General features: G+C 64.5%; 55 protein-coding genes (1 of these 55 running past the window's edge). 37 read left to right on the plus strand and 18 right to left on the minus strand.

The genetic code is table 11. From position 1 onward, the window contains the following. From IVB27_RS30615 to IVB27_RS30635, 5 genes are all read left to right on the plus strand, one after another. Nucleotides 1-114, plus strand: the 3' portion of a protein-coding gene (locus tag IVB27_RS30615) for a hypothetical protein (RefSeq protein WP_247446596.1). It extends 99 nt beyond the left edge of the window; the window shows 114 of its 213 coding nt (coding positions 100-213); its start codon lies off the left edge, out of view; its stop codon occupies nt 112-114. 275 nt (nt 115-389) lie between these two features. Continuing rightward, entirely contained in the window at nt 390-968 is a 579-nt protein-coding gene (locus tag IVB27_RS30620) for a hypothetical protein (protein ID WP_247446597.1), read from the plus strand. After that, a complete protein-coding gene (locus IVB27_RS30625) occupies nt 949-1,362 on the plus strand; it encodes a MerR family DNA-binding protein (protein WP_247446598.1) in 414 nt (137 codons plus the stop codon). The genes IVB27_RS30620 and IVB27_RS30625 overlap by 20 nt, the downstream gene beginning before the upstream one ends. 1,425 nt (nt 1,363-2,787) lie before the next feature. After that, a complete protein-coding gene (ilvD, locus tag IVB27_RS30630) occupies nt 2,788-4,512 on the plus strand; it encodes a dihydroxy-acid dehydratase (RefSeq protein WP_247446599.1) in 1,725 nt (574 codons plus the stop codon). Further along, nucleotides 4,499-5,323, plus strand: a complete 825-nt coding sequence (locus IVB27_RS30635) for a tetratricopeptide repeat protein (RefSeq protein ID WP_247446600.1) — start codon at nt 4,499-4,501, stop codon at nt 5,321-5,323. The genes ilvD and IVB27_RS30635 overlap by 14 nt, the downstream gene beginning before the upstream one ends. Nucleotides 5,324-5,338: 15 nt before the next feature. Here the strand turns inward: IVB27_RS30635 and xth are convergent, their stop codons facing one another. Continuing rightward, entirely contained in the window at nt 5,339-6,136 is a 798-nt protein-coding gene (xth, locus tag IVB27_RS30640) for an exodeoxyribonuclease III (RefSeq protein ID WP_247446601.1), read from the minus strand. A gap of 134 nt (nt 6,137-6,270) precedes the next feature. On the opposite strand from xth, the gene IVB27_RS30645 reads away from it, so the two are divergent. Next, complete coding sequence (locus tag IVB27_RS30645) at nt 6,271-8,601, plus strand: hybrid sensor histidine kinase/response regulator (RefSeq protein WP_247446602.1); 2,331 nt, start codon at nt 6,271-6,273, stop codon at nt 8,599-8,601. Nucleotides 8,602-8,610: 9 nt separating this feature from the next. On the opposite strand, the gene erpA is transcribed toward IVB27_RS30645, so the two are convergent. Further along, complete coding sequence (gene erpA / locus IVB27_RS30650) at nt 8,611-8,940, minus strand: iron-sulfur cluster insertion protein ErpA (protein ID WP_007610737.1); 330 nt, start codon at nt 8,938-8,940, stop codon at nt 8,611-8,613. 149 nt (nt 8,941-9,089) lie between these two features. On the opposite strand from erpA, the gene IVB27_RS30655 reads away from it, so the two are divergent. The 12 genes from IVB27_RS30655 to surE all read left to right on the plus strand — a co-directional run bounded on the left by IVB27_RS30655 (nt 9,090) and on the right by surE (nt 21,200). Further along, nucleotides 9,090-10,298 (plus strand): deoxyguanosinetriphosphate triphosphohydrolase, encoded by a 1,209-nt coding sequence (locus IVB27_RS30655; protein ID WP_247446603.1) that lies wholly within the window; start codon nt 9,090-9,092, stop codon nt 10,296-10,298. Between the two features lie 9 nt (nt 10,299-10,307). Then, entirely contained in the window at nt 10,308-12,098 is a 1,791-nt protein-coding gene (argS, locus tag IVB27_RS30660) for an arginine--tRNA ligase (RefSeq protein WP_247446604.1), read from the plus strand. Nucleotides 12,099-12,240: 142 nt separating this feature from the next. After that, nucleotides 12,241-13,809 (plus strand): SPOR domain-containing protein, encoded by a 1,569-nt coding sequence (locus IVB27_RS30665; protein ID WP_247446605.1) that lies wholly within the window; start codon nt 12,241-12,243, stop codon nt 13,807-13,809. 46 nt (nt 13,810-13,855) lie between these two features. Continuing rightward, complete coding sequence (gene nagZ / locus IVB27_RS30670; RefSeq protein ID WP_247446606.1) at nt 13,856-14,884, plus strand: beta-N-acetylhexosaminidase; 1,029 nt, start codon at nt 13,856-13,858, stop codon at nt 14,882-14,884. Next, nucleotides 14,881-15,720 (plus strand): segregation and condensation protein A, encoded by an 840-nt coding sequence (locus IVB27_RS30675; protein ID WP_247446607.1) that lies wholly within the window; start codon nt 14,881-14,883, stop codon nt 15,718-15,720. Before nagZ ends, IVB27_RS30675 begins: the two co-directional genes overlap by 4 nt. Nucleotides 15,721-15,741: 21 nt before the next feature. Then, the gene (gene scpB / locus IVB27_RS30680) at nt 15,742-16,494 is read left to right on the plus strand and encodes an SMC-Scp complex subunit ScpB (RefSeq protein ID WP_247446608.1); all 753 of its coding nucleotides are present in this window, start codon (nt 15,742-15,744) and stop codon (nt 16,492-16,494) included. Between the two features lie 166 nt (nt 16,495-16,660). Continuing rightward, entirely contained in the window at nt 16,661-16,894 is a 234-nt protein-coding gene (locus tag IVB27_RS30685) for a twin-arginine translocase TatA/TatE family subunit (protein ID WP_247349164.1), read from the plus strand. Nucleotides 16,895-16,980: 86 nt separating this feature from the next. After that, on the plus strand, nt 16,981-17,544 hold the full coding sequence (gene tatB / locus IVB27_RS30690) for a Sec-independent protein translocase protein TatB (RefSeq protein WP_247446609.1): 564 nt from the start codon (nt 16,981-16,983) through the stop codon (nt 17,542-17,544). After that, entirely contained in the window at nt 17,541-18,353 is an 813-nt protein-coding gene (gene tatC, locus IVB27_RS30695) for a twin-arginine translocase subunit TatC (RefSeq protein WP_247446610.1), read from the plus strand. Before tatB ends, tatC begins: the two co-directional genes overlap by 4 nt. 182 nt (nt 18,354-18,535) lie before the next feature. Further along, on the plus strand, nt 18,536-19,867 hold the full coding sequence (serS, locus tag IVB27_RS30700) for a serine--tRNA ligase (RefSeq protein ID WP_247446611.1): 1,332 nt from the start codon (nt 18,536-18,538) through the stop codon (nt 19,865-19,867). 94 nt (nt 19,868-19,961) lie between these two features. Beyond that, entirely contained in the window at nt 19,962-20,324 is a 363-nt protein-coding gene (locus IVB27_RS30705; RefSeq protein ID WP_247349160.1) for a hypothetical protein, read from the plus strand. Nucleotides 20,325-20,423: 99 nt separating this feature from the next. Then, nucleotides 20,424-21,200: a 5'/3'-nucleotidase SurE gene (gene surE / locus IVB27_RS30710; protein WP_247446612.1), complete on the plus strand. Its 777-nt coding sequence runs from the start codon at nt 20,424-20,426 to the stop codon at nt 21,198-21,200. Here the strand turns inward: surE and IVB27_RS30715 are convergent. After that, nucleotides 21,197-21,568, minus strand: a complete 372-nt coding sequence (locus IVB27_RS30715) for a response regulator (RefSeq protein ID WP_008547195.1) — start codon at nt 21,566-21,568, stop codon at nt 21,197-21,199. The two genes, surE and IVB27_RS30715, sit on opposite strands and share 4 nt — an antisense overlap. Nucleotides 21,569-21,792: 224 nt before the next feature. Here IVB27_RS30715 and IVB27_RS30720 point away from each other — a divergent pair, with 224 nt between their 5' ends. After that, complete coding sequence (locus IVB27_RS30720) at nt 21,793-22,443, plus strand: protein-L-isoaspartate(D-aspartate) O-methyltransferase (protein WP_247446613.1); 651 nt, start codon at nt 21,793-21,795, stop codon at nt 22,441-22,443. Nucleotides 22,444-22,552: 109 nt separating this feature from the next. Beyond that, entirely contained in the window at nt 22,553-23,938 is a 1,386-nt protein-coding gene (locus IVB27_RS30725) for a LysM peptidoglycan-binding domain-containing M23 family metallopeptidase (RefSeq protein WP_247446614.1), read from the plus strand. 135 nt (nt 23,939-24,073) lie between these two features. Here IVB27_RS30725 and IVB27_RS30730 read toward each other — a convergent pair whose 3' ends face one another. Beyond that, a complete protein-coding gene (locus tag IVB27_RS30730; RefSeq protein ID WP_247446615.1) occupies nt 24,074-25,102 on the minus strand; it encodes an ATP-binding protein in 1,029 nt (342 codons plus the stop codon). Nucleotides 25,103-25,283: 181 nt separating this feature from the next. Here IVB27_RS30730 and yajC point away from each other — a divergent pair, with 181 nt between their 5' ends. The 6 genes from yajC to IVB27_RS30760 are packed head-to-tail and all read left to right on the plus strand — an operon-like array spanning nt 25,284 to nt 30,925. Then, nucleotides 25,284-25,649 carry a preprotein translocase subunit YajC gene (gene yajC, locus IVB27_RS30735; RefSeq protein ID WP_247349156.1) on the plus strand — a complete coding sequence of 122 codons (366 nt, stop codon included), beginning with the start codon at nt 25,284-25,286 and terminating at the stop codon, nt 25,647-25,649. Nucleotides 25,650-25,696: 47 nt separating this feature from the next. Next, nucleotides 25,697-27,301, plus strand: a complete 1,605-nt coding sequence (secD, locus tag IVB27_RS30740; protein WP_247446616.1) for a protein translocase subunit SecD — start codon at nt 25,697-25,699, stop codon at nt 27,299-27,301. Between the two features lie 10 nt (nt 27,302-27,311). Then, nucleotides 27,312-28,331 carry a protein translocase subunit SecF gene (gene secF / locus IVB27_RS30745; protein WP_247349153.1) on the plus strand — a complete coding sequence of 340 codons (1,020 nt, stop codon included), beginning with the start codon at nt 27,312-27,314 and terminating at the stop codon, nt 28,329-28,331. A gap of 60 nt (nt 28,332-28,391) precedes the next feature. Continuing rightward, on the plus strand, nt 28,392-28,775 hold the full coding sequence (locus tag IVB27_RS30750) for an Mth938-like domain-containing protein (RefSeq protein ID WP_247446617.1): 384 nt from the start codon (nt 28,392-28,394) through the stop codon (nt 28,773-28,775). Beyond that, nucleotides 28,772-29,635, plus strand: coding sequence for a phytoene/squalene synthase family protein (locus tag IVB27_RS30755; RefSeq protein WP_247446618.1), 864 nt, complete (start codon nt 28,772-28,774; stop codon nt 29,633-29,635). Before IVB27_RS30750 ends, IVB27_RS30755 begins: the two co-directional genes overlap by 4 nt. A 45-nt stretch (nt 29,636-29,680) precedes the next feature. Continuing rightward, entirely contained in the window at nt 29,681-30,925 is a 1,245-nt protein-coding gene (locus IVB27_RS30760) for a threonine ammonia-lyase (RefSeq protein ID WP_247446619.1), read from the plus strand. Nucleotides 30,926-30,937: 12 nt separating this feature from the next. Here IVB27_RS30760 and IVB27_RS30765 read toward each other — a convergent pair whose 3' ends face one another. Further along, nucleotides 30,938-32,491 (minus strand): winged helix-turn-helix domain-containing tetratricopeptide repeat protein, encoded by a 1,554-nt coding sequence (locus tag IVB27_RS30765; protein ID WP_247446652.1) that lies wholly within the window; start codon nt 32,489-32,491, stop codon nt 30,938-30,940. Nucleotides 32,492-32,618: 127 nt separating this feature from the next. Between IVB27_RS30765 and IVB27_RS30770 the strand changes: the two genes are divergently transcribed. Beyond that, complete coding sequence (locus IVB27_RS30770) at nt 32,619-33,080, plus strand: cupin domain-containing protein (RefSeq protein WP_247349148.1); 462 nt, start codon at nt 32,619-32,621, stop codon at nt 33,078-33,080. Nucleotides 33,081-33,149: 69 nt separating this feature from the next. On the opposite strand, the gene IVB27_RS30775 is transcribed toward IVB27_RS30770, so the two are convergent. The 5 genes from IVB27_RS30775 to IVB27_RS30795 form a co-directional block, all read right to left on the minus strand. Further along, nucleotides 33,150-34,328, minus strand: coding sequence for an aminotransferase class V-fold PLP-dependent enzyme (locus IVB27_RS30775; protein WP_247446620.1), 1,179 nt, complete (start codon nt 34,326-34,328; stop codon nt 33,150-33,152). 90 nt (nt 34,329-34,418) lie between these two features. Further along, nucleotides 34,419-34,970 carry a CAP domain-containing protein gene (locus IVB27_RS30780; protein ID WP_247446621.1) on the minus strand — a complete coding sequence of 184 codons (552 nt, stop codon included), beginning with the start codon at nt 34,968-34,970 and terminating at the stop codon, nt 34,419-34,421. 107 nt (nt 34,971-35,077) lie between these two features. Beyond that, entirely contained in the window at nt 35,078-36,178 is a 1,101-nt protein-coding gene (locus IVB27_RS30785; protein WP_247446622.1) for a serine/threonine protein kinase, read from the minus strand. Then, nucleotides 36,175-37,602 carry a methylenetetrahydrofolate--tRNA-(uracil(54)-C(5))-methyltransferase (FADH(2)-oxidizing) TrmFO gene (gene trmFO / locus IVB27_RS30790; protein ID WP_247349144.1) on the minus strand — a complete coding sequence of 476 codons (1,428 nt, stop codon included), beginning with the start codon at nt 37,600-37,602 and terminating at the stop codon, nt 36,175-36,177. The genes IVB27_RS30785 and trmFO overlap by 4 nt, the downstream gene beginning before the upstream one ends. Nucleotides 37,603-37,728: 126 nt before the next feature. Continuing rightward, complete coding sequence (locus tag IVB27_RS30795) at nt 37,729-37,881, minus strand: DUF1127 domain-containing protein (RefSeq protein WP_247349143.1); 153 nt, start codon at nt 37,879-37,881, stop codon at nt 37,729-37,731. A gap of 651 nt (nt 37,882-38,532) precedes the next feature. Between IVB27_RS30795 and IVB27_RS30800 the strand changes: the two genes are divergently transcribed. Beyond that, nucleotides 38,533-38,859 (plus strand): hypothetical protein, encoded by a 327-nt coding sequence (locus IVB27_RS30800; RefSeq protein ID WP_247446623.1) that lies wholly within the window; start codon nt 38,533-38,535, stop codon nt 38,857-38,859. A gap of 70 nt (nt 38,860-38,929) precedes the next feature. Here IVB27_RS30800 and IVB27_RS30805 read toward each other — a convergent pair whose 3' ends face one another. Both IVB27_RS30805 and IVB27_RS30810 read right to left on the minus strand, forming a co-directional pair. Then, complete coding sequence (locus tag IVB27_RS30805; protein WP_247446624.1) at nt 38,930-39,754, minus strand: lytic murein transglycosylase; 825 nt, start codon at nt 39,752-39,754, stop codon at nt 38,930-38,932. Between the two features lie 130 nt (nt 39,755-39,884). Beyond that, nucleotides 39,885-40,793, minus strand: a complete 909-nt coding sequence (locus IVB27_RS30810) for a DUF2189 domain-containing protein (RefSeq protein WP_247446625.1) — start codon at nt 40,791-40,793, stop codon at nt 39,885-39,887. A gap of 331 nt (nt 40,794-41,124) precedes the next feature. Between IVB27_RS30810 and IVB27_RS30815 the strand changes: the two genes are divergently transcribed. Beyond that, nucleotides 41,125-41,526 carry a DUF3597 domain-containing protein gene (locus tag IVB27_RS30815; protein ID WP_247349138.1) on the plus strand — a complete coding sequence of 134 codons (402 nt, stop codon included), beginning with the start codon at nt 41,125-41,127 and terminating at the stop codon, nt 41,524-41,526. Nucleotides 41,527-41,580: 54 nt separating this feature from the next. On the opposite strand, the gene IVB27_RS30820 is transcribed toward IVB27_RS30815, so the two are convergent. Beyond that, the gene (locus IVB27_RS30820; protein WP_247349137.1) at nt 41,581-41,856 is read right to left on the minus strand and encodes a GNAT family N-acetyltransferase; all 276 of its coding nucleotides are present in this window, start codon (nt 41,854-41,856) and stop codon (nt 41,581-41,583) included. Nucleotides 41,857-41,959: 103 nt separating this feature from the next. Between IVB27_RS30820 and IVB27_RS30825 the strand changes: the two genes are divergently transcribed. Continuing rightward, nucleotides 41,960-42,895, plus strand: a complete 936-nt coding sequence (locus IVB27_RS30825) for a tetratricopeptide repeat protein (protein ID WP_247446626.1) — start codon at nt 41,960-41,962, stop codon at nt 42,893-42,895. Between the two features lie 63 nt (nt 42,896-42,958). Here IVB27_RS30825 and IVB27_RS30830 read toward each other — a convergent pair whose 3' ends face one another. Then, on the minus strand, nt 42,959-43,318 hold the full coding sequence (locus tag IVB27_RS30830) for a hypothetical protein (RefSeq protein WP_247446627.1): 360 nt from the start codon (nt 43,316-43,318) through the stop codon (nt 42,959-42,961). 179 nt (nt 43,319-43,497) lie between these two features. Between IVB27_RS30830 and IVB27_RS30835 the strand changes: the two genes are divergently transcribed. From IVB27_RS30835 to IVB27_RS30850, 4 genes are all read left to right on the plus strand, one after another. Beyond that, nucleotides 43,498-45,105 carry an acyl-CoA synthetase gene (locus tag IVB27_RS30835; RefSeq protein WP_247446628.1) on the plus strand — a complete coding sequence of 536 codons (1,608 nt, stop codon included), beginning with the start codon at nt 43,498-43,500 and terminating at the stop codon, nt 45,103-45,105. 9 nt (nt 45,106-45,114) lie between these two features. Further along, the gene (locus tag IVB27_RS30840; RefSeq protein WP_247446629.1) at nt 45,115-45,978 is read left to right on the plus strand and encodes a PCC domain-containing protein; all 864 of its coding nucleotides are present in this window, start codon (nt 45,115-45,117) and stop codon (nt 45,976-45,978) included. 956 nt (nt 45,979-46,934) lie between these two features. Next, nucleotides 46,935-47,504 (plus strand): SRPBCC family protein, encoded by a 570-nt coding sequence (locus tag IVB27_RS30845; protein ID WP_247446630.1) that lies wholly within the window; start codon nt 46,935-46,937, stop codon nt 47,502-47,504. A 2-nt stretch (nt 47,505-47,506) separates the two neighbouring features. After that, nucleotides 47,507-48,451 carry a YVTN family beta-propeller repeat protein gene (locus tag IVB27_RS30850; protein ID WP_247446631.1) on the plus strand — a complete coding sequence of 315 codons (945 nt, stop codon included), beginning with the start codon at nt 47,507-47,509 and terminating at the stop codon, nt 48,449-48,451. 26 nt (nt 48,452-48,477) lie between these two features. On the opposite strand, the gene IVB27_RS30855 is transcribed toward IVB27_RS30850, so the two are convergent. After that, nucleotides 48,478-49,110 carry an HAD-IA family hydrolase gene (locus IVB27_RS30855; RefSeq protein ID WP_247446632.1) on the minus strand — a complete coding sequence of 211 codons (633 nt, stop codon included), beginning with the start codon at nt 49,108-49,110 and terminating at the stop codon, nt 48,478-48,480. A gap of 73 nt (nt 49,111-49,183) precedes the next feature. On the opposite strand from IVB27_RS30855, the gene IVB27_RS30860 reads away from it, so the two are divergent. Next, nucleotides 49,184-49,405, plus strand: coding sequence for a DUF433 domain-containing protein (locus tag IVB27_RS30860; protein ID WP_247349129.1), 222 nt, complete (start codon nt 49,184-49,186; stop codon nt 49,403-49,405). A gap of 3 nt (nt 49,406-49,408) precedes the next feature. Then, complete coding sequence (locus tag IVB27_RS30865; protein WP_247446633.1) at nt 49,409-49,759, plus strand: DUF5615 family PIN-like protein; 351 nt, start codon at nt 49,409-49,411, stop codon at nt 49,757-49,759. A gap of 47 nt (nt 49,760-49,806) precedes the next feature. Here IVB27_RS30865 and uvrA read toward each other — a convergent pair whose 3' ends face one another. The 3 genes from uvrA to IVB27_RS30880 form a co-directional block, all read right to left on the minus strand. Beyond that, nucleotides 49,807-52,791, minus strand: a complete 2,985-nt coding sequence (gene uvrA, locus IVB27_RS30870; protein ID WP_247446634.1) for an excinuclease ABC subunit UvrA — start codon at nt 52,789-52,791, stop codon at nt 49,807-49,809. Between the two features lie 278 nt (nt 52,792-53,069). Beyond that, nucleotides 53,070-53,816: an outer membrane protein gene (locus IVB27_RS30875; RefSeq protein WP_247446635.1), complete on the minus strand. Its 747-nt coding sequence runs from the start codon at nt 53,814-53,816 to the stop codon at nt 53,070-53,072. A 234-nt stretch (nt 53,817-54,050) separates the two neighbouring features. Continuing rightward, nucleotides 54,051-54,833 carry an outer membrane protein gene (locus tag IVB27_RS30880; protein ID WP_247446636.1) on the minus strand — a complete coding sequence of 261 codons (783 nt, stop codon included), beginning with the start codon at nt 54,831-54,833 and terminating at the stop codon, nt 54,051-54,053. 446 nt (nt 54,834-55,279) lie between these two features. On the opposite strand from IVB27_RS30880, the gene IVB27_RS30885 reads away from it, so the two are divergent. Next, nucleotides 55,280-55,777, plus strand: coding sequence for a single-stranded DNA-binding protein (locus IVB27_RS30885; RefSeq protein WP_247446637.1), 498 nt, complete (start codon nt 55,280-55,282; stop codon nt 55,775-55,777). The last annotated feature ends 333 nt before the right edge of the window (nt 55,778-56,110 follow it).

A 56,110-nucleotide genomic window follows, 5' to 3' on the forward strand; every position in this document is an offset into this window, starting at 1 on the left:
TACACCTCCTACAATTCCCGCGACATGAACCAGTGCGTTGCCGCCTGCAAGGCGTGCGACCACGGCAACACGGTCACTTGCAGCACCTCTTGCACCCTCAAGGGTGCGCGCTGAGCTGCTCGGCTTCCTGGATTTAAGAGGCCGCCGTGACCTTGAAGGTGTTTTGGCACCGGAACGATTCACTTGGGTCCCGCGACGTCACCGCGGCCTGGGCTCAGGCCCAGCGCCCAAGAGGACGGGCGTAGCCCGCCCGTTTAGGGACAAGAGGCGAGGACAAGAGGGCGAGCGTAGCTCGCCGTTCGGCCTTCCTCATCAGGAAGTTGGGAATTGCAGCGGGAGGAGGATCCAACCAGTGCAAATGTGCTAGGATCGCCGCCAGGAGTTCATTCATGGCCGATCAGTTCCTGCCGCCCCACGCAGACCGTTTCCGCCTTCACCCGGTCGCGCCGCGACTTGCGCCGATGTTCGGCTTCGCGCTGCTGACCGTGTCATGCGCGCTTGCTAGCTTTGCGTTCGCCTGCGCCACGCCGTTTGCGGCTTTTGCGGTTGTCGCCGCCGCGATGCTGCCGCTGGGTCCGGCGCTGCTCGTCGTTACCGGCGCGTGGCTGGTGAACCAGACCATCGGTTTCGGCGTGCTGCACTACCCCGTTGACGCCAGCACCATCGCCTGGGGCTTTGTCATCGGCGCGGCCGCGCTTCTATCGACCGCCGGGGCGTCGGCCGTGCTTCGCATGCTGCCGCAAGGCCGCACGCCGCTGATGCTGGCGATCGCGCTCGTGGTCGCCTACGTGGCCTACGAGTTCACGCTGTTTGCCGCGACGCCGTTCCTCGGCGGAGAGGGCGCTTTCACCTCTGTCATCGTCACGCGCATTGGGTTGACCAGCGCCGTCTGGCTCGCCGGCCTCGTTGCCGCCTGTGAGATCCTCCGCCTGGTCGATCCGTTCGGCCGTGCGACGCGGAACGCCTAAGCGCCGCGTCCTCGCCAAAGCCGTCGGCATTTCTGTCCCTGCGATCCGCTACTACGAGAGCATCGGTCTTCTGACGGCGCCGGCGCGGCAAGGAGGCCAGCGCATCTACGGCAGCGACGACCTCAGGGCGCTCAGTCTCGTCAGGCATTGCCGCGAGCTCGACTTCTCGATCGACGAGACGCGCGACATCCTCGCATCGGTTCAGCGGCGGCTGCCCTGTAGCGACACCAAGGCTTTTGCGGAGAAGCACCTCGGGTCGATCAGGAAGAGAATTGCGGAGCTGCGCGCGCTGGAGATGACGTTAGCTGCGCTGGTCAGCGGCTGCGAGGCGACGTGCTGCGGGAGTGCCGCGCCGGATTGCGTGATCCCGCAGCCGGGATGCGGGGTCTTGTAACCCGATGGAGCGAAAGCGCAATCCGGGGCCGCTCGCCCGTCATCGGGCACTTGCCGGATCACGCTTGCGCTCCACCGGACCTTGCTGTTTCGCCCCTCTGTCAAGCCGGCGCATCTAAAAAATTCCACTTTACCGAAATTCGGAATTGACGTATGTGTCGTCCATCCCGGCTCACCCTTGAGGGGCGACCATGTGTCGTGATGGTCGTAGAGCCGGGCTTGCGGTGGACGCGACAGCGTCGGGTGCGAGAGGCGTGGGCAGGGCGGATTGCTCTTCGTGAGCCCAGAACTTCGTGCCGACGAGCGGCGCTGTCAGGTTCGTCTCGCCAGTATTCTTCCGGCAATGTCGACAACGCCGGGAGATAATGCGGTGAGCAGCGAGCCGTGCGTACGGCAAAACCGTGTGGTCCTGGCCGTCGTTGCTACGGTCAAGCCTTTGCGGATGCGGCATTCGCGTCAACCGGCGCGGCGTCGCGACTTTCGTGAAGACGAGGGAGGCCAAAAGGAACTCGGCTCCCGGGAGAGCACGGCATACGCCGTAAAGCCACTGCGCAGGGAAGGCCGAGTGATTTGGCTACACCTGTATGCTGCTGTGCGGTTTCCTTGCGCTACATCTTCGCGCAGCGGACCGCGGGTGCCAGCCGGCACCCGGCCTTCCCTGCGCCCTCCTGGACAAGAGGGTGGAGAGATCAAGCAAAGCTCGGGCGAATTGCGCCGCGAGGCTGCGAAGGTGTGACTGGAAGGCAAAGATGAATGCGAAGAAGAACCGCTCTCGTGCCCCGGACGCCGCGCAGCGCCTTGCGTTGCGCTGCAGAGCCGGGGCCCATGCTGCAGAGAATTCGCAGCTTCTGGGTCCCGGCTCTGCGCCGCAACGCTAAGAGGCGTTGCAGCTTGTCCGGGACACGAGAGTGAGCACCGACGATGCCCCTTGCTCCGTCATCGCGAGCGCAGCGACTTGTCCGCCGAAGCTTTAGCGAAGGCGGAAGCAATCCAGAATCTCTCCGCGGAAAGATTCTGATCTCCTACCCAGGATGCGGCGCAGCGCTTCCGGGACACGTGAGTGGTGATGAAGGCGCCGACTCACCCCAGCTGCGCGCCGTCATCTTGCCGAAGTGAGCGCGCGCGCCACCGCCGCAAAATCTGAGGTTGTGGCTTACCTTTCCAGCGAGGGTATCACTGTAGGCTTTTTCCGTGTCCTTCGGGTGACGATTGTGCCGTCCATGCAACACTCATCCCGGATCTAACCCTCATCTCTGTCCGTTCGCATCAACGCCGCTTTTTGGCCACACCTGGACTTGAATAAAATCGCTCTAATGTTTTAGCGGCAGCGGTGGTCCTGAAAGGCGACGGGAAATCCCAAGGTCGATTCAAATCTTGGCTCTGATTTTTCGGGTCTGAAAGGGTTGGCCGGGGAAACTGGTTTGCGATGGACGCAAAGACCGACATCAAGCAGAGGCTGCCGAGCCGTCACGTGACGGAAGGCCCTGCGCGCGCGCCCCATCGCTCCTACCTCTACGCCATGGGTCTCACCACCGAGCAGATCCATCAGCCGTTCGTCGGCGTCGCCTCGTGCTGGAATGAGGCCGCGCCCTGCAACATCTCCCTGATGCGCCAGGCGCAGGCGGTGAAGAAGGGCGTCGCATCCGCAGGCGGCACGCCGCGCGAGTTCTGCACCATCACCGTGACCGACGGCATCGCCATGGGCCATGACGGCATGCGCTCCTCGCTGCCGTCCCGCGAATGCATCGCCGATTCCGTCGAGCTGACGATCCGCGGCCACGCCTATGACGCTCTCGTTGGCCTCGCCGGCTGCGACAAGTCGTTGCCGGGCATGATGATGGCGATGGTCCGCCTCAACGTGCCCTCGATCTTCATCTACGGCGGCTCGATCCTGCCCGGCAATTTCCGGGGCCAGCAGGTCACCGTGCAGGACATGTTCGAAGCCGTCGGCAAGCACTCGGTCGGAGCGATGTCGGACGAGGATCTCGACGAGATCGAGCGCGTGGCGTGCCCCTCGGCGGGTGCCTGCGGCGCGCAGTTCACCGCCAACACGATGGCGACCGTCTCCGAGGCGATCGGCCTGGCGCTGCCGTACTCGGCTGGTGCTCCGGCACCGTATGAAATTCGCGACGCCTTCTGCATGACCGCGGGCGAGCAGGTCATGGCCTTGATCGCTCAAAACATCCGGCCGCGCGACATCGTCACCCGCAAGGCGCTGGAGAATGCGGCCGCCGTGGTCGCCGCGTCCGGTGGCTCGACCAATGCTGCATTGCACCTGCCGGCGATCGCGCACGAGTGCGGCATCAAGTTCGACCTGTTCGACGTCGCCGAAATCTTCAAAAAGACACCATATGTCGCTGATTTGAAGCCAGGCGGCCGTTATGTCGCCAAAGACATGTTTGAAGTAGGTGGCATACCGCTTCTGATGAAGACGCTGCTCGACAACGGATTTCTCCACGGTGACTGCATTACGGTTACCGGTCGAACGATCGCCGAAAATCTCAAAAGCGTGAAATGGAATCCGCACCAGGACGTGGTGCACCCGGCAGATAAGCCCATCACCGTCACCGGCGGTGTGGTCGGTCTGAAGGGCAATTTGGCGCCAGAAGGTGCGATCGTGAAAGTCGCGGGAATGTCCAACCTCAGGTTTACCGGTCCGGCCAGGTGCTTCGACCGTGAGGAGGATGCTTTCGGGGCCGTCCAGAAGCGTACCTACCGCGAAGGCGAAGTCATCGTGATCCGCTACGAGGGGCCGAAGGGCGGTCCCGGCATGCGGGAAATGCTCCAGACCACCGCGGCGCTGACCGGCCAGGGCATGGGCGGCAAGATCGCGCTCATCACCGACGGCCGCTTTTCCGGCGCCACCCGCGGCTTCTGCATCGGCCATGTCGGGCCTGAAGCCGCCATCGGCGGCCCGATCGGGCTGCTCGAGGACGGCGACATCATCGAGATCGACGCGGTCGCCGGGACACTTGACGTAAAATTGAGCGACCAGGAGCTTGCCCAGCGCAAGACCAAATGGAGCGCTCGCGCGACTAACCACACGACGGGCGCGCTCTGGAAATATGCTCAGCAGGTTGGACCGGCGGTCGGGGGGGCAGTGACCCATCCGGGCGGCGCGCACGAGAAACAGTGCTATGCGGACATCTAGGCGTATCATAGTTGCGTTTGTGTTTGGGGCTACCGCGCTAGGCGCGCCGGCGCTCGCCTTCGACGGCGCGCCCGTCAGCCCGAAGGATGCGACCATCCCGGTGGTGACGACCTTGCCGGGCGCAGCGGGCAAGGTGCGCAATGTGCCGCCGGCGGTCGCGACCCAGGAAACCTCGCTCAGCGCCCTGCAATATGCCGCCGAGGGTGGCCACCCCATCGCGCAGTGGAGGCTCGGCCGCATGTACGCCAATGGCGACGGCGTTGCCCAGGACGATGTGCGCGCGTTCGAGTATTTCAGCCGCATCGCCAACGCACATGCCGAGGACAGCCCCTCGGCGCCGCAGGCGCAGATTGTCGCCAACGCCTTTGTCGCGCTCGGTCGCTATTATCTGAGCGGCATCCCGAATTCGAAGGTCAAGCCGGACCAGGAGCGCGCGCGGGAGATGTTCTCCTATGCCGCGTCCTATTTCGGCAACGCGGATGCGCAATACGACCTCGCCCGCCTGTACCTGAAGACACCGGACGCCTCGCGCGAGGATTTCCGCTACGGCGCGCGCTGGCTTGGGCTCGCCGCGCAGAAGGGCCAGCACGAGGCCCAGGCGCTGCTCGGTCAGATGCTGTTCAACGGCGACCGCCTGCCGCGGCAGGCCGCGCGGGGCCTGATGTGGCTGACGCTGGCGCGTGACAGCGCAGGTAGCGACGAGACCTGGATCAAGGAAAACTACAACCGCGCCTTCGCAAAATCGTCCGACGACGACCGCGCCATGTGCCTGCAAATGCTGGAGCAGTGGGTGCAGGGCCGCCGGGAGTGATTGGTTGAGGCGGCCTCACGCCGCCTCGAGATCCAGATCCGCCCACACCGGCACGTGGTCCGACGGCTTCTCCCAGCTGCGCACATAGCTGTCGATGCCGACATTGGCGAGCCGGTCGCTGGCCTGTGGCGACAGCAGCAGATGGTCGATCCGCAGGCCATGGTTCTTCTGCCAGGCGCCGGCCTGGTAGTCCCAGAAGGTGTAGAGCCCGGGCTCGTCAGTGACCGCCCGCAGCGCATCGGTCAGGCCGAGGCCGAGCAGGGACTGAAAACTCTCCCGCGTCTCAGGCTTGAACAGGGCGTCCTCGGTCCAGGCGGCGGGGTTATGGACGTCGCGGACATGCGGGATGACGTTGAAGTCGCCTGCGAGGACCAGTGGCTCCTCGGACTTGAGGCGCTCCTTCGAATACTCAAGAAGCCGCGACATCCATTTGAGCTTGTAGGGATATTTCTCGGTCCCGACCGGATTGCCATTGGGCAGATAGAGGCAGGCGACGCGCAGCACCCCACGCTTCAGAGTGACCACGCCTTCGAGGAAGCGGGCGTGCGCATCCTCGTCGTCGCCGGTCAGCCCTGACTTGGTCTCGTCGAACCGGAGCTTCGAGAGCAGGGCGACACCGTTGAACGTCTTCTGCCCATGGGTGACCACGTTGTAGCCGAGCGCCTCGATCTCCAGCCGCGGGAAGGCCTCGTCGACGCATTTGATCTCCTGGAGGCAGACGATGTCCGGCTGGCACTCCTTCAGCCAGGTCAGGAGGAGGTCGATCCGCTGCCGGACCGAGTTCACGTTCCAGGTGGCAATTCTGATGGGCATGTCGGCGGGCTCCGGGCAGGGGCCATGGTTAGAACAAACTGCAAACGCGCCCGTCAAGGCGCCCGCAAAATCTCCCACAAAATTAACCCGGCTTAAGCCGGGCCTGGGCCATTGATACTGAAAAGGTTTTTCGAATGGGATGGCCGGACAAATCCATGAAGCGAACCGAGCCGCGCGACGGCCTGATCGGCGCGTTCCTGTACTGGCTCGGCGGCTTCGAGATCGAGGACGGCCTGACTGCCGATCTCAGCGAGCGCGAGCTGCGCCGCATCCGCGCCAAGCAGATCGACGCGGTGACCCGGCTGATCCCGATGACGATGGCCGTCACCATGCTCAATGTTGCGGTCGTGCTGGTGCTGTTCTGGGGCCGGGGCTGGAACGATTTCCTCGCAATCTGGGGCATGACCCTCGCCGCCACCGCCTCGCTCGCGGTGCGCGCGTGGCGGCGTTCGCATCGGAACCCGCCGCAAGAGGCTACCGCGCGCGCCGCGCGGCAGATGCTGCGGCAGGCATTTTTCCTGGCCGTGATCTGGGGCACGCTGCCGCTCGCCCTCTTCAGCCGCATCGAGCCGACCAGCCAGCTCGTCCTGGCCTGCCTGATGGTCGGCATGATGTCCGGCGGCGCCTTCACGCTCTCGACCTTCCCGCGCGCCGGCCTCGTCTATCTCGCGACGACAACGATCGCCTGCGCCGGCGCACTGCTGTTGTGCGGCACCGGGCCTTACCTGGTGACGGCGGTGTTCCTGCTGCTGTTCGCGTTCTTCATGGCGCGCAACATCGTCTCACAAGGCAATCTGTTTCTCGGCAATCTCAAGGCCCAGCTCGAGCTCGAGCGCCAGACCGAGATCATTTCGCTGCTGCTGAAGGATTTTCAGGAGAACGCCAGCGACTGGCTGTGGCAGACCGATGCCGAAGGGCATCTGGTCGACGTGCCCGAGCGCTTCGCCGCCGTCGCGCAGCTGCCGCTGCAGCTGCTGAAGGGCTCGCATTTCGCCGACGTGCTCGACATGCTGTGCCCGGAGGACAAAAGCGCGGCCTACAACGTCGTCGGACTGATGGAGCACGCCGAACCGCTGCACGAGATGAACCTCAAGGTCGTTGCCGGCGGCGAGGCGCGGCTGTGGTCGCTTACTGCGAATCCAGCCCACGACCGCGACGGCCAATTCCTCGGCTATCGCGGCTTCGGCCGCGACGTGACCGAGCGCTGGCGCGCGGAAAAGGCCGAGGCCGAGAGCCGCGCCAAATCGGATTTCCTGGCGGTGATGAGCCATGAGATCCGCACGCCCATGAATGGTGTGCTCGGGCTCGCCAGCATGTTGCTGGAGACGAAGCTCGATCCGGAGCAGCACGAGGCGGTCACGTCGATCCGCGAATCCGGCGACAATCTCCAGCGCATCCTCAACGACATCCTCGATCTGTCCAAGCTCGAGGCCGGACGCTTCGCGTTCGAGGCGATCGACTTCGCGCCGCAGGCGCTGGTCGAGACAGTCGCGACCGTCGTGCGCGCGAGCGCCAAGAGCAAGGGGCTCACGGTCAAGGTCGAGCTTGATCCGAACCTGCCGCCGACGTTGCGCGGCGACGTCGCGCGCATCAGGCAGGTGCTGCTCAACCTCGCTTCAAACGCGGTGAAATTCACCGACCAAGGCGAAGTCACGATCGCAGCAGTCTGTCAGGCGCGCCGCGATCTGCTCGCCACTGTCGAATGGAGCGTGACCGACAGCGGCATCGGCATCGCCCCCGGAAAGCTCGGCCAGCTCTTCTCTGACTTTGCGCAGGCCGATGCCTCGATCAGCCGCCGCTTCGGCGGCACCGGGCTGGGCCTGGCGATCTCCCGGCGCATCATCGAGCAGATGGGCGGCACCATCGGCGTCACCTCGACGCCGGGTGAGGGCTCGACCTTCCGCTTCACGCTGGTGCTGCCCTGGAGCGAGGCGCAGGCATCCGACCACCATTCAGACCGCGACGAAGCCGACGATCTGAAGGCGCGTATCGCCGAGCTCGACCGGCCGTTGAAGGTGCTGGTCGCGGAGGACGATGCCGTCAACCGTATGGTCGTCAGCAAGATGCTCGGCGCCTTCGACGTCGAGCTGCGCGTCGTGGCCGACGGCGTCGAGGCCGTCGAGACGGTTGCCGAGAGCAACTATGATGTCGTGCTGATGGACGTGCGCATGCCCGAGATGGACGGCCTTGCTGCGACGCGTGCGATCCGCGCACAGGGCGGGCGCTTCGAAGCCCTGCCGATCGTCGCGCTGACCGCCAACGCCTTCGCCGAAGACGTCAAGATCTGCCGCGAGGCGGGCATGTCCGACTTCCTGGCAAAACCGTTGCGCAAGCCCGCGCTGGTCGCGGCACTGCTGCGCGCGCTGGACGGCCAATTGGTGTCGGAGGACGCACCGCTTCAGCCGGAGCAGATGCCGGTCGAGGCGGACTGGACGGACGAGGAAAGGCAGATCACCGGCGCATAGCCGGCGACGTCAGATCGAGAAGCTGGTCCCGCAGCCGCAGGACGCGGTGGCGTTCGGATTGTTGACGCGGAACGAGGCGCCGATCAGATCGTCGACGAAATCGACCTGCGAGCCCGCCAGGAACGGCTGCGAGGCGGAATCGACCAGCACCACCGCATTGTCCTGCTCGATCACGAGATCGTCGTCGGTGCGGGCACGGTCAATGTCGAACTTGTACTGGAAGCCGGAGCAGCCGCCGCCCTCGACCGAGATCCGCAGCATCGCGCCAGACCCTTCGCCCTTGAGGATCTCCCCAATCCGGCGTGCGGCCTTGTCACTGATGGTCACGTCAGTCGTCATCGTTCGTCTCCGATAGTCCCGCGGTCACACCAAAGGCACCTGAAGGAAGGGCACTTGAAGGTCACTTGCCCAATTCATTTGGTATCCCGGGTGCGGCATAGTTAAGTACCACCATACGCAGAATCAAATGGATAGAGACTAAATTCGCCGTGTCCGTCGGAATGGCTGCCCCCCACGTGCCCTATGCCTGCGATCCCGAGCGCAGCCGCGGCCGGTTGGTTGCGGAACCGCCGAGCCAGACCCGCAGCCCGTTCCGGCGGGATTGCGACCGGGTGATCCATTCCACCGCGTTCCGCCGGCTGAAGTACAAGACCCAGGTGTTCGTGTTCCACGAGGGCGACCACTACCGCACCCGGCTGACCCATTCGCTGGAGGTGGCGCAGATCGCCCGCGCGCTGGCCCGGCAGCTCGGGCTGGACGAGGATCTCACGGAAACCCTCGCGCTCGCCCACGACCTCGGCCATCCGCCCTTCGGGCATGCGGGCGAGCGGGCACTGGACGCCTGCCTGAAGGAGTTTGGCGGCTTCGACCACAACGCCCAGACCTTGCGCGTCGTTGCGGCGCTGGAGCACCGCTATCCTGATTTCGACGGGCTCAACCTGACCTGGGAGGCGCTGGAGGGCATCGTCAAGCACAACGGTCCGCTGACCGATCGCAGCGGCGCGCCGGTCGGGCATTATCGCGAGCACGGCATTCCCGTCGGCATCGCCGACTACATCAAGATCTACGATCTCGAATTGTGGAGCTTCGCCTCGCTCGAAGCACAGGTCGCCGCGATTGCCGACGACATCGCCTATGATGCCCACGACATCGACGACGGCCTGCGCGCCGGCCTGTTTCACCTCGACGACCTCAAGGTGATGCCGTTGACCGCGGAGATCATCGCCGAGACCTCCGCGCATTACCCCGACCTCGAAGACGTCAGGCGCGGCGCCGAACTGGTGCGCGAGCTGATCTCGCACCTGATCGGCGCGGTATTCGCCGAGGCGCAGAAGAACCTTGCCGCCGTCAAACCGCAATCCGCCCAAGACGTGCGCCGGCAGAGCCGGGCGCTGATTGCGTTCCCCGCCGCGGTCGCCGAGGAGGAGGCCGCAATCAAGCGCTTTCTCTATCAGCACATGTACCGCCACAAGCGGGTCATGCGGGTGATGGGCGAGGCGGAACAGATCCTGTTCGACCTGTTCGCCAAATACCTCAAATCGCCCGGCGAGCTGCCGCCGGAATGGCTGGTCGGGGCGGAGGCGGACAATGAAGGCGACCGGGCCCGGCGGATCGGCAATTTCATTGCTGGAATGACCGACCGTTTCGCTCTGACCGAGCACCAGCGGCTCTTTGACTCGACCCCGGATTTGCGTTAGGCGGCGCCCATGCCCGACACATCCTCAGCACTGCACCTGTTCGCCGACGTACTCGCACGCGTGCACGCGGTCTGCCGCGCGCTCGCGACGGAAGCCAACTGGCCCGAGGGTATCGATTTCTCGCGCGTGGTGGTCGAGCCGCCGCGCGACGCCACCCATGGCGACATGGCGACCAACGCCGCCATGGTGCTTGCGAAAGAGGCAAAGGCAAAGCCGCGCGATCTCGCCGAGCAGATCGCCGAGCGGCTGCGTGCGGATACCCTGATCGCCAAGGTGGACGTCGCCGGCCCAGGCTTCATCAACCTGACGCTGAAGCCGGCTGCCTGGGCGGAAGCGCTGCGCACGGTGCTGCGCGAGGGCGCCGATTACGGCCGCGCCCGCGGTGGCTCGAAGGTCAATGTCGAATACGTCTCGGCCAACCCGACCGGGCCGATGCATGTCGGCCATTGCCGCGGCGCCGTGTTCGGCGACGCGCTGGCGAGCCTGCTCGAGTTCGCAGGCCGTGACGTCACGCGCGAATACTACATCAACGACGCTGGCGCGCAGGTCGACGTGCTCGCCCGCTCGGCGTTCCTCCGGTATCGCGAAGCGCTCGGCGAGGACATCGGCGCGATCCCGGAAGGCCTTTATCCCGGCGACTATCTGAAGCCAGTCGGGCAAGCGCTGGTGAAGGAGCATGGCGACAAGCTCCTCGCAATGAGCGAAGCCGCATGGCTGCCGACGGTGCGCGCCAAGGCGATCGCGATGATGATGGACGAGATCAAGGGCGATCTCGGCGCGCTGAACATCCGCCACGACGTGTTCTTTTCGGAGCGCTCGCTGCTGGACCCCGGCAACAACAAGGTCGCCGAGACGATCGATTTCCTGCGCGCCAAGGGCGACATCTATCAGGGCCGCCTGCCGCGGCCTAAGGGCGCTCCGGCCGAGGATTGGGAAGATCGCGAGCAGCTGCTGTTCAAGGCGACGGCCTATGGCGACGACGTCGATCGTCCGCTGATCAAGTCAGACAATTCCTACACCTACTTCGCCGCCGACATCGCCTACCACAAGAACAAGTTCGACCGCGGCTTTGCCGAGATGATCGACGTCTGGGGCGCCGACCACGGCGGCTACATCAAGCGCATGCAGGCGGCGGTGAAGGCGACGACCTCCGGCAAGGGGGCGCTCGACGTCAAGATCGTCCAGCTCGTGAAATTGCTGCGCAACGGCGAGCCGGTGAAAATGTCGAAGCGGAGCGGGGACTTCGTCACCTTGCGTGAGGTGGTGGACGAGGTTGGCCAGGACGCCGTCCGCTTCATGATGCTCTATCGCAAGAACGATGCGGTGCTCGACTTCGACCTCGCCAAGGTCATGGAACAGTCGCGCGACAACCCGGTGTTCTACGTCCAGTACGGTCACGCCCGTGGCCACTCGATCTTCCGCAACGCACGCGCGGAGGTGTTCCCGGAACTCCCCGAGGATACGGAAAAGCGCATCGCATGGCTCGCCGAGTCGGCGATAGAGCGGCTGTCGGACCCGGCTGAGCTCGACCTTCTCAAGCGGCTCGCAATTTTTCCGCGCATGCTGGAAGCGGCCGCAAGCGCCCACGAGCCGCACCGAATTGCCTTCTATCTCTATGATTTAGCCAGCGAATTTCATGCACTTTGGACGAAGGGGCGCGATTTGCCCTATTTACGCTTCATTATCAATAATGATGCACTTCTAACGAAGGCGCGGCTGGCCATGGTCCAGGGCGTCGTCTCTGTCCTGGCATCGGGCCTCGCCATCCTCGGCGTCCATGCTCCGGACGAGATGCGGTAGTTTGGGGCGAACTACTTAAGGGGATTGTTGGGGGTAACCGGCAGAAGCCGGATCGCTTAGACTTGGTTGAAAGCCTTGTGGGTCGAAAGCCGTGCCTTGGTCGAGGGGGCGTGCGGCTTTCCCGAAGGGACGCATCATCACGATGGCCGAACGATATCAGGACAGACCGTTTCCTTCCGATGACTATGGTCGCGGTGGTGATCAGCATGGGAGGGCCGAGAGCGGCGATCCCTTGGCCGAGCTCGCTCGCCTGATCGGGCAGACCGATCCGTTCGCAGCGCAGGGGCGGCCCGGCGCGCACCCGCCAGCAGCGCCTGCGCCTGCCCAGGGCTATCAGGACCATGACTACCGGCAGGACGATTACCAGCAGGACCATGTAGAGCAGGCCTCGCCGCCGCCCGGACCACCCTCATGGATGCGGCGCGCCAATGTGCAGCCCGCGCCACCCCCTGAGCCTGCCTATCCCGTTTCCGGAACCCCGGTTCATCCGTTGCATCGCTATTCAGCCCAGCCGACCGCGCCGGAGCCTGATTTTCATCAGCCGCAGGCCCATCAGGATCCCGCCTACCAGGATCAGGCTTATCAAGCTCAGGCCTACCAGGATCAGGCCTGCCAGCAGCCCGATCAGGCTTACCAGGAGCAAGCCTATCAGCAGCCCGATCCGGCGCGCTACGACGATGCGCTCTACGGACGGCTGGAGGCGGGCGAGCAGGACTACCAGCGCGACCCCGCCTATCCCGACGATCCTTACGCGTTCCAGAGCGACTATCCCGAGGCCGATCTCGACGAGCCGAAAAAGCAGCGCGGCGGCATGATGACGGTCGCGGCGATCCTGGCGCTTGCCGTGGTCGGGACCGGCGCTGCCTTCGCCTACAAGAACTATGTGGGCTCGCCCCGCAGCGGGGAGCCGCCGATCATCAGGGCCGACAACACGCCCACCAAGGTCGTGCCGGCGCCGTCGGATTCTTCGGCGAAAGTGCCGGACCGCATGGTCACCGGCGATGGCACCGAGAAGATCGTGCCGCGCGAGGAAGCGCCTGTTGACGTCAACGCCAAGGCGGGAGGTCCCCGTGTGGTGTTCCCGCCGCTGAATCAGAACGCGAACCCGCCTCCGGTCGCGAGCGTGTCGCCGTCCAGTATTCCGCCGTCGAGTGCGGGTCCGAACCCGAGCAACGGGACGCTGCCGAACAATTCGCCGCGCCCGATCAGGACTGTGGCCGTGAAGGGCGATCAGAACGATAGCGCGGCGCCGCAATCGGTTGCGGCCAGGACGGCAACTGCGCCGAAGACGCTCGCGGCACCAGCTGCGCCCATCGCCCCGCATGCGCCCCCGACCTCGGCCAATGCCAGTACCAACCAGCCGATGTCGCTGGCGCCGCAGGCGCCGCCAGCCGAACCGCCGCAGCGGATGGCTGCGAGCAACCCAACGCAACTCGCGCCCGCCAGCAGTGGCGGCGGCTATATCGTACAGGTCTCGTCGCAGCAGAACGAGGACAGCGCCGCCGCATCTTACCGGGTGCTTCAGGGCAAGTATGGTAGCATCCTTGGATCGCGCTCGGCGGTGATCAAGCGGACCGATCTGACTGACAAGGGCAAGGGTATCGTCTACCGCGCCTTCGCCGGGCCCTATGGTTCGGCCGCGGAAGCGACGCAGGTCTGCAACAGCCTGAAGGCTGCCGGCGGACCACAGTGTCTCATCCAGAGGAATTAACGGCCGTTTCCTTGACCCCCTCGCGGGTCAGGGTTAATCGGCCGTTATGAGCACGCGGGCCTTCATTACGGGCGTATCCGGAACGGAACTGACCGCCGCAGAGCGGGAGTTTATCCGCAGCGAACGCCCATGGGGCTTCATCTTCTTCAAGCGCAATATTGAGACGCCGGCTCAAGTTGCTGCCCTTGTTGCGGAATTGCGGGCGGTTGCGGGTTCTGCTGATGCCCCCGTCCTGATCGACCAGGAGGGCGGACGGGTGCAACGGCTGGGACCGCCGCATTGGCCGGTCTATCCGCCGGGTGCCATTTTCGCAGGCCTCTACGACACTGATTCGGCGCTCGGGCTGACCGCGGCGCGCCTCAGCGCCCGGCTGATCGCTGCCGATCTCGTCGATCTCGGCATTACCGTGGATTGTTTGCCCCTGGCCGACGTTCCCGTGGCCGGCGCCGATGCAGTCATCGGAAATCGAGCCTATGGCACTGAGCCGGGCAAGGTCGCGGCGATTGCCCGGGCCGTCACCGAGGGCTTGGAACAGGGAGGCGTGCTGCCGGTCCTCAAGCACATTCCCGGCCATGGGCGAGCCACCGCCGATACCCATTTCAAGCTGCCGACGGTCGATACGTCCAGGCACGAACTGGAACGGACCGACTTCGCGGCATTCAAGCCGCTGGCCGATTTGCCGATGGCCATGACTGCACATGTTGTGTTTAGCGCGGTCGACCCCGCCCATCCGGCGACGACATCTGCGACAATGATCGCTGAAGTGATTCGCGGCGTGATCGGGTTCCAGGGTTTATTAATGAGTGATGACGTGTCGATGAACGCGCTGTCGGGGAATATCGCCGAACGGACCCGCGCCATCTTCGCGGCCGGCTGCGACGTGGCCCTGCATTGCAACGGCAACATCGAGGAGATGCGCGAGGTCGCCGGCCAGACACCTGAATTGGCGGGCAGGGCGCTGGAGCGGGCAAACGCCGCGCTTGCGGCGCGTAAAGCACCGCAGCCGCTCGACCGCGCGGCCGCACGGGCCGAACTGGACGCATTGATCGCACGGGCAAACACGGCATCGGCATGACCGCAGAAATCCTATCGTTTGAAACCGGGCGGCCCGCAGAACTCGCCGAGGGTGAGCCGGCGTTGGTGGTGGACGTCGAGGGCTATGAGGGGCCGCTCGACCTGCTGCTCGCACTGGCGCGGCAGCAGAAGGTCGATCTCGCCAAGATCTCGATCCTGGCGCTCGCCGACCAGTATCTCCACTTCATCGAAGCCGCGCGAAAGATCCGGCTCGAGCTTGCCGCCGATTATCTCGTGATGGCGGCCTGGCTCGCCTTCCTGAAATCGCGCCTGCTGCTGCCGGAGCCGCCGAGTGCGGACGGCCCGAGCGCGGAGCAGATGGCGACGGCGCTCGCCAACCGCCTGCGCCGGCTGGAAGCCATTCGCGAAGCCGCCAACCGGCTGATGAACAGGCAACAATTGCTGCGCGACATCTTCCCGCGCGGTGAGCCCGAGCAGATCGCCGAGATCAAGCATCCGAAATACACCGCGACGCTCTATGACCTGCTCACCGCCTATGCCTCGCAGCGCCAGTCGCGCGTGCTGGCGAGCGTGCATCTGGCCAAGCGCACGGTGTGGTCGCTCGCCGAGGCGCGCGCCACGCTGGAGCGGCTGGTCGGCAGCATCAGCGAACAGGACGACTGGGGCGTTCTCGACGACTATTTGCTCCGGCACGTCGCCGATCCGACGCAGCGCGCGACGGTGCTGGCTTCGAGTTTTGCGGCTGCGCTCGAACTGGTGCGTGAAGGTCAGCTCGAGCTGAACCAGAAAGAGGCGTTTTCGCCCATCTATTTCCGGAAGGGGCGCCCTCAGCCGATCGCGGACGCAGCTCCTGCGCCCGATGCGCCGGTCGCTTAAGTGCAACAAGGAGAATCTGCCATGGCAAGCCTGGCTGAAGTGCGGGTAGATGAGGCCGAGCCGATGGAGAACGAATCCCAGGCGCGTCCCGAAGAATTGCGGCTGCTGGAAGCGCTGCTGTTCGCTTCGAATGAACCGTTGGACACCGCGACGCTGGCCAAGCGCATGCCCGAGGGCGTGGACGTGAAGGCCGCGCTCGAGCAGTTGCAGGCCGACTATTCCTTGCGCGGCGTGAACCTCGTGCGGGTCGCCAACAAATGGACCTTCCGCACCGCAGGCGATCTCGCCTGGCTGATGACCCGTGAGAGCACCGAGACCCGCCGCCTGTCGCGCGCCGCGATCGAGGTGCTCGCGATCATCGCCTATCACCAGCCCGTGACGCGCGCCGAGATCGAGGAGATCCGCGGCGTCGTCACCTCGAAGGGCACACTGGACGTGCTGCTGGAAACCGGCTGGATCAAGCCGCGCGGCCGTCGCAAGACACCGGGGCGTCCATTGACCTTCGGAACCACAGAGGACTTCCTGTCGCAGTTCACTCTGGAACAGCTCGGCGATCTGCCTGGCTTGGAGGAGCTGAAGGGCACGGGCCTGCTGGATTCGCGTCTGCCGACCGGATTCAGCGTGCCGACGCCGTCGGACGACCCGCAACTGCGTGAGGACGAGGATCCGTTGGAACCGGGCGAGGACCTCGATCTGGCGCTGGCGCCTGCGGTCGAGCCCGAGACGCCGCCGGAAGACGGCGATGAGGGTGGCGAGGGCGGCGGCGCGGACTGACGTCCCGGCCTTTTACCGGCCCCCTGCGACCAGTTAACACTAGCAAGATTACGTAGCGCCAACAGCGAATTGGCGCTGCCTTGGTCCTTGTTTTTGACACCTGCCAAGCCTAGGTTTCTGTGAAGATCGGCCGGTCCCCGGCCATACGCGTTTGGAGGATTGCAGGATGGGTTCACTTAGCATTTGGCACTGGATCCTGGTGATCGCAGTGGTCCTGCTTCTGTTCGGCCGCGGCAAGATTTCGGATCTGATGGGCGACGTGGCGCAGGGCATCAAGGCGTTCAAGAAGGGCATGCAGGACGACGACAAGGTCGCCGACAAGCCCGAGCCGGCCAAGTCCCTCGAGCACACTGCCGCGCCGACCGCGGCACGGTCCGACGTCGGCAGCAAGGCCGTCTGAGCCAGAGAGCACGCGAGACGCAGGTAGCGCCCGATCCTGCGCGCAAGGGATTGGGCCGGTCGCGGCTGGCGTGAACGGAAGACCTCATGTTCGACATCGGGTGGAGTGAACTGGTCCTGATCGGGGTCGTGGCCCTGGTGGCCATCGGCCCGAAAGAGCTGCCGGGCGTGCTGCGCATGGTCGGGCAGTGGATGGGCAAGGCCCGCAAGATGGCCGCCGAATTCCAGGGCCAATTCCAGGAAGCGATGCGCGAGGCCGAAATGGCCGACCTCAAGAAGAGCTTCGATGAGGTCAAGGAAGCGGCTTCCGGTTTTGCCGGCAACAATCTGATGACCTCGCTGCAGAAGGACGTCAGCGACGCACTCCGCGTCGATGCGCTGGACAAGCCGGCCGAGACGACCACCACGGCGGTCGAACCGCCGGCGACTTCGATTGAAGCGCCGACGACGTCAAGTGACGCGTCGACGACGTCAAGTGACGCGCCGCTCACCCCGACCACTCCGGAAGCGCCGACGCCGGAGACCTTTGTGGAGGCCGAAGCGCATGCGGCCGTGAACGAGCCGCTCGCCATCACACGTGAGGTCGAGCAGGCGCAGGTCGCACAGGACACCGCGCCATCCGAAGCGCTCAAGGACGCCAAAGCGTCATGAGCGACGCCGATATCGAGGCCAGCAAAGCCCCATTGATGGACCATCTGATCGAGCTGCGGTCGCGGCTGATCAAGGCGCTGCTCGGCTTCGGCGTGGCCTTCATCTTGTGCTTCTTCTTCGCCAAGCAGATCTACAACGTGCTGGTCTGGCCGTTCGTGTGGGTCGCGGGTCCCGAAAACTCCAAATTCATCTACACGGCGCTGCTGGAATATTTCATCACCCAGCTCAAGCTTGCACTGTTCGGCGCCGGCTTCATCTCGTTCCCGATCGTCGCGACCCAGATCTACAAATTCGTCGCGCCTGGCCTGTACAAGCACGAGAAGAATGCCTTCCTGCCGTATCTGGTCGCGACCCCGTTCTTCTTCGTGCTGGGCGCGGCGCTGGTCTATTTCGTCGTGCTGCCGATGCTGGTCCGCTTCTCGCTCGGCATGCAGCAGGCCGGCAGCGACGAGACCGCGCAGATCCAACTGCTGCCCAAGGTCGGCGAATATCTGTCGCTGATGATGTCGCTGATCTTTGCCTTCGGCGTCGCTTTCCAGCTCCCGGTGATCCTGACGCTCTTGGGCCGGATCGGCATCGTCTCGGCAAAAATGCTGCGCGAGAAGCGCCGCTATTTCATCGTCATCGCCTTCGTCATCGCGGCCGTGCTGACGCCCCCCGACGTGCTCAGCCAGTGCTCGCTCGCGATCCCCTTGCTCGCGCTCTACGAGGGCTCGATCATCGCGGTGAGCATTGTGGAGAAGAAGGCGGCAGCTTCAAAGGCGGCCACCGGCACTGACGTATCGACCCCGGCTAGTCCGGCGGAGTAGGGACGAGGTGTCATTCCCCGCGAAGGTGGGGAATCCAGTACGCCGCGGCCTCTCGGGGAATCATTGACCTCTCTGGAATCCTGGATCATCCGCCTTCGCGGATGATGATAGCCATGCTAGGAGACGCGCTGACTTACAACGTTCGCCGTTGTATGTTTGCGCGTTGATCCAGGACCACGGCCATGCACGACATCAAATCGATCCGCGACAATCCGCAAGCCTTCGACGCCGGCCTCGCCCGGCGTGGCCTGAGGCCGTTGTCGGCGTCGCTGCTCGCGATCGACGAGAAGCGGCGGGCGGCGATCCTGGCCTCGGAGCAGGCGCAGGCGCGGCGCAATGCGGCCTCCAAGGAGATCGGCGATGCCAAGAAGGCAAAGGACGAGACGCGCGCGGCCAGGCTGATGGCGGAGGTCGCCGAGCTGAAGACCACGATGCCGGAGCTCGAGGCGGCCGCGAAGGCTGCCGACGAGTTGCTGATAATGGAGCTGTCCGCGATCCCGAACATTCCATTCGATGAAGTGCCCGATGGTGTCGACGAGCACGGCAACGTTCAGCACCACGTGTTCGGCAACAAGCGCAACTACGGCTTCGCGCCGAAGCTGCATGACGATCTCGGCACCGCGCTCGGCTATATGGATTTCGAGGCGGCGGCAAAACTTTCCGGCGCGCGCTTCGTCGTGCTGAAAAAGGGGTTGGCGAGGCTGGAGCGCGCGCTGGGCCAGTTCATGCTCGACCTGCACACCAACGAGCACGGCTACACCGAGATCAACCCGCCGCTGCTGGTGCGCAACGAGGTGATGTTCGGCACCGGGCAGTTGCCGAAATTCGAGGACGATCAGTTCTGGGCGATCAAGGGCGAGCTCCTGGCCGCGCCGGACTCTGAGCGGCTGATGACCGAGCGCCTCGGCCTCATCCCGACCGCCGAGGTTGCCCTCACCAATCTTGTTCGCGAATCCATTCTCGACGAGAAGCAGTTGCCGATGCGGCTCACCGCGTTGACGCCGTGTTTCCGCGCCGAGGCGGGCGCGGCCGGGCGCGACACCCGCGGCATGATACGCCAACACCAGTTCACCAAGGTCGAGTTGGTCTCGATCACGACGCCGGAGGTGAGCAAGGACGAGCTGGAGCGGATGCTATCCTGCGCCGAACAGGTGTTGCAGAAGCTCGACCTGCATTATCGCGTGATGACGCTGTGCGCAGGAGATATGGGTTTCTCGTCGCAAAAAACCTATGACATCGAAGTCTGGATGCCCGGGCAGGGCGACGGCGGCATGTTCCGCGAGATCTCGAGCTGCTCGGTGTGCGGCGATTTCCAGGCCCGCCGCATGGATGCGCGCTCGCGTGGGCCGGACGGGAAGCCCCGCTTTGTGCACACGCTGAACGGCTCGGGCACCGCGGTCGGCCGCGCGCTGATCGCCGTGATGGAGACCTATCAGCAGGAGGACGGCTCGATCGCGGTCCCCAGCGTGCTCCAGCCCTATATGGGCGGGATCAAGGTGGTCGCGCGCGAGTAGGCGTGTTGCCAATCTGAAACTCAGAAACGTTTGGTTGCGAAGATCGGGCGGCCGGTTATCCTGCCGGCCACGCGACAACGCGAACCCCTCGTTCATGGCCTTGCACCGCGACATCTTCTGGGTCGGCAGACAATGGGCGGTGACAGGTGCCGGCATCCAGGCTGTCGATCAGCGGCTGCGTGGCGTGCTCGACATCGCGATCGCGCGGCTATGGGACGACGATCTGGTCCAGAGCCGGCGGGCCAAGCCCGGCGTGAATGCCGCGGATTTCGACAACGCGCTGACGATGGCACGGGAACGCTTTCCGCAGGCGCCGGTGGCGGACCCGTTCGTTGAACAGCTGGAGGCGCTCGGCGTCATCGAGGCTCCAATCGTGAGCCCGGTCGTGCCGGCGATGAAGCTGCACGCGGAGGGCCGGCTGGCGCGCTTCCTGCCGCAATGGCGCGTTCGCCGCTAACAGAACCGGGAACGGCCGCCGGCCCCGATCGGCCGGTTTGCCTGATCGGCCCCAGCCGGATAAGACGGATCAGACCCGTTTCAGGAATCGACCTTTCGCATGCGCATTCTCTGCACCAATGACGACGGCATCCACGCCCCCGGCCTCAAGGTGCTGGAGGAGATCGCACACGCATTGTCCGATGACGTCTGGGTGGTCGCGCCTGAGCTCGACCAGTCCGGCGTGTCGCATTCGCTGTCGCTGAACGATCCCCTGCGCCTGCGCGAAGTCGGCCCGCGGCACTTCGCCGTGCGCGGCACGCCGACCGACTGCGTGATCATGGGCGCGCGCCATATCCTCGGCGCCAAGCTGCCCGATGTCGTGCTGTCGGGCGTCAACAAGGGCCGCAACGTCGCCGAGGACGTGGTCTATTCCGGTACCATCGCCGGTGCGCTGGAAGGCACCATCCTGGGGCTGCCGTCGTTCGCACTGTCGCAGGAATTCAGCGTCGAGACCCGCGACCGGCCGCTGTGGGACACAGCGCGCAAATTCGGCCCCGACATCCTGCGCAAGGTGATCGCCGCCGGCATCCCGAAGGACACGGTCATCAACGTCAACTTCCCGGCTTGCGCGCCGGAAGATGTGCTGGGCATCCGCGTGACGCGGCAGGGCAAGCGCAATCTCGGCTTCCTCAGGATCGACGAGCGCAAGGACGGCCGCGGCAATCCCTATTTCTGGATCGGCTTCGAGCGCGCGGTGATGATTGATACGCCCGCCGAAGGCACCGATCTCGCGGCGCTGCGCGGACGCTACGTCTCCGTCACGCCGCTCAGACTCGACCGCACCAACGAAGCGTTTTCCGAGGCGCTGAGTGCGACGCTGGAACTTAAGGCCTAGCCGCCGCGAAGCGCGGCTTCGATGGTCTTGCCGAGCGCGTCGAGCTGAAACGGCTTCTGAAGCGCCGGCCGATCGCGGTACTGCTCGGGGAGCCCGGAGGAGCCGTAGCCGGTGGCGAAGATGAACGGGCAGCCTTTCGCCTTGATGACATCGGCGACCGGCGAGATGACCTTGCCGTTGACGTTGACGTCGAGAATGGCGATGTCGAACTCGGTTGCCTGGGCGAGCCGCATGGCTTCGGTGATGTCGCCCGCCTCAGCCGCGACCTTGTAGCCCAGCTCTTCGAGCATATCCGCGACCATCATCCTGATCATCACCTCGTCTTCGACGAGGAATACAGAGCGGCCTGAAAGCCCCGTCGCGGTCATGGTAGAGTCCTTGCCCATTGCCAAAAACGTTCGCAGATAACGTGAATCGACGCAATGCGCGTTTCGACGATCGGATGTCTGAAATGGCCATCGAGGCTCGCCCGTTGCAAGCCGATTTGTGGTCAGATACGCCAGCAGAAGCGTATCACGGGTTCCTGAACCGGAACAAGATTCTCGCGCCCCGGGGTTGGCATCCCGGATCCCCAAAACAGCATAAGCAGGCAATGACCTCCCATCAGCATCCGCCGGAAAAGATGATGTTTCAGCTCACGCTGAGGCGCCGGGGTATCAGCGACCAGGCGATCCTGCGGACCATGGAGGAGGTGCCGCGCGAGCAGTTCGTGGACGAAGCCGATCGCGACGGGGCCTATCGCGATACCGCGCTGCCGATCGCCTGCGGGCAGACCATCAGCCAGCCCTTCGTCGTCGCCTATATGACCGAGCAGCTCCAGCTCCAGAAGAAGCACCGTGTGCTCGAGATCGGCGCCGGCTCGGGCTACCAGGCCGCGGTGCTGTCGCGGCTCGCCGGCCAGGTGTTGACCGTCGAGCGCTACCGCAAGCTCGCGGACGCCGCACGTATCAGGCTTGAAAAGCTCAACTGTCATAATGTCGAGGTGATGCTGGGCGACGGACTCAATCTGCCGCCCAATATCGGCCCGTTCGACCGCATCATCGTCACGGCCGCGATGGAGCGGATTCCGGACAACCTGATCGAGCGGCTGGAGGTGGGCGGCATCCTGATCGCGCCCGTCGGCCCGCATCAGGGCGTGCAGACGCTGATCCGCCTGAGCCGGACCGAGGCCGGGATCGAGCGCAAGGAACTCGTCGACGTCCGCTTCGTGCCGGCGCTGCCCGGCGTGGCGCGGGAGCTGTAGAATTCCGGATTGGATGTGCTGCCAACATCTTATTGGGAGGGTTAAGCCGTTATTTACTCGGCGCGTGTTTACTTAAAAGACCAGTTCTGTTGCGTACGAGTGAGTAACCATGTCCGCTGTCGCCGAGTTGCTTTACTCGCGCCGCGTACCGCAGGTCGCGGTGCTGGCGCTGATCTCCTTCAGCTTCGCAGGGTGCAGCGCCGACATGTCGTCGCGCATGTCCCAGTCGAACTTCTCCAACCCCTTCGCGCAGGAATCGACCGGTTCGGTGCAGCAGGCACCGCCGCCGCAGCGCGAGCTGCCGCAATATTCGCGGCCACAGACGCAGTCCGGCTACTACCAGTCGCAGCCCTTGTCGCCGCCGGCGGTGTCTGCGCCGCAATCCTATCCGGTTGCGGCAGGTGGCGGTGTGTCTGGAGGCGGACGTGGCATGGGGTCCTACGCACCCCCGGCGCAGCCGCATCTGGAGACCACGGCCACCGTGCCGCCGCGCTCGGTTGCAGCCGCCCAGCCGGTCGGTGGAACCAAGATCATCGTCGGCACCAGCGATACGCTTGAGTTGCTCGCCAAACGCTATCGCGTCACGCCCCAGGCGATCCTCGCGGCCAACGGCTATAAGGGCCCGCGCTCGCTCTCGCCCGGCCAGCAGCTGATCATCCCGCACCAGGCCACGGCCGCTGCGCCCGCGCCGCTCATGGCTCCCGTTGCGGCGGCGCCTGCTGGGAAGCCGGTTGCTGCCGTTGCCGTGCCGCCGAGCACGCACTTCGTGAACCACGGCGACACGCTCGTCAGCATCGCCCGCAAGAACCACATCTCGGCGGCTGAACTGGCTCGCGCCAACGGCCTCAATCCGTCTGCAAAGCTCAAGCTCGGCACCCGGCTCGCCGTGCCCGGTGCCAGGACTGCCGCCCTCGCGGCGCCGGTTGCCGCGGCTCCGGTCGGATCCGCCCCCGTCGTGGGTACGCTACAGCCCGTCGCGGTCGCTCCTGCGCCTGCGACCAAGATGGCGGCCGTCGCCGCGCCGGTGCAGAGCGCGCGCCTGGCGCAGGCCACGGCCAATGTCGAAGAGAAGACCGCGGAAGCTCCGGCGAAAGCTGCGGAGACCACCAGCGCGCTGCCGACCTTCCGCTGGCCGGTGCGCGGAAAAGTGGTCACGACTTACGGCGCCAAGACCAATGGCAAGTCCAATGACGGCATCAATCTCGCCGTGCCCGAGGGGACGCCCATCAAGGCGGCCGAAGACGGCGTCGTTGCCTATTCCGGCAACGAGCTGAAAGGTTATGGCAATCTCATCCTGGTTCGGCACTCCAACGGCTACGTCACCGCATATGCCCATGCGAGTGAGCTGATGGTGAAGCGCGGAGATACCATCAAGCGCGGCCAGGTCATCGCCAAGTCGGGTCAATCCGGGGAGGTGGCGTCGCCGCAGCTCCACTTCGAGATCCGTAAGGGATCGAGCCCGGTTGACCCGCTTCAATTCCTGAACGGGGCGTGAGGCCTGCGTTGCCCCGGCACTGAATCCGTCCAGTACGCCGCAGCCTCTCGATTGATCACAACCGTCTCTGGAATACTGGATTCCCCGCCTGCGCGGGGAATGACAGCGATGGGCCGGGCAACAGTTTCCGACTGATTACTTCGCCGTCAGCTTCACGCCGAGCCGTCCCGCAAGCTCCTGCACGAACTGCCAGGCGACGCGGCCCGAGCGCGAGCCGCGCGTCGTGGACCATTCCAGTGCCTCGCGTTCCAGCGCCTCGTCGTCGACCTTGACGCCGAAATGGCTGCAATAGCCGCGCACCATGGCGAGATATTCGTCCTGGCTGCAGCGGTGGAAGCCGAGCCAGAGGCCGAACCGATCCGACAGCGAGACCTTCTCCTCCACGGCTTCGCCGGGATTGATCGCGGTCGAGCGCTCGTTCTCGATCATCTCGCGCGCCAGCAGATGGCGGCGGTTGGAGGTGGCGTAGAGGATGACGTTCTCGGGTCGGCCCTCGATGCCGCCTTCGAGCACCGCCTTGAGCGACTTGTAGGACGCATCATTGCCGTCGAAGGAGAGGTCGTCGCAGAACACGATGAAGCGGAAGGACGAGGCGCGGAGCTGCTCCATGAGTGCGGGCAGGCTCTCGATGTCCTCGCGATGAATCTCGATCAGCTTCAGTCTGTCGGCCGGTTTGCGCTCCGCGTTAATGCTGGCATGCGCCGCCTTCACCAGCGATGACTTGCCCATGCCGCGCGCGCCCCAGAGCAGCGCGTTGTTGGCGGGCAGGCCATTGGTGAAGCGCTCGGTGTTCTCGATCAGGATGTCGCGCACCCGATCGACGCCTTTGAGCAGGAACAGCTCGACGCGGCTGACCCGTGGCACCGCCGCGAGGCGGCCGTCCGGGTGCCAGACGAAAGCATCCGCCTGCTTGAACGATTCGCGTTCGACGGCGAGCTTGCCTTGGGCGGAGAGGTGCGCCGCGATCGTCTCCAGCGCGCGAACGACGCGCTCCTGGGAGAGGTCAGGGGTCGCCTTGGAAGCTGCCTTGGCAGTTGCCTTGGCAGTTGCCTTGGCAGTTGCCTTGGAGGCCGCCTTGGGACGTTTTGCCGCGACGCGGGCAGGCTTCCTGGCAGCGGTGCGGGGGCCTTTGCCGGCCGGGCGTTTGCTTGGTTTTTGGGGCATGTCCGAAGTTCCTGAGAACGCAGCCTTTATCGGGCCCGAGCACGCTCCGCAAGGTGGCCAAATCGACGGTCTGGCAGCGTTGCAATTGGGGCAATGGCCGCTATAGTCCGCGCGAATTTGACCGAACCGGTCGCCATTTGGGCCTGACCGGTTTTCCCCCGTTCTCTCGAGGATCGTCCGAATGCTGATTACCCCTGCGTATGCCCAGGCTGCGGGCGCCGGCGACACCAGCGGCATGTTGATGTCGCTACTGCCGTTCGCTCTGATCTTCGTGATCATGTACTTCCTGATTCTGCGTCCGCAGCAGAAGAAGGTCCGTGACCACGCCGATCTCGTGAAGAACATCCGTCGCGGCGACACCGTCGTGACCACGGGCGGCCTCGTCGGCAAGGTCACCAAAGTCGTCGACGACGACCAGATCGAGTTCGAGATTGCTGACGGCGTGCGCGTGCGGCAGATGCGCTCGATGGTCTCCGGCGTGCGCGCCAAGGGCGAGCCGGCCAAAGAATCCAAGGAAAGCGCCAAGGACGACGCCGCGGCGAAGTAAGCGCTTCCGCGAGTCTCTCAAATCTCCTGATCTGACAGGTCCAGTCGATGTTGTATTTCACGCGGTGGAAGGCGCTCGGGATTATCCTGACGGCGCTGATCGTGTGCCTCTGCGCGGTCCCGAACTTCTTTCCCGAAGCGCAGGTCAAGACCTGGCCCGCCTGGGCGCAGCGCCGACTCGTGCTCGGCCTCGATCTTCAAGGCGGCTCCTATCTGCTGCTCGAGGTCGACGGCAATCATGTGAAGAAGGAGCGGCTCGATCAGGTCCGCGACGACGTTCGCCGGACGCTGCGCGATGCCAAGATCGGCTTCACCGGCGGCGTCACCGTGCGCAACGACGCGGCCGAGGTTCGGATCACCAAGGAATCCGACCAGCAGGCCGCGCTCGCCAAGCTGCGCGAGCTGGCCCAGCCGCTGGGCGGACTGGTCGGATCCAGCGGTCAGCGCGACCTCGAGGTGACGGATGCTGGCGGCGGCCTGATCCGGCTCGCCATCCCGCAGGCCGCGATGATCGAGCGCATGCGCAAGACCATCGAGCAGTCGATCCAGATCGTCGAACGTCGCGTCAACGAGCTCGGGACCGTCGAGCCCGTCATCCAGCGCCAGGGCAACGATCGCATCCTGGTGCAGGTCCCCGGCCTCCAGGACCCGACCCGCCTGAAGGAATTGCTGGGCAAGACTGCAAAGATGGAATTCCGCATGGTCGATCCTTCGGTGCCGCCGGACCAAGCGCAGCAGGGCGCGTTGCCGCCGGACTCCGAGTTCCTGCCGAGCGCCACGCCGCCGCCGCCCGGCTACGTGGTCAAGAAGCAGGTGCTGGTTGCGGGCGGCGACCTAACCGACGCCCAGGCGACCTTCGACCAGCGCACCAGTGAACCCGTCGTCAGCTTCAAGTTCAATACGTCAGGCGCGCGCAAATTCTCGCAGGCCACGCAAGAGAACGTCGGGCTGCCCTTCGCGATCGTGCTCGACAACAAGGTGATCTCCGCGCCTGTGATCCGCGAGCCCATCACCGGCGGCCAGGGCCAGATCTCCGGCAGCTTCACCGTGCAATCGGCCAACGATCTCGCGATCCTGCTGCGCGCCGGCGCGCTGCCGGCACCGCTCACGGTGGTCGAGGAACGTACCGTCGGTCCGGGCCTCGGTCAGGACTCGATCGAGAAGGGCGAGCTTGCGGCCTATGTCGGTTCGATCCTGGTCATCATCTTCATGCTCCTGACCTACCGGCTGTTCGGCGTGTTCGCCAACATCGCGGTGGCCATCAACGTCGCCATGATCTTCGGCCTGCTGTCGCTGCTCAACGCGACGCTGACGCTGCCCGGAATCGCCGGGATCGTGCTCACCGTCGGCATCGCGGTCGATTCCAACGTGCTGATCTACGAGCGCATCCGCGAGGAATTGCGTGGCGGCCGCAACGCGATCTCGGCGATCGACGCCGGCTTCAAGCGGGCGCTCGCGACCATCCTCGATTCCAACATCACTACCTTCATTGCCGCCGCGGTGCTGTTCTACATCGGCACCGGTCCGGTGCGCGGCTTCGCCGTGACGCTCGGCATCGGCATCATCACCACAGTGTTTACCGCCTTCACCCTGACCCGGCTGATCGTCGCCGGATGGGTGCGGTGGAAGCGGCCGCAGAGCGTGCCGATCTAGGAGCCTGATCGTGAATCATACCATTCTCATCGGGCTCGGCGTCCTCATTGCCATTCTCACCGTGGTTGCGGCGTTCGGCTGGCTGCCGTCGCTGCGCATCGTCCCCGACAATACCCATTTCGACTTCACGCGCTTCCGCCGCATCAGCTTCCCGATCTCGGCAGCGCTGTCGATCGTCGCGATCACGCTGTTCTTCACCCACGGGCTGAATTTCGGCATCGACTTCCGCGGCGGCACGCTGCTCGAAGTGCAGGCCAAGTCCGGCACCGCCGATATCGCGGCTATGCGTACAACGCTGGATGGTTTGCGCCTCGGCGAAGTCCAGCTGCAGCAGTTCGGCGGTCCGGCCGACGTCCTGATCCGCGTCGCGGAGCAGCCGGGCGGTGACGCCGCGCAGCAGGAGGCCGTGCAGAAGGTTCGTTCCGCGCTCGGCGATTCCGTCGACTATCGCCGCGTCGAGGTGGTGGGTCCGCGCGTCTCCGGCGAGCTGCTGGCCTACGGCATGCTCGGCCTGATGCTCGCGATCGTCTCGATCCTGGTCTACCTCTGGTTCCGCTTCGAGTGGCAGTTCGCGCTCGGCGCCATGATCGCCAACGTGCACGACATCGTGCTGACGATCGGATTCATGTCGATCAGCCAGGTCGATTTCGACCTGACCAGTATCGCGGCACTTCTGACCATTCTCGGCTATTCGCTGAACGACACCGTCGTCATCTACGACCGCATCCGTGAAATGCTGCGGCGCTACAAGAAGATGCCGATGCCGCAGCTCCTCAACGAGTCCATTAACTCGACGCTGTCGCGCTCGATCATCACCCACTTCACGGTGACGCTGGCGCTACTGGCCCTGCTCCTGTTCGGCGGTCATGCCATCCACAGCTTCACCGCGGTGATGATGTTCGGCGTGGTGCTGGTCGGCACCTACACCTCGATCTTCATCGCGGCGCCGATCCTGATCTATCTCGGCGTCGGCGAGCATCGCGAAGATGCGCGCGATACGGCTGCGCCGGCGAAGAAAAACAAGGCATGATCCGAACCGCATGCCCTCGCAGGCGTTTGCGAGGGCGATACGCCTATTCGGACGAAGCTCATGGCCGGCGATTCCAACGCACCGCATTTCCCGCGCTCGGCGCCGATCGAGGCCTATGGCAAGGGCGGCTTCGCCTTTGCCGGCATGTCGCATCGGGGCTCGCTGCTCTGCCTGCCTGACGCGATCTGGGCCTGGGACGTGACCGATCCGGCGCGGATCGACCGCTATTCGCTTGAGCGGGTGTTCGCCTCTGCCAATAGCATCGACACGCTTCTGATCGGGACGGGAACCGGTGTCTGGCTGCCGCCGCCGGAGCTGCGCCAGGCGCTGAAAGCGGTGAGGGTGGTGCTGGACACGATGCAGACCGGACCTGCCGTGCGCACCTACAACATCATGATGGGCGAACGGCGCCGCGTCGCGGCCGCGCTGATCGCCGTGCCATGAGCAGTTCCGCGCCGCCGCCGGATTCCGCTGTCTTCTGCGCTGACCTCGTGCGCAGCCACGACTTTTCCCGCTATGCCGCGACCCTGTTCGCGCCTGCCCCCGAGCGCCGCGCGCTGCTGGCGCTCTATGCCTTCAATGTCGAGATCGTCCGCGTTCGCGATCAGGTGAGCCAGCCCTTGCCGGGCGAAATCCGCCTGCAATGGTGGACCGACATGCTTTCGGGCCAGGTCCATGGCAGCGCCGAGGGCAATCCGGTGGCGGCGGAACTGCTCCGCGCGATCCGCGATTTCGACCTGCCGGTCGAGCCGCTGTCGCTGCTCGCCGACGAGCACCAGTTCGACCTCTACAACGATCCGATGCCGACCATGACGGCGCTCGAAGGCTATATGGCTGCGACTTGCTCGGCGTTGTTTGCCCTCGCGGCACGGATCATGGCGTCACCTTTGGACGCAGCGGAGCATCTCGCGCGGCATGCCGGGCTGGCCCAGGGCATCGCTCAGGTCATCGCGAACTTGCCGCGCGATGCGGCGCACCGGCGATTGTTCTTGCCGCAGCAGGTTCTGGCGAGCCATGGCTGCAACATGGAGGATGTGTTCGCCGGCAAGGAGACGCCGAATTTGCGCGCCGTCCTGAACCAACTCGCGGGCGAGGCCGGGCAGCATTTGACCACGGCCTTGTCGCTGTTGGCGGAGGTGCCGCCGTCGGCACGGCCGGCATTTCTGCCGCTGAGCCAGGTGCGGGCCGACCTCGAGCGCCTGTCGCAGCCCGCGCGTAATCCGTTTACGCCGCAGCACTCGTCGCGGCTGCGCACGCTGTGGACGCTGTGGCGGGCTTCACGATCGCGGGAATTTACCAAATAGAAGCTGGCTTATCGCCTCATTTTGCCAAATGCTCTATGCTGTCCCATGGCTGAATTGTCCCAAAGCGTATCCTCTGATCTCAGCGGCCTTCCGGTCGTGCCCGATGATATTCATGCCGCCGCCAAGACCATCCGCGGCGCCGTCGTCGAGACGCCCTGTAGCTACAGCCGCACGCTGAGCAACATCTGCGGCTGCGACATCTGGCTGAAATTCGAGAACCTCCAGTTCACCTCCTCGTTCAAGGAGCGCGGCGCGCTCAACCGCCTCGCGGCGCTGACACCGGAGGAGCGCGCGCGCGGCGTCGTCGCGATGTCGGCTGGTAACCACGCGCAGGGCGTTGCCTATCACGCCAGGCGGCTCGGCATTCCCGCCACCATCGTCATGCCGGTCGGCACGCCCATGGTGAAGGTCGAGAACACCAAGCACCACGGCGCCGAGGTGGAGGTCACGGGCGCGACGCTGGAGGAAGCCGCCGCGTATGCGCGCAGCCACGGCGAAGCTCGCGGCATGATCTTCGTCCACCCTTACGACGATCCGCTTGTCATCGCGGGGCAGGGCACGGTCGGGCTGGAGATGATGAAGGCGGTACCGGAGCTTGACACGCTGGTCGTTCCGATCGGCGGCGGCGGCCTGATCAGCGGGATCGGCATTGCGGCGAAATCGATCAAGCCATCGCTGCGGATCCTCGGCGTCGAGGCCTGGCTCTATCCCTCGATGTACAACGCCATCCATGACGGCAATCTGCCGGCGCGCGGCGACACGCTCGCCGAAGGCATCGCGGTGAAATCGCCTGGCAAGATCACGACCGAAATCGTCCGCCGCCTCGTCGACGACATTGCGCTGGTCAACGAAGCCGAACTCGAGCGTGCGGTCGCCACCCTGATCTCGATCGAGAAGACGGTCGTCGAGGGCGCCGGCGCCGCTGGCCTCGCTGCGCTGATGTCCGATCCCTCCCGCTTTGCCGGCCAGAAGGTCGGGCTGGTGCTGAGCGGCGGCAATATCGACACACGGCTGATCGCGTCGGTCCTTACCCGCGAGTTGGCGCGCGAGGGGCGGCTGACCCAGTTGTCGCTCGACATCCCCGACAGGCCCGGTCAACTGGCTGCGGTCGCGGCACTGCTGGCCGAGGCCGGCGCCAACATCATCGAGGTCTCGCACCAGCGCACGTTCTCGGACCTGCCGGCGAAGGCGACGCTGCTGCAACTCGTCATCGAGACCCGCGACAGCGCCCATCTCGACGAGGTCATGGCCAAGCTTGGCGCATCCGGATTGAGCGCGCGCTGCACGTGATTGGCGCGACCGTTATTCCGGCAGGCCGGCGGCACGAAGCGCCTCGCCAAGGGACGACGCAAGCGCCGGGGAACAGTTGACGCCGGAGAACTGCCGGCTGTAGCGGAACGTCGAGTGCAACTCGAGTACCCGGGCGGCCGCCGCCCTCGCTTCTTCCAGACGTCCGAGCTTTGCGAGCGCCGCGGCCAGTTGCATATAGGTAATGCTATGTCGAGGATTGGCCTGAACCGACCGGTAGGCCGCACGACAGGCTTCTTCATATCGACCGCGGTGGAAGTGACCCATGGCCTGCGCGTCGAACGCAGCAAAGGCCCAGGGATCGAACGGACTGAGCCGCACGCCCCTTTCGCTCCACTCGATGGCGCGGTCGGCTTCGCCGCCCCAACCGAGCATGACGCTGCCGAGGATGTAGGTCAGCGCCGATGATGGGCTGATGGCGAGTGCGGCGTCGAGTGCAGTGAATGCTGCGGAACGATCGTGCCCATCCATGCCGATCGAAAAAGCCGCAAGGGTGAGAGCAAGCGCGTCATCCTGTCCGTGGATCAGGGCCGACCGGGCATGATGGATAGACGCGGCCCGATTGACCTCCTGCAAACCGGCTCGAAGGAACAGGCAATGGTGACACATTGCGGCATTGCCGTGCGCTAGCGCATAAGTAGGCTCTAGCGCGATCGAACGTGCGAGCAGCACAAGGGCCTGCGTGACCTGCTCAGGCATTCCGGAATCGACATCCGGCTGGGCCCGCAGGACAAGATCATAAGCATCGAGGCTGTCGGGCCGTTGGCGCTTGACCCTGTTGAATTCGGCGCGCCGCAGGCTCGGCGCAATGGCGCCGACGACCGATAGGGCGATGTCATCCTGGAGGGCGAAAACGTCCTCGGACCGGCGGTCGTAGCGCTCGGCCCACACATGCCCGCCGGTCGACGTATCGATCAACTGGCCTGTGATACGGACCGTTGTGCCGGTCTTCCGGACGCTGCCTTCCAGCACATACCGGACGCCAAGCTCGCGGCCGACCTGTTTCAAGTCCACCGCACGGCCCTTGTAAATGAACGTCGAATTCCGCGCGATCACGAACAGCCAATTGATGCGCGACAGTCCTGTGATGATATCGTCGACCATCCCGTCGGCAAAGTAGTCCTGCTCTGCATCACCGCTCAGGTTCGCGAAGGGCAAGACCGCGATTGACGGCCTGTCAGGCAACATCAGCGATGGCGCTGCGGAGGCGGCGGATGCGTGATCCCGCTGGGACGTCGTAACGGAGGGACCCACATAGCGATAGCCGTGCCGCGGCAGGGTCTCGATCCAGCGGGCCTCTCCAGAGATATCCGCCAAAATGCGCCGCGCAGCAGCGATTTGGACGGTCAAATTACTGTCTTCGATTGCCTGGGCGGGCCACGCCGCCTCGATCAAGGCTTCCTTGGACACCGGCGCGCCGGCCCGTCGCACGAGCAGTGCCAAGAGCAGGACGGCTCGCTGGCCGAGGGGGGTCGGCTCGGCACCGTGGAAAAGGATTCTTGCATCGGCGTCCAGACGGAATGGACCAAATTCAAGGATCATGGCCATTGCCAAAGAAGGGCACATTTCGGAGGTTTTTTGCAATGTTTTCCGAACGGCTTCACCACTTTCAGGAGCCGCTGGATCACAATGGCGCAGTTTTCAGGCAGAGCCGCACCAAGCCATGGAGGGTCACATGAACGCCAAACCGCTCATCCGCAGGCCCGGCGAGACAAAGGGAATCATGCTGCGCGGTCAACCGATGGCCTTCCTGGTAACCGGCGAACATACAAAGCACACCAGCATGTTCGACTGGACGATACCGGCAGGGTTCGCCACAGGCCGGCACGTTCATCGCGTGCAGGAAGAGACCTTCTACATGCTAGAGGGCGAGTGCGAATGGCATGTCGGTGACGAAGTCGTCCGAGCGGCACCGGGGACCTATCTCTTCATCCCGCCCGGCGTCCCGCACAACATCACCAACGTCAGCGAGAAGCCCGCGCGCGTGCTCATGACGGTCTCTCCACCGGGACACGAACGCTACTTCGAAGAATTGGCCAAGCTGACCGCAAACGGAGCCCCGGACGCGAAAGCCATCAGTGAATTGCGCGCCCGCTTCGACACCGACCAGCTGTCGGCGCTGACAACGAAAGGTTGAAGGCCATGTGCTGGGGCGACGGCGGATCGGCTTCGAACTTGATTCGGTCGCGCAGGTTCTTGCGCCTTGCTATCGCGGCACCAAACCCGCCAAATGGGCGATCAGCCGATCGATCTCGACTTCCGTGTTGTAGTAATGCGGGGATGCCCGCACCACCGGCGGCAGCGAGCGAATTTCGGCATCGATGCGCGTGCTCGACGGATCTGAGGCACCGATAGTGATGCCGGCTGCGGCCGCATCACTGACGACCGCTTCCGCCTCGTACCCTTCCATCGTGAAGCTGACGATGGCCCCTGGAGCGCGTCCGAGGTCGCGAATGCTGATGCCGCGAACGGACGCGAGGCCGCCCCGGAGACGGTCCGACAGCATGCGGCAGCGCTGCTCGATGGGGCCTATTCCGATGTCGAAGGCATAATCGACAGCCGCACCCAGTCCCAGACGCGCCACGTAATTGTTCTCCCAGGTCTCGAACCGGCGCGCATCGTTACGCAGCCGGTAAGCATCCCGGGAGACCCAGGGCGCGGCGAAGTGGTCAATCATCGGCGGTTCGAGCTGTTGCAGCATTTCCCGGCGGACGTAGAGAAAGCCGGTGCCGCGCGGGCCGCGCAGGAATTTGCGACCAGTCGCCGACAACATGTCACAGCCGATGGCCTCGACATCGACCGCCATCTGTCCGACCGCCTGGCAGGCGTCGAGCAGATAGGGAATGCCTCGCGCTCGCGCGATTTTGCCGACGGCTGCAGCCGGATTGACCAGCCCGCCATTGGTCGGAACCCAGGTGATCGCAATCAGTCTCACGCGCTCGTCGATCATGCGTTCGAGCGCGTGGACGTCGAGTTCGCCGCTGGCATCGCTCGGCACGACTTCGATGACGGCGCCTGTACGCTTGGCGACCTGAAGAAAGGCGACATAATTGGCAGCGTATTCCGCCTCGGCGGTCAGGATCCGGTCGCCCTCGCGAAACCGAAATGCGTAGAACGCCATCTGCCAGGCCACCGTCGCGTTCTCCATGAGCGCGATCTCATCCGGCGCGGCATTCAGCAGGCGCGCGACCGAGCCGTAGACCGCTTCCAGCCGATCGAACGCCCGGTCGGCCGCAGCGTAACCTCCGATCTCGCTCTCCAGATCGATATGCCGCTTCATGGCCTCCACAACGGGAGCCGGCATGAGAGCCGCCCCTGCGTTGTGAAGGTACGCAAGCCGGGAGGTCGCTGGCGTATCGGCACGTATTCGCTCGATGTCGATCAATTGCGCCTCCGCTTCTCGCGATCTCAGTGCATGAATTAGGCGCCTGGAGCAGTGCGAGCAAGATGGCCGCCGGCAATGCCTGAGTTCGCCTCAGATGCAGAGCCCGAGCAGCTTGATGTGACAGCCGCCAGATTTGGGCTTGCTTGCAGGAGCGGCCTCACGTTTCACGGCGACCAGCGGCTCCTTGTCCTTCTTGCCTTTGCCCTTCGGCTCGTAGTCGCCGGCGATCACCATCGCCCAGTAGGTACGCTTGCCGCTGGCGGTTTTCGCGTTCGCGATCCCGACGCGGGAGGCGTTGTGCAGCAAGAGATTCTTGCGGTGTCCGGACGAGTCGATCCACTGGCCCAGCGTCTTCTCGAAATTGTCGTAGCCGTAGGCGATGTTCTCGGCGGCGCGGCCTGCGCCGGCCGGCGCGACGCGGCGATTGAACGGACCGAGGGCGTCGTGACTGAGGTCGTCCTTCGCCGCCATCGCGCGCGCCTGGTCCATGGCGATGCGGTCGAGGGTCGAATCCCGCACGACGCGGACCTCACCATGCTTGAGGCGGAAGCTCGAGATTTGATCGGTTGGGGATTCGGCCATTGCGGGCGTGGTGGCGAGCAGCAGAAGGCCAGCGATCAGGCTGCCAACCACACGATGCATCATCGTTCCCCGAGTACCCATGACCCCGTCAGCCCCTCCCGCCAAGCCCGAATTCTCCGATCGCTTCTCTATCGCCAATGTGGGCGCTTCAAGGCGGGTCCACCGTGCTAGCCCGCCGGCAGGTCCGCCTCGAAATTGAAGCGATCGCGCAGGTTCTTGCGCTGCTCCAGGATGTCCTTGAGGAAGGCGCGGTCCTGGTCGTTCTTCATCATCGGCTCGATCAGGTCGAGCTGGTTCATGGCGACCAGTTGCAGGATCTCGGTGCGCGGCTTGCCGCCGGCATCGCGGGGCAGTGCGTGCACGATTTGGATGTGTTCCGGCGGCTTTGGGCCCTTGGCGGCGGCGAGCTCGTCCCGCAATTGGCGTTCAAGGTTGGACTGATCAGCTTCAACGAAGGCATAGAGCCCGACACCGGAGCGGCGGTCGGCAAAGGCGACGATGGCGGTGTCGCGCACGGCGGGATTCTTGCGGATCAGCTCCGCCAGCAGCGGCGCGTCGTTGACGAGCCGGCGGCCGCCGCCTTCGCGGTCGGTGAAGTTGAAGAGGCCGCGTGTGATTGCCCGATAGACCTTCTTGCCGGTGGCGAGCCAGAGGCTGGCGGCGAACGACTTCTTCGCCAGGATTTTTCGCTCCCGCGGCGTCAGCGCGTCAGGTGCATAGGAGCGCTTGTGCTTGAGCAGATGCCGCAGGTCTTCATAGGCCAGGACGCGATAGAGCCGACCACGTCGGTTGAAGCAGGCCGCAAGCTGGAAGTCGGTCACGTAGGCAAGCCCGTCGCGGCCGACCAGCCAGTTCTGTTCCTTGGCAAGATCGTTGTGGCAGATGCCGGCGCGGCGCAGCCGGCGCAGCGCTGCTTTGGCCGAGCGGAAATAGGCGAGGTCGCCGTGCGGTTTGGCCAGATGCAGCGCAACGCCGTCGACGAAGCTGCGCGCCAGCGCGCGGCGTCCGGCCCACAATAGCTCGGGCCCGACGTTCAGCCCCTTGGCGAGCACCAGCGCATGCTTCTCTCGGGCGAACAGATGGCGCGCCAGCAAGAACGACCACCACGGTACTTCATCCAGCCGGCGCAGCACCGCGTCGACTTCGCTGTTATCGCCACGGAAGCGCCCGCGCTCGACGGTCGAGAACACGTCGCGCTTGAGCAGAACGCCCTCGGTCCAGCGCGCCGAGAGTATTGCGGCGTCGTCTTTGGGAAGTCGAAAACTCATGCCGCGGCGGCAATGCGCAGGTGATCGGCGATCCAGCGATCGAGATCGGCGAGCGCCAGCGCGCTCATCGCCTGCTTCTTGGCCACGGTCTTTTCGTTCCCGCGCAGCCGGCTTCCGTCTGGCTTTTTCGTCGGTGCGCTGGCGAGCGGGGGGAATAGGCCGAAATTGATGTTCATCGGCTGGAACGAGCGCGTGCCGGGCTCGATGGTCTCGATATGGCCGCCCGTGATGTGGCCGAGCAGGGATCCAAGCGCGGTGGTGCCCGGCGGGCTCGCAAGTGTCTCGCCGCGCGCATCCGCGGCCGCATAGAGGCCGGCGATCAGGCCGACGCTGGCGGATTCCACATAGCCCTCGCAGCCCGTCATCTGGCCGGCAAAACGCAGCCGCGGCTGCGCGCGCAGGCGCAACTGGCCGTCGAGCAGCTTTGGCGAGTTGAGGAAGGTGTTGCGATGCAGGCCGCCGAGGCGGGCGAATTCGGCCTTTTCCAGCCCCGGAATGGTGCGGAAGATGCGCTGCTGCTCCCCGTATTTCAGCTTCGTCTGAAAGCCGACGATGTTGTAGAGCGTGCCGAGCTTGTTGTCCTGGCGCAGCTGCACGATTGCGTAGGCTTTGGTGGTGGGATCGTGCGGATTGGTGAGACCGACCGGCTTCATCGGCCCGTGGCGCAAGGTTTCGGGGCCGCGTTCCGCCATCACCTCGATCGGCAGGCAGCCGTCGAAATAGGGCGTGTTGGTTTCCCATTCCTTGAACTCGGTCTTCTCGCCGGCGACCAGCGCGGCGACGAAGCCGTCATACTGCTCCTTGGTCATCGGGCAGTTGATGTAGTCGGCACCGGTGCCGCCGGGACCGACCTTGTCGTAGCGCGACTGGAACCATGCTGCCGACATGTCGATGGATTCGCGGTGCACGATCGGCGCGATGGCGTCGAAGAAGGCGAGCGCGTTCTCGTCGGTCAGCTCGCGGATGGCTTCGGCCAGCGGCGCCGAGGTGAGGGGACCAGTCGCAACGATGACGTTGCTCCACTCGGCCGGCGGCAGGCCTGCAACCTCGTCGCGGGCGATCTCGATCAGGGGGTGGTCGTTGAGCGCCTTGGTAACGGCGGCGGAGAAGCCGTCGCGGTCGACCGCCAGCGCGCCACCGGCGGGCACCTGGTTGGCGTCGGCCGCACGCATGATCAGCGAGTCGAGGCGGCGCATCTCGGCATGAAGCAGGCCGACGGCATTGTTGGCGGCATCATCCGAGCGGAACGAGTTGGAGCAGACGAGCTCGGCAAGTCCGTCGGTGCGGTGTGCCTCGGTCATGCGAGTCGGCCGCATCTCGTGCAGCACCACGGGCACGCCGGATTTGGCCACCTGCCAGGCGGCTTCGGAGCCGGCAAGGCCTGCGCCGATGACGTGCACGGAATTGGATTGGGGTCCTGTCATGGGGCGGACAGGTAGCGCTTTTCGGCGACGAGTGGAATCGCCGAGATCGAGTTTTCTGCCACCGGATGCGACAACGCCCGCACGAGGCGGGCGCTATCGGTTTGTCCGGTGAAGGGCTGAACGATATCAGCCCTGATACTGACCGGCGGCAACGCGCGCGATGTCCGAGCGATCGAGGCCGATATCGGCCAATTCGCGATCGCTGAGCTGGGACAACTCGGCAACATTGCGCTGATAGTCCCGGAAAGCCTGGATCATGCGGATGAGCGAGAGCAGCATTGGTAGTCTCCTGTAGTTTGATTCAGCCCTTGCCCGGGCGTCATCGTTGAAATGAATATAGGTGAGAGTGGTGCAGTGCGAAAGTTCCGATGTTGCGATGCAGCTAAGCGGTATGTGCATGGCTCTGGTAACGGACGATTAACCCGGAGGCACTGCCGCCCAAAGGGTAGGCGCAACGGGGGCGTGAGCGCTATAAATGACCGTGAATTCACGGAGTTACCGCGGATATCCGGGTTCCCATTGGAGACGAAATAAGGTTCGTTTCATTCGTTTGCAAGGCGATTGTCTAGCTCCTGCACCCAACTCTCGCATGCGCGAATCGCATGAGAGCAAAAATAGTAAAAATGAATTTAAATTCAATTTTATGGGCGCGAGCGGCCACGTTTCGACGGGCGCAGGGTTAGCGATTCGCTTGGTTCCGAGCTGGGCGGATCGACGTGACGGCGGCTGCAAGGCAGACGATCCAATCCAGCCTCGGTTCACAGCTCCAACCGCCCCCATGGTGCAATGCACACACGCTGAACGTGTGGTCTTCATTACGAGGGTGTAATGAAAATCAGAAGTTTCGCATGCGGCTCTGCGTGGTGCGCAACATCACGCAATTCTCGCGGGGAATTTATTGCGTCATGTTGCCGCGCCCGGAGGAAAGTCATGTCGCAGATTCCGGCAATGTCGCTGGGTCTGTCCCAAGAACAAGAGAAGGAAAGTAACATCATGACGAAGTTACTCGGGGTTATCGCAATTGCCGCCGTCGCATTCGCCGTCGCGCCGGCCCAGGCCGCCAAGCACGCCATGGGCGGCTGCAGCTCGGCCAATCTGGAGAAGACCGAGACCGCGATCGAGGCCATGCCCGATGGCGACGGCAAGATGGTCGCGCAGAAGGAGATCGCGGCCGCGCAGGACTCGCTGCTCAACAGCAAAATGGGTGCGTGCGGCGCCCATCTGAACAAGGCGATGCACGCCACCATGGGCAAATAAGAAACTTCGAAAACGCACCAGGAGAGGGCCGGTCGCCGGGCGATCGGCCCTACGCTTGGCCAGCAAACATTTAAGGGGCGCGTGCCAGCTGGGTGGCGAAATGGGCGACGGTCTTGGAATAGACCTCGCTCTTATTCCACTGCTGGAGCACCGCAAAATTCGGGGCGCCAGGCTGCCAGTCCTTGCCGCGCTGCCAGCCATAACCAGCGAGATAGTTCGCGGTGGAGGCGAGCACGTCGGGGGCGTTGTGCAGGAGATCGCGCTTGCCGTTGCCGTCGAAATCGACGGCATATTTCATCCAGGAGGACGGCATGAACTGGGTCTGGCCGAGCTCGCCGGCCCAGGCGCCCTTCATGTCGGCCGGTGCCAGGTCGCCGCGCTGGACGATGCGCAGCGCATCCAACAGCTCGGCGCGAAACTGCTCGGCGCGCCGGCAGTCATAGGCCAGCGTCGCCAGTGAGCGGATGGTCGCGAACTTGCCGGTGTTGACGCCGAAATCGGTCTCGAGACCCCAGATCGCGACCAGCACCTCGCCAGGCACGCCGTAGGTCTGCTCGATGCGCGACAGCACCGAGCCGTATTGCTTCATCATGTTGGAGCCGCGCGTCATGCGCGGCGGCACCATGCGGCCGGAAAACTCCTCGAAGGTCTGGGTGAAGACCTTTTGCGAGCGGTCGCGGTTGAGCACGCTCTGATCGAGCGTGACGCCGGTGAGGCCGGCGGAAATGGCCTGTTGCGAGACGCCTTTGGCCGCGGCGTCGGTTTTGAAGTCCGCAAGCCAGGCGTCGAAATTGCCAGAGCCGCAGGCAACAGCGGCGAGCGCTGGCTGGGCGGATAGGATTGACGCGGAGATGAGAAAGGCTGCGAGGGCGAGACGAGAAATCGTCGGGGTCATTCGAGTCAATTAAGTCCGTGAAGTGGTCTGACCGGCGGGCGCAATTTCGGTGGTAACCGCGGCCAAAGCAAGGCGTATGACAGTGTGCGATCCTGCCCGGACCGGGGCAGGATCGCATGTCACGATATCGTCAGGCGTCGGTCCGATTGCGCCAGGGGAAGAGGTTGGCGGGGAAGTCGGCGGCCGGCTTGCGCGGACGATGCGGCGGAGGCGGCGCCGGACGCGCGCCCGGATCCGACACGATCACCTTCCGGTAGAGATGCCAGGTGGCATGGCCGAGCAGGGGGATCACCACGGCAAGGCCGAGGAAGGCTGGAATGGTGCCCAGCGCCAGCAGGACCGCCACGATCAGGCCCCAGGCCGCCATCGGCACCGGGTTCTTCGCGACCACGCGCAGCGACGTCACCATCGCCTCGAACGCGCCGGCATGGCGGTCGAGCATCAACGGGAACGACACGGCGCTGATACAGAGCGCGGCAAGGGCGAACAGGAAGCCGGTGCCGCAGCCGACCACGATCAGCCACCAGCCTTGCGGGCTCGTGAGAACACGCGTCAGAAAATCCGAGATCCCGGATGCGCCTTCATAGCCGAACGCCGCGACGTAGATCGCCTGCGCGGTCGCAACCCAGGTCACGAACAGGGCGAGCAACAGCGCGCCGAGACCGAGCATGGCGCCGAAGGAGGGCGAACGCAGCACCTCCATGGCATCCCAGGCGCTGGCCTCCTCATAGCGTTCGCGCCGGCTGGAGAGCTCGTAGAGACCGAGTGCGGCGAACGGGCCGATCAGGGCGAAGCCCGCGGCCAGCGGGAACAACAGCGGCAGCACCGAATAACCCATCACCACGCGGGCGAGCACGAGGCCCAGCACAGGATAGATCACGCAGAGGATGATGGCGTGGCTCGGGACCGCCTTGAAATCTTCCCAGCCGCGCTTGAGCGCATCGTGCAGATCGGAGAGTTGGATGGTTCGGATCACCGGTCCAGCCGCTTCCGCGGTCTGGGCCATGGTGGGGACATTGCCCCGGTAAAGTGTGGCCATGGTCGCTTGCTCCTTAGGCGGCCGAATCCGGCGCCGGCAAACGGCGCAAGCGGCCGCTCTTCTCTGAGTTTCGCGATCCCGACCAGACGCGAATTCCGGATGGCACCGCGAGCTGAACGTCAAGGCTACGCCCATTTGCGAGTCCTGTCCCTCACGCTTGGGTGAGATTCGATGTCGCAGTGCAACCTCGACAATGTCATACGGTCGTCATTTCGCCGCAGATAAGCTGATGCTGCGTGTTGGTTCGCCGAACTTCGCGGGCGCAACGACGTAACTTGGTCTATAAGTGCCACTCAAGGCCCTTCCAACGGATCCTTTTCGGGGAGCAGACATGAGCATTTTCGGGAAAATCATGGGCGCGATCTTCGGCAGCAGTCATGCTTCCGCCGCGCCCGCAGGCAGCGCACCGTCGGGCACCGCGCCCGCTAGCGCCGCGCCTGGCGGATCGGCGCCTGCTGCCTCGCCCGGGGCGACAGTGGACGTCGCTTCGATCGTCGATGCGGCGGTCGCCGCGCACAAGGGCGAGAAGCTGGAATGGCGCACCTCGATCGTCGACCTGATGAAGGCGCTCGATATCGATTCCAGCCTCGCTGCGCGCAAGGACCTCGCCAAGGAGCTCGGCTACAGCGGCGACACCAATGATTCCGCGAGCATGAACGTCTGGCTGCACAAGCAGGTGATGTCCAAGCTCGCCGCCAATGGCGGCAAGCTGCCGCCTGAAATCAAGCACTGACCGACCCTCGGTCGTCAGCCAAGGGCCCGCGATCTCGCGGGCCCTTTTGCCGATTCAGGCGACGAGATCGGCATCCTCCGGATGCCTCTCGAGATAATCGACGACGAAGCCGCAACCGGCGATCACCTTATTGCCGTCGCGGCGGATCAGTTCCAGCGTGCCCTTGACCAGCTCGGACGCGATGCCGCGGCCGCGCAACGCGAGCGGCGTCTCGGTGTGGGTGATGATCACCGCCGACGGCGTCAGCCGGTAATTGGCGAAGGCGATTTCGCTGCCGACATCGAGTTCGAAGCGGCTTCTGTCCTTGTTGTCGCGTACCGATGGCGCCATGCAAAATCCTTCCGACATGCTGCTTGCCTCTGATCTAGGCGCCTGAACCGGCCCTTGCCAAGGTGCGACCAAGAGAGGTTGCCGCAGGGGAGATATCCGGAAAATGCGTGTCCCGCTCGGCCTGATGGCGCTCCTCGCCGCGCTGATCTCGACGGCGCCGGTGCCGGCTTCGGCCGAAGACGGTCCGGCCTGGAAGGCCTGCGTGGGATCGACCAGCACGCCGGACCAACGGGTCAAGGCCTGCTCGACCGTGATCGACACGAAGAGCGAGAGCGGATCTCGGCTCGCCGGCGCCTATTGCAACCGCGGCCATGGGCTCACCGAGAAGCGCGAGCTCGACGCCGCGCTGTCCGATCTCGACGAGGCGGTCAGGCTCGACCCCGGCTACGCCTGCGCCTACAACAACCGCGGCCGCGTCTACAGTTTCAAGCGCGACTATGATCGCGCCATCGCCGATTACGATCAGGCCATCACGCTCGATCCGTCGCTGGCGCTGGCCTACAGCAATCGCGGCGAGTCGCGTTTCAACAAGGGCGACCTTGACGGTGCCTTCGCCGACTTCAACGCCGCGATCAAGCGTGATCCCAATTACGCAATGGCCTACGCCAATCGCGCGCTGGTGTATTACCGCAAGCACGACATGGCGCATGCGCTCGCCGACTACACCACGCGGATCAAGCTCGCGCCCGATCTGCTTGCCTATATCGACCGGGGCAACGTCTATCGTGACGGTGAGCAGCTCGATCGTGCCGCCGCCGACTATGGCGAGGCGATCCGTGTTGCGCCGACCGACGCGCGCGGCTGGCGCAATCGCGGCATGATCCGGCTCTATCAGGGTGACAGCAAGGGCGGCCTTTCCGACTACGACAAGGCGCTGCAATACGATCCCTCCGACGTGTTCTCGTGGAGCAATCGCGGACAGGCCAAGCTGCGGCTCGGCGACAAGCAGGGCGCGATCGCCGATTTCAGGAAGGCGCTGGAGTTGAAGCCGGGCCTGCCGACGGCGCAGGAACAGCTGAGGAAGCTCGGGGCGCTGTAGCTCTCCGTCATTGCGCGCAATGACGATGCTAGACCTTTACCAGGCCCTGATTGTCCGGATGCTTCAATCGGTCGCTTTGGCGAGCCTGGTATCCTCGGGCTGCGGCTGCGGGCGCAGGCATCCCTGGCAGATGACAAGGGAACGGTTGACCCTGGCGTCCTGCTCGGCCTCGATGCCATCCTGCGCCTGCCACCATTCTTTCGAATAGGGCTGAAGCCCGGCTTGCGACCTGTTGCGCTCGGACCGGACGGCGGTCCGGGTTGGTTCTGAGGCAGCACGCGGCCGATTGGGATTCTCGCCCGCACCATCCCAGCCATAGCGCGCAGGCTTGAAGGCGGGATCGGAGGCCAGATGTGCCTGCGGGCCCACGGCACACCCGGCAAGCGCCAGCGACAACAGGAGGAGGGCGGGCGCTTTGACCATGATGCGGCACTCTGTACACAAGAACTGAACGAGGTTGCGCCGATCATATTTAAAATTTCCTGAACGGTTGGATGGGCTGCGCTGCGACTCGCGGCCTTGCAGGGGCACTGGCTATGGCGATAAATGGGCTGCAATGAGCGGGAGGCTTGCGCGCCGTCCGCTATCGAAGAGGAAGCCCGATGCAGCCCCTGCGCATGTCCCGCCGCGTCATGAATCTCGCTCACATGCTGACCCAGAATGCGCGGCGGCATGGATCGCGTCCCGGGTTCGTCTGGGGTGACAGATCCTGGACCTGGCGCGAGATCGACGCGCAGGTCTCGGCGCTCGCCGCAGCACTCGCCGCGCGCGGCATCGCCAAGGGCGACCGCATCCTGGTTCATTCCAAGAACGGCGACGAGATGTTCTTTTCGATGTTCGCGGCGTTTCGGCTTGGCGCCGTCTGGGTGCCCACCAATTTCCGCCTGATGCCGGACGAGGTCACCTACCTCGCGCATGCCTCCGGCGCGAAGGCGTTTCTGTGCCACGTCGATTTTCCCGAGCAAGCCGCGGCCGTGAAGGGCGGGGCGCTCGAATTCACCTGGAGCATTGACGGCAAGGCCACGTTCGGTGAGCGCTCGGTTGCCGACGCCATCGCCTCGCAGGCAAGTCACGTCGTCGAGAACGTTGCCGTCGAGCATGACGATCCCTGCTGGTTCTTCTTTACATCGGGGACCACCGGCCGCTCCAAGGCGGCGGTGCTGACTCATGGCCAGATGGGCTTTGTCGTCACCAACCATCTCGCCGATCTCACGCCCGGCGTCACCGAAGCGGACGCCTCGCTGGTGGTTGCGCCGCTATCGCATGGCGCCGGCGTGCATCAGCTGGTTCAGACCGCGCGCGGCGTATGCACTGTGCTGCTGCCGACGGAGAAATTCGACATCGACGAGGCGTTTCGCCTGATCGAGGCGCATCACGTCAGCAATCTCTTTGTCGTTCCGACCATTCTGAAGATGATGGTCGAGCATCCCGCCGCCGACAAATACGATCATTCCTCGCTGCGCCAGGTGATCTATGCCGGTGCGCCGATGTATCGCGAGGACCAGAAGGCTGCCCTGAAGAAGCTTGGCAAGGTCATCGTGCAGTATTTTGGTCTGGGCGAGGTCACCGGCAACATCACGGTGCTGCCGGCGGCGCTGCATGATCCCGAGGACGGCCCGCACGCGAAGATCGGCACCTGCGGCTTCGAACGCACCGGCATGCAGGTCTCGATCCAGGACGACGAGGGCCGCGAGCTCGGCGCCAACCAGAGCGGCGAGATCTGCGTGATCGGCCCTGCGGTGCTTGCCGGCTATTACGACAACCCCGAGGCCAACGCGAAGGCGTTCCGCAACGGATGGTTCCGCACCGGCGATCTCGGTCACATGGACGAGGAAGGGTTCGTCTACATCACGGGACGCGCCTCGGACATGTACATCTCCGGCGGCTCCAACATCTATCCGCGCGAGATCGAGGAGAAGATATTGACCCATCCTTGCGTCGGCGAGGTTGCGGTGCTCGGCGTGCCCGACGCGACCTGGGGCGAGGTCGGCGTTGCCGTCTGCGTGGCGCGCGAAGGCGAGAAGCCGGTGAGCGAAGCGGAGATGGCGGCGTTCCTTTCGCCAAAAGTGCCGCGCTACAAGATGCCGAAGCGGTTCTTCTTCTGGGAGGCCTTGCCGAAATCCGGCTATGGCAAGATTCCGAAGCGCATGGTGCGCGACGAGCTCGAGGCGCGCGGGCTGCTCGATCTCGACAAGACACAGGCGGGCTGAGCGTACGCGATGCGGAGTATCAAGCAGCCAGGCGCACCCGTCGCAGAGCGTATCCAATGGGTCGAGGCGAGGGGACGCGCTTTCTCCTTCACGATACAAGCAGGTCTGCCGCTGCTGGAAGCCGCGCGCCGCGGTTTTGCCGCAGAGGGATTTGCCGGCGGCGTGCTGAGTTTTGGCAGCTGCGCGCTGGGGCCTTTCGCCTATGTCATGCCCGCGCTGTCGAAGACCAGCGAGAACGCCGCGTTCTACAGCGAGACCTTCAGGCCCAGCGGCGTGACGCGCACGAAGCTCGGCAGCATGACGCTGGGCCTGCGCGATGGCGCGCCGTTCTTTCATTGTCACGGTCTTTGGACGGAGGCCGATGGTGGTCGCGCCAGTGGCGGCCACATGCTCCCGGACGAGACTGATGTCGCCGAGCCGTTTGAGGTCGAGGCCTTCGGTGTCGATGGTGCAATGTTCACCGCCGAGCCCGATCCCGAGACCAACTTCAAGCTGTTCGGGCCGGTCGTAGCCGCGAGCACCGGCGTGCGCACGGTCAGCCGCGCTTTCGCGATGCGGCTGCGCCCCAATCAGGATTTTGCGGGCTGTCTCGAAGACTTCTGCCGTGCGCACGACATCGTGCGTGCGAAGCTCCATGGCGGCGTCGGCTCGACCATCGGCGCGCACTTCACCCATGGCGGCGTGACCGAGCCGTTCGCGACCGAGCTTGCGATAACGGCCGGTGCGATTGCGCCCGGCTCCACCGGCGCGCTCGAAGCTGCGCTCGATGTCGCCCTGATCGACTACACCGGCGGCATCGCCGAGGGCCGCCTGGTCCGCGGCGACAATCCGGTGCTGATGACCATGGAGCTGGTGCTGGAAGCGCTGGAGTAATGAGCGACCGGCGCCTGAGCTCGCAATGACGGAGTGGAGGCAACTGCATTCTCCACTCTCGTGTCCCGGACGCGACGCAGCGCGTAGCGGTGCGGTGCAGAGCCGGGACCCAGTAAGCCGCACGGACGGATTGCTGATGCATGGGCCCCCGGCTCTGCACCGCACCGCTGAAGTAGCGCCGCGTCCGGGGCACGGGAGCAAAATCCATCTTCGTATTTCAATCCACATAGTCCGCGCGGTTTCCCGTTCTCGCGGCACATCGTGCCCGAGCTTTGCGGCAGTTGCCGCCCCCAAAAGTGCCGAGGGCGCAGGGAAGGCCGGGCGCCGGCTGGCACCAGCGGTCCACTGTGCGAAAGTTGCGTTACGAAAGGTGCACAGCGGCATACAGGTGAAGCCAAACGACCGGCCTTCCCTGCGCAGTGGTTTTACGGCTTATGTCGTGCTCTCCCCGGGGAGCGATGCACTATTGCCCCCGTCGCCTTGCAGATGGCTGATGTTGCAGACCCGGTCGGGCCGTCACATCACCACAAGATTTGGCGCACAGACCCCGGGCGCCAGGACCACACGATTTTGCCGTACGCGGGCTGCACCGGTCGTGTGCGCGCGGATCGCTGCTCACGGAGTGATCCGCCCTGCAACCACCCTCTCGCCGACGCCGCCCGCGTCCACCACGTCCCATCCCGCGTTCGTGACGATCGCGATCCGCCCCTCGGCCGGGTTGGGACGGATTTCTATACGATAATCCGAAATACGGATAAAGAGAAATATTTTGACGCGATAGCGTTGACCTTGCGGTGGGGTGTTTTGCCCGCCGGGCGGCGCAAGAGGTTGTGGGTTGCGTATATCTTCGCCGCAACGCCGCCATGTACCGGTCTCCCCTCGGCCCCAAAATGAGCTAGGATGATCGCAGCGCGCCTCAAGTCGCGCACGATCAACGAGACGTATGAGGGAACGAGATGAGGGTGACGATTGGACGGCGCACGCTGTTGGTGGCGGCGCTGACGGCGGCGGGAGCGGCGGCTTTGACGGCGGCGTTTGCGCCGGCCTGGGCCCACGGTCCGACCCGGCAGAAGGTGCGCGAATCCATCGAGATCAACGCCGCCCCGGCCAAGGTCTGGGCCGCGATGGGGAATTTCCAGGACATGAGCTGGCTGCCGCCGGTCACCAAGACCGAGGGCGAGAAGGGCAACGAGATCGGCGCCACCCGGAAGCTGACGCTGACGGGAGGAGCGATCGTCGACGAGGAGCTCTACAAGTTCGACGCCGCCGCCATGACCTATTCTTACCGGATCACCAATGTGGACGTGAAGGTGCTGCCGGTGACCAATTATTCCTCGACGCTGACGGTGACGCCGAGCGCCGACGGCAAGGGCTCGACGCTGGAATGGGCCGGCGCGTTCTACCGCGGTTTCCCCAACAACGAGCCGCCGCCGGAGCTGAGTGACGCGGCCGCGGTCAAGGCGGTGAAGGGGCTGTATCAGGCCGGCCTCGAGTCGCTGAAGAAGAAGATCGAGAGCGGAAGCTGACCGTGCGGGCGCTGGTCCTGGCGGCGCTGGCCGCCGGCCTTTGCCTTGCGCACGCATCCGCCGAAGAGGCGTTCGTCACCAACCAGCTCAGCGACGATCTGATGGTCGTGGACCTCGCCACGGCGCGCAGCGTGGCAACCATCCCGATCGGCGGCAAGCCGGCCGGCGTCGCCGTCAGCGCGGACGGACGCTTTGCCTATGTGACGAGCCCGGATGCCAAGGCCGTGACGGTGGTGGACGCAGCAACGCGGCAGGTTGCGGGGCGGATCGAGGTCGGCGGCGGGCCGCTCGGCATTGCCGTCGCGCCTGATGGCCGGACCGTCTATGTCGCGGACTGGTATGCGGCGGCGGTGCGGGTGATCGACGCGGCAACGCGCAGCGTCACGGCCAGCATTGCGGTCGGCGCCTCGCCCTCGGGGCTCGCGGTGACGCCTGATGGCAAGCTGCTGCTCTCGGCCGACCGTGACGACGACAGCGTCTCGGTGGTGGACACCGCGACGCGCGCGCGCAAGGCGACCATCAAGGTCGGCACGCGTCCGTTCGGCGTCAGCATCGATGCCGAGGGCAAGCGCGCCTACACCGCCAATGTCGGCTCCAACGACGTCTCCGTGATCGATATCGCAGAAGCGCGCGAAATCGGGCGCGTGCCGGTCGGGATGCGACCCTATGCGGTGGCGCTGACGCTGGGCCGCGGCTTCGTCACCGACCAATATGGCGGCACGGTCAGCGTGTTCGATGTTGCGACGCTGAAGCCGGTGAAGCGCATCAATGTCGGCGACTATCCCGAAGGCATCGCCGCGACCGCGGACGGCAAGCGAATCATCGTCGCCTGCTGGGAGAGCAACACGCTCAGCATCATCGACGCGGCCGAGCTGAAGGTGATCGGCGAGGTCAAGACCGGCGACGGCCCGCGCGCGTTCGGGGCGTTCTTGCGCAGGACGGAGTAGAGGATTGATGTGCACGCTCGTCAGGGCTACGGCACTGGAGACAACGTTCGCACGACCTCATCCATCCGCTCAAACACATGATCCGGCGCCAGCGCCCGCAGCGCCGCCGGCGCCGCATAACCCCAGCACACCGCACCGCAGGCAATCCCGACGGCCCGCGCCGCCTCGATGTCACGCACCTCGTCGCCGATCGAGATGACCTTGTCCGGCTCCACGCCGGCGCGGCGGATGACCCGGCGGAATTTCGCGGCCTTGCCGAACAGCGACGCCGCGCAGTCGAAATGCGCGAACAGCGCGGCGGAATCGCCAAGCTTCTCGCGCGCATTGGCCTCGCTGTCCGACGTCACCAGCGCGAGTTGCACACCATTTTTGGCCAGCGTCCGCAGCATCGCCTCGACGCCCGCAAACAGAAAGATCTCCGCCGCCGCCTCCGCCTTTAGCCGCCGCGCATGCCGCGCGATCGCCGGCAGCTTCCACAGTGGTACCTCGAGCCGAGCCAGAATCTCGCGGCTCGAAGCATGCCGCAGAGCCTCGATATCCTCATCCGCGACACGGCGAAATTTGAAGCGATCGGCGACATCGTTGATGACGCGCAGGAACCACGGAAAGCTGTCGGCCAGCGTGCCGTCGAGATCGAAGATGGCGAGGGAGTAGGGCATGGGAGACGGGTTTTGGAGTTCGCTGACAAGCCAAATGTCGCGTGCTATAGTACGGAACAGTTCGAGGACAGCCATGCGGCACGAGCGGATTGAAATCAACCCGGCGATCATGGACGGCAAACCTGTCATCCGTGGGACGCGTGTGCCGGTTGAACTCGTGCTGCGCGAGCTGGGCGGGGGGATGACCACCGAGGCGATCATCGCGGAGCACCCGCGGCTGACAGCCGCTGACGTGCGGGCGGCGCAGGCCTTTGCGGCCGACTATCTGGCCGACGAAGACATTATTTATCGCTGAATCGTGCTCTGGCTCGCGGACGAATGCGTTACAGTCTCTTTGGTTCGAGAGCTCCGCGGTGCCGGTCACGACGTGCTCTATATCGCCGAGTTTGCTGCCAGTCTGAGCGATGTAGATGTCATTGCGCTGGCGTCCCAGGAGGGACGTCTTCTCCTCACGGCTGACAAGGATTTTGGCGAGCTTGTCTTTCGTCGCGGCCACGCCGTTCCAGGCTTGATCTTGCTGCGTATCGGTCCAGAGAACGGGCCGCTCGTGAAAGCGCGGCTGCTGGAGGCCATAGATCAGTTCGGCCCGGGACTGTTCGGCCGATATGTCGTGATTGACGAGGTTCGTTTCCGATCCCGTCCCCTCTAGCGCCGCGGAGACCGTCGATCATCCCAACCTATTCGAGGCCAGGGAGATCACTCCGCCGCCTCGCTCGCCGCTCGTCTCCGCTTCGGCTTCCGCGCCTTCGCCAGCACCGGGGCCAGAAACTTGCCGGTGTAGCTCCGCGGCGCTTTCGCGATATCTTCCGGGGGGCCCCAGGCGACGATTTCGCCGCCGCCGTCGCCGCCTTCGGGGCCGAGGTCGATGACCCAGTCGGCGGTCTTGATGACTTCGAGATTGTGCTCGATCACCACCACCGTGTTGCCCTGCGCGACCAGCTCGTGCAGCACCTCCAGCAGCTTCTTGACGTCGTGGAAGTGCAGCCCGGTGGTCGGCTCGTCCAGGATGTAGAGCGTGCGGCCGGTGGCGCGCTTTGACAGCTCCTTTGCGAGCTTGACGCGCTGGGCTTCGCCGCCGGAGAGCGTTGTGGCCTGCTGGCCGACGTGGATGTAGTCGAGGCCGACGCGATGCAGGGTCTGGAACGTCTCGCGCACGCGCGGGACCGCCTTGAAGAACTCGGCCGCTTCCTCGACGGTCATGTCGAGCACGTCGGCGATGCTCTTGCCCTTGAACAGGACTTCGAGCGTTTCGCGGTTGTAGCGCTTGCCCTTGCAGACGTCGCAGGTGACGTAGACATCGGGCAGGAAGTGCATCTCGATCTTGATGACGCCGTCGCCCTGGCAGGCCTCACAGCGGCCGCCCTTGACGTTGAAGGAGAAGCGGCCGGGCTCGTAGCCGCGCGCCTTGGACTCCGGGAGGCCGGCGAACCACTCGCGGATCGGCGTGAAGGCGCCGGTATAAGTCGCGGGGTTGGAGCGCGGCGTGCGGCCGATCGGCGACTGGTCGATGTCGATGATCTTGTCGATGTGCTCGAGGCCCTCGATGCGGTCGTGCGGGGCGGCGCCCTCGCTGGCATTGTTCAGCTTGCGGGCGATGGCCTTGTAGACCGTGTCGATGAGGAGCGTCGACTTGCCGCCGCCGGAGACGCCGGTGACGCAGGTGAACAGGCCGAGCGGAATTTCGGCCGTGACGTTCTTGAGATTATTGCCGCGCGCATTCACCACCTTGATGGTGCGGCGATGGTTCGGCGGACGCCGCTCCGGCACCTCGACCTCGAGCTCGCCGGTGAGATATTTGCCGGTGAGCGATTTCGGGTTGCGCATGATCTCGGCCGGCGTGCCTTCGGCGATGATGTTGCCGCCATGCATGCCGGCACCGGGGCCGATGTCGAGGACGTAGTCGGCCAGGAGGATCGCGTCCTCGTCGTGCTCGACCACGATCACGGTATTGCCGAGGTCGCGAAGCCGCTTCAGCGTGTCGAGCAGGCGCGCGTTGTCGCGCTGGTGCAGGCCGATCGAGGGCTCGTCCAGCACGTAGAGCACGCCGGTCAGTCCCGAGCCGATCTGCGAGGCCAGGCGGATGCGTTGGCTCTCGCCGCCGGACAGCGTACCGGAGGCGCGGGACAGCGTGAGATAGTTCAGGCCGACGTCGAGCAGGAAGGTCAGGCGCTCGCGAATCTCTTTCAGGATGCGGCCGGCGATCTCGTTCTGCTGCGCGTTCAACGCCTCCGGCACGGTCTCGAACCACGCGCCGGCGCCCTTGACCGACATCTCCGAGATGTCACCGATGTGCTTGCCGCCGATCTTGACGCAGAGCGCCTCGGGCTTGAGCCGAAAGCCGTTGCAGCCTCCACAAGGCACATCGTGGAAATATTTCGACAGCTCCTCGCGCGCCCACTCGCTCTCGGTCTCGCGATAGCGGCGGTTGATGTTGGTGATGACGCCCTCGAACGGTTTCTTGGTGTCGTAGGAGCGGACGCCGTCTTCATACGAGAACTTGATCTCGTCCTCGCCGGAGCCGTGGAGGATCGCGTTCTGCGTCTTCTTCGGCAGATCCTTCCATTTGGTGGTCAGCGTGAACTTGTAGTGCTTGCCGAGCGCAGTCAGCGTCTGAATGTAATAGGGCGAGGAGGACTTGGCCCAGGGCGCGATCGCGCCCTTGCCAATGGGGAGCTCCTTGTCGGGGATGACGAGGTCTTCATCGACATGCTGCTCGACGCCGAGGCCGCCGCAGGCGGGGCAGGCGCCATAGGGATTGTTGAAGGAGAAGAGTCTGGGCTCGATCTCGGGGATGGTGAAGCCGGAGACTGGGCAGGCGAACTTTTCCGAGAACAGCATGCGCTCGGGTCCGCTCTTGTCGTGGATCTTTGCGGTCTTCTTTTTCTCTTTCTCTTCCGCGGGCGCGGTCGCCGGCGCGTCGGCGAACTCGATGACGGCGAGGCCCTCGGCGAGTTTCAGCGCGGTCTCAAAGCTTTCGGCGAGGCGCTGGCCGATGTCGGCGCGCACCACGATGCGGTCGACGACGACGTCGATGTCATGCGGGAATTTCTTGTCGAGGGTCGGCGCCTCGCTGAGCTCATGGAAGGTGCCGTCGATCTTGACGCGCTGAAAGCCCTTCTTGAGCCATTCGGCGAGCTCTTTCCGGTACTCGCCCTTGCGGCCGCGCACGACCGGCGCGAGCAGATAGAGGCGCGTGCCCTCGGGGAGCGCCAAGACGCGATCGACCATCTGCGAGACGGTCTGGCTCTCGATCGGAAGGCCTGTGGCCGGCGAATAGGGCACGCCGACGCGCGCCCATAACAGGCGCATGTAGTCGTAGATTTCGGTGACGGTGCCCACGGTGGAGCGCGGGTTCTTCGACGTCGTCTTCTGCTCGATCGAGATCGCAGGCGACAGGCCGTCGATCTGGTCGACGTCGGGCTTCTGCATCATCTCCAGGAACTGGCGGGCATAGGCCGACAGCGATTCGACGTAGCGGCGCTGGCCCTCGGCGTAGATGGTGTCGAACGCGAGCGAGGATTTGCCGGAGCCTGACAGCCCCGTGAACACCACCAGCTTGTCGCGGGGAATCTCGACGTCGATGTTCTTGAGGTTGTGCTCGCGCGCGCCACGGATCGTAATTGCGCGCAGGTTTGATCCCACGTTCGGCAGTTGGCGCTTCGCCTTGATCACTTCATCCATCCTGGTGGTCCTCAAGAATCCCAAAGGCGCGCGATCGCGCCAACGCTGGAAGGCGCGCTTCGCCCGGAACCGGGATCGGCGCCGATGGGTATGTCAGCGAACGTAGGAAGAACGAGGAGGGATTTCCAGTGGCCTTTGCGAATCGTCAACGGATTGTTGGCGCGCTGGCGGCATCTGGCAGCAGGAGGGCCAGCGGAACTACGCTGCAGGAGACCGCGCAAACAAAAAGGCCGGCGCAAGGCCGGCCTTTCGTAACGATGTGACGTCGGTCGTGCAGATCAGTACTTCGCGACGATCGGACCGCCGAAGCGATAGTTCAAGCGAACCGTGGCCATATCCACGTCCTGCTTGATGCTGTCGCTGCGGGTGTTCACACCGAGGAAGGTGAAGCTGTCGGTGTGCTTGCCCATGAACAGGTGGTTATATTCGACGGCGACCGACCAGTTCGGAGCGAAGCCGAACTCGATGCCGGTGCCGACCGTGCCACCCCAACGGGTTTCGTTGGCGGTATCGAGGGTGACGCCACCCAGAGTGCCGCTGAACTTGTTGTGGGTGACGGCCGCGCCGCCCTTCACGTACCAGAGCACGTTGTTCCAGGCATAACCCACCTGACCGGTGAAGAGGCCGATGGCGTCGATCTTGGTGTTGTTCACCAGCGGGAAGAACGCGGCGGGCGAGCTGGTGTTCGAGCCCTTCAGGTCAGCCCAATCGCCCTGGGCTTCGAGGCCGAACACCCAATTGCTGGACTGCCAGCGATAGCCGATCTGGCCGCCGACGATGGCGCCGGTTGCATTGTGGCAGCCTTCAGCCGTGACGGGGACTGGTGCGCCAAGCACCGAGGTCGTATCCCAGCAATTGTGGCTCGAGCCACCACCGGCGTTGGCGCCGATGTAGAAGCCGGTCCAGTTGTAGACCGAAGCCATAGCCACCGGAGCCTTGGTGTAGGGGCGCGCCGCGAGATCAGCGGCCGAAGCCGGGGCAGCGAGAGCGAACAAACAGGCCGAAGCCAACAAAATCTTTTTCATTTTCAACTAATCCCAGTCCCCAGTTTCTGTTGCCCTCCCTATTCGGGAAAGGCATCGGACACTCTCGTCCAACTGATGTCACTCTTACACTACTAAAGCCGCAAGTTGTGTGTCCCACCGGCCACAGCAGCCTGAAAATGGAGCACTTGTTGACCTGTTATTCCCGTCGGGGAACGGAAACGAAAAGGCCGGCGCGAAGGCCGGCCTTAGAGTTCTTGAATGATGTCAGTTGGATCAGTACTTCGCGAGGACCGGACCGCCCCAGCGATAGTTCAAGCGGACAAGCCCCATATCGACATCCTGGCTAATTCGGTCGCTTCCGAATGTTGCGCCCGCGGGCGTTGTGAAGCCGATCGTGCGATTGCCAAGGAAGATGTGGTCGTACTCAAAGCCCAGCGACCAGTTTGGTGCGAAGCCGAACTCCAAACCGGCTCCGACCGTCCCACCCCAGCGAGTTTCACGCGCCGAAGCCAGCAGCGTACCCGCGCCGGGCGTACCTGCGGCGGCATAGACGTCGTACTTGTCACCGACCACGGCGCCGCCGCCCTTCACGTAGAGCAGCACGTTGTTCCAGGCGTAACCGACCTGACCGGTGATGAGCCCGAAAGAATCGATGCGAGAACGGTTGCGATCACCGGTCACCAAAGCGGTGCCCGGAAACAGTGTGCTCACGTTGTCGCCCCGGAAGTCGGCCCAGTTGCCCTGGCCTTCAAAGCCGAACACCCAACTGGCCGTCTGCCAGCGATAGCCGATCTGCCCGCCGACGGTGCCGCCTGTCGCATTGTGACAGCCTTCGCCGACCAATGTACCGGTCACCGGCGTAACGAAGTCCCAGCACTTGTGGCTCGACCCGCCGCCGCCGTTGATGCCGATGTAGAAGCCGCTCCAGTCATAGATGGTCGCAACCATCGGCGCCGGAGCCTTGGTGTAGGGACGCGCCGCCAGATCTGCCGCGCTTGCAGGAGCCGATACGCCCAACGCCACGGCACCGATTGCGCCAAACACAAGCTTATTCATTGCCAGTCTCCCCAGGTTCGTCGCTTCTTGTTGATCCGAAGCGGCTGATCAGGCGTGACGCCCATATGAACTAAGTCCGAGGCGACGGTAGCTCCATCGAGCGGCAGAGTCCGTCGCCCGGATGCAACAATGGCAGGCGGTGAAAGCGCCAATAACTTGCTGAATGTTAAGTTGTTCTGCTCTTCGGACGGGAACCTACAAAGGTTCCATCCAACGCTTCTGCAGATGAAGCATCCGCGAGCGACCGAATGTCGGGTTTGCAGGAACAAATCTGGAACGAGATCCAAATAGATGCTATATTTGGGGATAACCGGAGGGATCATGGGCTGAGCGTCCCTTGCGAGCGTATAGGGTCCTCAGCAGGGTGGCAGAGGCCGCGGGCGCGGCCCCGCCTCGTGAAATTCAGTGGCATTCAAATTCAGTGGCATTCGGAGTGGAGAGCGGCGATGGCGGGAAGCGTCAACAAGGTCATTCTGGTTGGAAATCTCGGTAAGGATCCCGAAATCCGCCGCACCCAGGACGGGCGGCCGATCGCCAATCTGAGCGTCGCCACCTCGGAGACGTGGCGCGACAAGGCGACCGGCGAGCGCAAGGAAAAGACCGAGTGGCACCGCGTCGTGATCTTCAATGAAGGGCTCTGCAAGGTCGCCGAGCAGTATCTGAAGAAGGGCGCCAAGATTTACGTTGAGGGTGCGCTCCAGACCCGCAAATGGACCGACCAGAGTGGCGTGGAGAAGTACTCGACCGAGGTCGTGCTGCAGGGCTTCAACTCGACGCTGACGATGCTGGACGGTCGCAGCGGCGGCGGCGGAGCCGGCAGCTTCGGCGACGAGTCGGGCGGCGATTTCGGATCATCGGGTCCGGTCAGCAGCGCGCCGCGCCGCCCCGTTGCCGCCGGCGGCGGTGGCCGCAACAACGACATGGACGACGATATCCCGTTCTGAGCGATCCCGTTCCAAGAACGTGGCGTGTCGCACGATGCCGACGCGCCGGCCGGATGGGGCGGCGCTTCTCGTGTCGTGTCAGCAAATCTCGCTAATCGGCAGGACGGGCTCGGGATTTCCGGGCCCGCTTCATGTTTGGGTTGAGCTCGGATTGCGTCTCGGCAAGCGCGCTGACGGGCACGTTCGTCGCACGGTTTTCCAGGTGTTCCAGGTGTTCCAGGCGATTTCGCAAGGTCGATGTGGCGGCTGTCCGAGACATGGCTCGCAAGGGCTTAAGTTATTGGAAAAATAGGCGGAAAAAGCGCTTGCCCAAGCCTCGCAAGGGTGGTTATC

The organism is Bradyrhizobium sp. 197 (assembly GCF_023073375.1).
Taxonomy (GTDB): Bacteria; Pseudomonadota; Alphaproteobacteria; order Rhizobiales; family Xanthobacteraceae; genus Bradyrhizobium.

Bases quoted from the DNA above. Each gene is read 5' to 3' on its own strand.
- IVB27_RS30620 (WP_247446597.1), top strand. From the start codon at position 390: ATGGCCGATCAGTTCCTGCCGCCCCACGCAGACCGTTTCCGCCTTCAC.
- ilvD (WP_247446599.1), top strand. From the start codon at position 2,788: ATGGACGCAAAGACCGACATCAAGCAGAGGCTGCCGAGCCGTCACGTG.
- IVB27_RS30635 (WP_247446600.1), top strand. From the start codon at position 4,499: ATGCGGACATCTAGGCGTATCATAGTTGCGTTTGTGTTTGGGGCTACC.
- xth (WP_247446601.1), bottom strand. From the start codon at position 6,136: ATGCCCATCAGAATTGCCACCTGGAACGTGAACTCGGTCCGGCAGCGG.
- IVB27_RS30645 (WP_247446602.1), top strand. From the start codon at position 6,271: ATGGGATGGCCGGACAAATCCATGAAGCGAACCGAGCCGCGCGACGGC.
- erpA (WP_007610737.1), bottom strand. From the start codon at position 8,940: ATGACGACTGACGTGACCATCAGTGACAAGGCCGCACGCCGGATTGGG.
- argS (WP_247446604.1), top strand. From the start codon at position 10,308: ATGCCCGACACATCCTCAGCACTGCACCTGTTCGCCGACGTACTCGCA.
- IVB27_RS30665 (WP_247446605.1), top strand. From the start codon at position 12,241: ATGGCCGAACGATATCAGGACAGACCGTTTCCTTCCGATGACTATGGT.
- nagZ (WP_247446606.1), top strand. From the start codon at position 13,856: ATGAGCACGCGGGCCTTCATTACGGGCGTATCCGGAACGGAACTGACC.
- IVB27_RS30675 (WP_247446607.1), top strand. From the start codon at position 14,881: ATGACCGCAGAAATCCTATCGTTTGAAACCGGGCGGCCCGCAGAACTC.
- scpB (WP_247446608.1), top strand. From the start codon at position 15,742: ATGGCAAGCCTGGCTGAAGTGCGGGTAGATGAGGCCGAGCCGATGGAG.
- IVB27_RS30685 (WP_247349164.1), top strand. From the start codon at position 16,661: ATGGGTTCACTTAGCATTTGGCACTGGATCCTGGTGATCGCAGTGGTC.
- tatB (WP_247446609.1), top strand. From the start codon at position 16,981: ATGTTCGACATCGGGTGGAGTGAACTGGTCCTGATCGGGGTCGTGGCC.
- tatC (WP_247446610.1), top strand. From the start codon at position 17,541: ATGAGCGACGCCGATATCGAGGCCAGCAAAGCCCCATTGATGGACCAT.
- serS (WP_247446611.1), top strand. From the start codon at position 18,536: ATGCACGACATCAAATCGATCCGCGACAATCCGCAAGCCTTCGACGCC.
- IVB27_RS30705 (WP_247349160.1), top strand. From the start codon at position 19,962: ATGGCCTTGCACCGCGACATCTTCTGGGTCGGCAGACAATGGGCGGTG.
- surE (WP_247446612.1), top strand. From the start codon at position 20,424: ATGCGCATTCTCTGCACCAATGACGACGGCATCCACGCCCCCGGCCTC.
- IVB27_RS30715 (WP_008547195.1), bottom strand. From the start codon at position 21,568: ATGACCGCGACGGGGCTTTCAGGCCGCTCTGTATTCCTCGTCGAAGAC.
- IVB27_RS30720 (WP_247446613.1), top strand. From the start codon at position 21,793: ATGACCTCCCATCAGCATCCGCCGGAAAAGATGATGTTTCAGCTCACG.
- IVB27_RS30725 (WP_247446614.1), top strand. From the start codon at position 22,553: ATGTCCGCTGTCGCCGAGTTGCTTTACTCGCGCCGCGTACCGCAGGTC.
- IVB27_RS30730 (WP_247446615.1), bottom strand. From the start codon at position 25,102: ATGCCCCAAAAACCAAGCAAACGCCCGGCCGGCAAAGGCCCCCGCACC.
- yajC (WP_247349156.1), top strand. From the start codon at position 25,284: ATGCTGATTACCCCTGCGTATGCCCAGGCTGCGGGCGCCGGCGACACC.
- secD (WP_247446616.1), top strand. From the start codon at position 25,697: ATGTTGTATTTCACGCGGTGGAAGGCGCTCGGGATTATCCTGACGGCG.
- IVB27_RS30750 (WP_247446617.1), top strand. From the start codon at position 28,392: ATGGCCGGCGATTCCAACGCACCGCATTTCCCGCGCTCGGCGCCGATC.
- IVB27_RS30755 (WP_247446618.1), top strand. From the start codon at position 28,772: ATGAGCAGTTCCGCGCCGCCGCCGGATTCCGCTGTCTTCTGCGCTGAC.
- IVB27_RS30760 (WP_247446619.1), top strand. From the start codon at position 29,681: ATGGCTGAATTGTCCCAAAGCGTATCCTCTGATCTCAGCGGCCTTCCG.
- IVB27_RS30765 (WP_247446652.1), bottom strand. From the start codon at position 32,491: ATGGCCATGATCCTTGAATTTGGTCCATTCCGTCTGGACGCCGATGCA.
- IVB27_RS30770 (WP_247349148.1), top strand. From the start codon at position 32,619: ATGAACGCCAAACCGCTCATCCGCAGGCCCGGCGAGACAAAGGGAATC.
- IVB27_RS30780 (WP_247446621.1), bottom strand. From the start codon at position 34,970: ATGCATCGTGTGGTTGGCAGCCTGATCGCTGGCCTTCTGCTGCTCGCC.
- IVB27_RS30785 (WP_247446622.1), bottom strand. From the start codon at position 36,178: ATGAGTTTTCGACTTCCCAAAGACGACGCCGCAATACTCTCGGCGCGC.
- trmFO (WP_247349144.1), bottom strand. From the start codon at position 37,602: ATGACAGGACCCCAATCCAATTCCGTGCACGTCATCGGCGCAGGCCTT.
- IVB27_RS30795 (WP_247349143.1), bottom strand. From the start codon at position 37,881: ATGCTGCTCTCGCTCATCCGCATGATCCAGGCTTTCCGGGACTATCAG.
- IVB27_RS30800 (WP_247446623.1), top strand. From the start codon at position 38,533: ATGTCGCAGATTCCGGCAATGTCGCTGGGTCTGTCCCAAGAACAAGAG.
- IVB27_RS30805 (WP_247446624.1), bottom strand. From the start codon at position 39,754: ATGACCCCGACGATTTCTCGTCTCGCCCTCGCAGCCTTTCTCATCTCC.
- IVB27_RS30810 (WP_247446625.1), bottom strand. From the start codon at position 40,793: ATGGCCACACTTTACCGGGGCAATGTCCCCACCATGGCCCAGACCGCG.
- IVB27_RS30815 (WP_247349138.1), top strand. From the start codon at position 41,125: ATGAGCATTTTCGGGAAAATCATGGGCGCGATCTTCGGCAGCAGTCAT.
- IVB27_RS30820 (WP_247349137.1), bottom strand. From the start codon at position 41,856: ATGGCGCCATCGGTACGCGACAACAAGGACAGAAGCCGCTTCGAACTC.
- IVB27_RS30825 (WP_247446626.1), top strand. From the start codon at position 41,960: ATGCGTGTCCCGCTCGGCCTGATGGCGCTCCTCGCCGCGCTGATCTCG.
- IVB27_RS30830 (WP_247446627.1), bottom strand. From the start codon at position 43,318: ATGGTCAAAGCGCCCGCCCTCCTCCTGTTGTCGCTGGCGCTTGCCGGG.
- IVB27_RS30835 (WP_247446628.1), top strand. From the start codon at position 43,498: ATGCAGCCCCTGCGCATGTCCCGCCGCGTCATGAATCTCGCTCACATG.
- IVB27_RS30840 (WP_247446629.1), top strand. From the start codon at position 45,115: ATGCGGAGTATCAAGCAGCCAGGCGCACCCGTCGCAGAGCGTATCCAA.
- IVB27_RS30845 (WP_247446630.1), top strand. From the start codon at position 46,935: ATGAGGGTGACGATTGGACGGCGCACGCTGTTGGTGGCGGCGCTGACG.
- IVB27_RS30855 (WP_247446632.1), bottom strand. From the start codon at position 49,110: ATGCCCTACTCCCTCGCCATCTTCGATCTCGACGGCACGCTGGCCGAC.
- IVB27_RS30860 (WP_247349129.1), top strand. From the start codon at position 49,184: ATGCGGCACGAGCGGATTGAAATCAACCCGGCGATCATGGACGGCAAA.
- uvrA (WP_247446634.1), bottom strand. From the start codon at position 52,791: ATGGATGAAGTGATCAAGGCGAAGCGCCAACTGCCGAACGTGGGATCA.
- IVB27_RS30875 (WP_247446635.1), bottom strand. From the start codon at position 53,816: ATGAAAAAGATTTTGTTGGCTTCGGCCTGTTTGTTCGCTCTCGCTGCC.
- IVB27_RS30880 (WP_247446636.1), bottom strand. From the start codon at position 54,833: ATGAATAAGCTTGTGTTTGGCGCAATCGGTGCCGTGGCGTTGGGCGTA.
- IVB27_RS30885 (WP_247446637.1), top strand. From the start codon at position 55,280: ATGGCGGGAAGCGTCAACAAGGTCATTCTGGTTGGAAATCTCGGTAAG.